Consider the following 57,671-nt stretch of genomic DNA (forward strand, 5'->3'; position numbering starts at 1 on the left):
GTGGCTGGCGTGGCCGGCGGGCCGGGCCGGGCCGGCGTAGCGGGCTGGGCGGGCTCGGCCGGGGTCTGGTGCTGGCCTCGGCTCAGCGGAGCCAACGGCCGGAGCAACCGACGCGCGAGCCGAGCACCCCCACTCACGAGCGCCGAACCACCCCCGCTGTTCCGACTGTTCCGTTCGTCCTCGCCGCTGTCACCGGCAGCCTCCCCGGTTCCGACGGACTCGGCGCCGTCCGCGGCCGAGGAGTCGTCTTCGGCAGGGTTCAGGACCAGCTGGCGGGGAGCCATCGTCAGCCGCGGAACCAGGGCAGACGGCTCCGGGAGCTGGATGCCGGACACCGGGCGGGCAGGCATCCATTGAGGCGCAAGGAGCTGCGCCTCGATGAGTTGGCGGAACTCGTCGGGGAGGTCTTCCAGGAACAGAACCGGTTCGTCTTCGGGATCTTCGGAGTCGTCGGTGTCGGGTACCTGGAGCTGGGTCGGAGCAACCGACAGCCGCAGGATCGGCTCCTTCTCGGACGCCGGGGTCTCGGCGACCCGGGGTGGCTCCACCGTGGACTCGGTGCGGCCGAAGCCGGTCAACGGCACCTCGGAGACCGACGCCAACGACAGCGCCCCAGCCGACCCACCCCAAGACACGCCCGCCCCCGAACCCGCCGAGCCCGACGCGCCTGCGCCCGACCCGCCTGCGCCCGACCCGGCTACGTCCGACCCGGCTACGTCCGACCCGGCTACGTCCGACCCGGCTACGTCCGACCCGGCTGCGTCCGACCCGGCTGAGTCCGACCCGCCTGAGTCCGACCCGCCTGCGCTTCGCCCGGCTGGAGACGGCCCAGCTGCATCGGACCCGGCTGCGTCCCGCTCGGCCGGGGACGGCTCAGCCGGAGACGGCACGGCTGGAGACGGCACGGCGGCGCCCGAGGCGGCCGCGTCCCGCTCAGCTGAGGACGGCCCGGCCACATTCGAAACGGCCGCATCCGACCTGGCCGCATCCCATCCCGACGCATCCGATACCGCCGCGTCCCGCTCGGCCGGGGACGGCCCGGTTGCGTCCGACCCCGCGGCATCCGACACGGCCGGGTGCGGCTCCGCCACGGACGGCCCGGTTGCGTCCGACCCCGCGGCATCCGACACGGCCGGGTGCGGCTCGGCCACGGACGGCCCGGTTGCGTCCGGCCCAGAAACGCCCCATCCCGCCGCATCCGGTACCGCTGCGTCGCGCTCGACCGGGGACGGCTTGGCCGCGTCCGCCCTGGCCGCGTCCGACTTCGCCGCATCCGACCTCGCCGCGTCCGACCTCGCCGCGTCCGACCTCGCTGCTTCCCATCCCGACGCATCCGGTACTGCTGCGTTGCGGTCGGCCTGGGGCGGGTTGGCCGGGTTCGAGCCCTCCGTGTCCGAGGCGGGTGCGTTTGGCTCGGACGGGGTCGAGCCGGTGGCGTTCGACGCCGCCGGGGGTGGCTCCGGCGCGGGCGGGGTGTGCGTGGGGGTCGATGGGGGGATGACCGTTGGGGCGCTTGGGGGGAGAGAGGGTGGCGTGGGTTCGGTCGGGACGGGGGTAGCGGCTTCCGCGGGTGGGATCACGGGCGGGGACAGGGTCCGCTGGCCCAGGGATGTCGGGAGTTCCAGGGTCGTGGCGCCCAGAGTTCGGTCGACCCGGCGGGCCGGGGAGAGGCCGGTCGAGGCTACCGGACGGAGGACGCCGCTTCGGTCGACTACCGCGATCAGGGCTACCGAGCCGCCTCGTTGGCGCCATACCTCGGGCACCGGCGCGCGGCCGCGTGTGCCCGCCCCGCTCCCCCATCCTCCGACGAAACCGGCTCCTGCACCGCCGACCCCAACACCGCCGCCAGCCACTGCGGCCCCGGCCCACGGGCCACCGACCCCCGCGCCAGCAGCTCCGACGCCACCTGCCCACGCGGCGCCAGCCACCGCACCGCCAGCCAGCGCGCCGCCGGTCCACGCCCCATCGGCCGACGGGCCGCCGACCGCGGGCCTCGGGCCTCGGGAGCCACTTCCGGGCGTCCCGCCCGTCGGGGCGGCCCCCGGCGGGCCTGCCGCGGCGGTGGCGGACGCTTCCAGGGCGGCGGCTTGGGCGGCCGCGGCTTCCGCGGCTCGGGCGGCGGCCTCGGCGGCCCGGACGGCCCTGGCCGCCTTTGCCGCGGCCTCTGCTGCCTCGGCGGCCGCCACCGCAGCGGCCGGTGGGGGGCCGATCACGCGGGATGCGTCGAGCGGGCGTACCGGCCCGAACCCCAGGCCCGACAGACGCGTCGCGAGTGACGTCGAGACCGTGGGCGGCACCAGCAGGCGCACCCGGGCCGTCACCTCCGGGGGCAGCCCTCGCAGCAGCGCGGCCACCGCTTCGACGACCTTCTCCGGCGGCTCGGTCGCGCCGCGGGTTCCGATCACGACCGCAACCGATCCGGGCGAGGGCGCCAGCTGCCGGGCGGGCGATTCCTCGACGTCAGCGACCCGCGGACGGATCCACAAGCCGGCCGGGACAGCCTCGACCGTCCACGCGTCGTCCAGCGCGTACGCGCCTCGCCCGATCTCCTTGAGGCTGGGCGACGGGGACGTCCACGACGTGGGCACCGGGCCGCCGGAGCCGGGCCGGTACGTCGCCTCGCGGACGAACGGCGGCCAGGCCAGCTGCCCGCGGGCGTCCGGGAGGCCGACCTGCTTCGAGCCGTCCGAGCCTCGCACGGCCAGGCCGTGACGGGCGGTCACCGGGCGACCGAGCCGTTCCGCGAGCCACTGGGGCCAGGACGCGGCCCCGTCCGGCGGCGCGGCAGCGGTCAGCGCGGTGACGATCACCAGCGACCGGCGGCCGTCGTCCGGTAACGCCTGTAGGAGGAGGCCGCACAGCGACAGGGCGTCGGCCGGGAACGCGCCCGACAGGAAGACCGTGAGCCGGTCGCGCTCGGCCTGGGCCCGGAACGGGAGGGACGTCGGGCGGGGCTTCTCGGTCGCCGGGTGGAGCCAGAGTCCGGCCGGTACCGCGGTGACGCGGGCGTCCGGCGACGATGTCGGGTGCGTCGGCGGCAGCCGCCGCTGCCACGCCGGCGCCGGAAACCGCGGCCCCTCCCACGTCTCCCCCGCCTGCCCAGTCTTCCCGGCCCGGCCCGCCTGCCCCAACGCGCCCGCCTGCCCGGCCCGCCCCGACGCCGGCTGCGCCGCCGACCCGCCCGCCGCCACGCCCGGCCCCGATAACAAAGACCCCGACGACGAAGACCCCGGGTGCACCGTGACCCACCCCTGCCCCCGCCCGGTCACGAACAAATGCCCGGGCCTCGGCGACACGAGTGGTCCGGTCGGCGTCACGACGTCCAGATCGAGCAGCTCGGCGAGCTTGCGCGCGGCCTTCGGCAGGAGACCGGGATCGGTCCCCGGCGGGACCGACATCACCAGGCGGACGCCGTCCGCCGGACGGGTCGGAGCGCCGTGCCCCAGCCACCGGAGCAGCTCCCAGGTGAGCGTCGGATCCGTCGCCACCAGGGCCGGAGCGGCACCGGTCGCGACGACCAGCACGGCCCGGCCGGGCTCGGGCGCCAGCGAACCGGCGAGCGTACGGAACTCCCGGGCCGGGTCCGCGGCGTCGCGCAGCACCATCGCGGTGCCCGCGGGCTCGATGCGCCAACCGGTCGTGGGAGCGAGCAGGCCGGTCACCGTCACGCTTCCGCCACCCCCACTGACGCTAGATCAGGTCCCACACGGAAATCCGACCGAAAAGGTTCACGAAACGCCCGAGGAATCCACCGCCGCCCGGTCCGCGCCGGCCGGCAGCTGACGCACGCCGGTGGGCGTGACGAGCGCCCAGCCCACCGCCAGCGGCACCAGGATCCGGATACCGTGCTGCACCGCCAGCTGCTGGTACTGCTGCGGGGTCACGCCCGGCCACGGCACCCGGAAGATCACCAGCGCCCCAGGAGAAACCCGCGGAAGCAGGCCGGTCAGCGTGGCGATCTGGCCACCCGGCCGCGGATCGGTGTTCTGCCCGATCACGATCGTCGGCGGGTCGTCCGGGGAGGCTGGCGCGAACGCGTTCAGGCCGGTCCCACCCTCCGGGCGGCCGATCCACAGCAGGTCGTCGCGCCGGTGGACGCCGAGCGGCAGGCCGAGCTGCGCGCCGGTGTCGATCGCGTCGGTGACCGCGGCGATGTCCAGCGCGGCCCCCACCGGGCTGACCCGGGGACCGGCCCGGTAGACCGTCCAGCCGGTGGGGCCCAGCGCGGCGACCGTCGCCCCGACGGCCGCGGCCTGCTGGGGCCAGGCGGGGCTCGCGACCGGGTTGAGCAGGACGATCAGCGTGTCCCGGCGGGCGGGACCGGCCGCGTTCAGCACCGCGTTGACCGCGGGCGTCGGATCCGGCAGGCCGGGCCCGGCGTAGACGAACACGGTCGGGCCGGTCCGGGACGCGGCCGCGTCGAGCCAGGCCGTGTGGTGGGCCGCGTTGTTCGGCGGCTCGTTGACCCAGACCGTGTTCCCGTCCGCGATGGCGCCCGGCGGCAGCCCTTCCGTCCACGGCGGGACGGCCGGGGCCACGAGCGCGGCCGGCGTCGGCTCCCCGGCGAATGCGGACGTGCTTCCGTCCGGGTGGTGCACGACGCCCCCGGCCACCACCATCGCCCCGTGCCGGATCGCCAGGTTGCGCAGCGTCGAGAAGGCCTGCACGCCCACCGGCCGGGTCATCAGCACGATCGGCGCCTCCTCGACGGTCAGGCTGTCCAAGGTGGCGTCGAGCGAGGCCAGCGGGTTGGCGATGTCACCGACCACCACCACCGCGTTCTCGAACCCGGCCACGATCGGCGCGACCCACTCGGCGTCGAACGCCCCCAGCACGATCGCGCCGTCGGCCGCTTCCGAGGCGAAGTCGGGCAACGCGTAGGGCTCGATCGGCGACGTCACCACCGGCCCCAGGCTCGGCCCCCTCCCGTTCGCCCGCACCAGGAACCACTCCGTGCCCGGCGGCGACACGAGCGCGCCGTCCGGAATCTCGTCCGGATGCTCGACCTCGGCCTCCCGCACGCCGATCACCGTAAGTCCGGGCAGCTGCCCCAGCACCCGGAGCGCGTCGCGCTCGCGCGGCGACACCACGATCACCAGCGGATCGACGGCGGTGGCCAGCAACGGCTGGAGGTCCGAGGCGACCAGGTCCAGGTCGTCGCTGTTGATGACGACGGTCAGCCCCTCCCGGGTCGCCGCGAACGCGTCGAAGAAGCCCTCCTCGGTGGTCGACGCCGGATGCGCGCCGATCCGCAGGTGGTTGGTGTACCCGACGGTGTGGAGGCCCAGCCGCGGCTGCCAGCGCGTCCGGCCGAACCACTCGACCAGCATCTGCTGGATCCGCTCGCTGCCCCCGCCCGGCAGCAGCGACCGCACGGCCTGGAACGCGGCCAGCTCGGCCGCCTGATCGGCGACGCCGAGGTGCTGCCCGATCGTCTGCGACGGCCCGTAGGCACGCGTCCGGTCGACGCCTCCGACCAGGCCGGCCGCCAGCCGCGCCTGCAGCTCGATGACGCCGATGTCGAGGCTGCCGCCCCACTGCCGGATCTCGACGTGCTGGCGGGGCGGCGGCGGTTCGGACCACATCGCGTCGCTGAGGTCACGCACCACCGACACGAGGTTCAGCGCGTTGTACCGGGCCTCGCCGGTGAGCGCGGAGAGCCGGTCCTCGTGGGCCTCGAGCAGGTCGCCGTCGGCGTCGTCGGGGACGTGGTAGCCCTCCGACGGCTCCAGCAGCGGACGGCCGTAGTGGACTCCCCGGTGGTAGCGCGAGCCGGGCACGACGCTCAGCCGGTACAGCGTGTCCTGGACCGACGCGAACCGGCCCTCCAGCGCCGCCAGCCCGCCGATCGGGGTGTCGCCCCCGACCAGGTGGTCGACGTCCACGTGGACGTGGCCGCCGGTGCGGGCGGTGGCGACTCCGCCGTGGCGGCGCACGATCGCGGTGGCCAGCGCGATGTTCCAGTAGGTCTCCGGGGTGCTGGGGAGGATCGGCGAGACGATCTCGCCGTCGACCGAGCTGTCGAGCTCCAGCCGCCAGCCGTCGCGGCGCGTGGTGTAGCCGGCCCGGCGGGCCGAGCCGTACGCGTTGACCTCGGCGTTCTCGGAGAGGCCGAACCGCTCCAGGTCGGCGGCGATGCGTTCGAGGCGCTCGGTGCGTTGCTCGTCGGTCAGCGGCGGGACGAAGTCGAACTCCAGCTCCAGTCCGATGTCCCGGCCGGTTCCGTCGAGGTCGGGGTCGGTGCGGGGGTCGGAGTACGGCAGCAGGGATTCCTGCCGGATCCAGGTGACGAGCTGCGCCTCGGTCGCGTCCGGGTTGGTCGGGTCGAACCCGTCCGGCAGTTCGACCTCGTCGAGGTCCATTTCGACGTCCGTATCGACGTCCATTTCGACGTCCATTTCGACGTCCATTTCGACGTCACTGGGCTCGCCGTCGGCGGAGTCCACCGAAGCCGGGGCCGCCGGAACAGGAGCCGGGTCCCAGGCGGTCAGGGGCAACGGCGCCGGCGGGCGGTCCAAGCGTCCGACCCGGCGGGACGAGCCCGGCTCCGGAGCCCGGCGCATCGCGGTCAGCGTCACCCGCCCCCGCGCCACCGCCGGGATCCAGACCGTGTCCACGGTGGCCGCCACCGAAGCCAGCCCGGCGTCCCCGGGCACCGCCTGCTGGCTGGCCCGCACCAGCACCGCCGTGCTCACCGGGACCTGCACGGTGAGCACCGCGTGCCCGGCCGGAATCACCCCCGGCGCCACCAGCGACGCCTCCAGCCGCCCCTGCGCCCCGGTCGTGTCCGGCACCCCGGCCGCGTCCACCGGAACTACGACGAACGCCTCCCGGATCGGCGCCGCGTTCAGCACCACCACCGGCCCGATCCCGGCGATCCCGTGCGGCACCGGCGTCGGGGCCGTCCCCGGCACCCGCCGGGGCGTCATCGGCACCGCGTTCGGATCGCCCGGAACCGGCGCCACCGACCGCACCCCGTGCAACCCGGCCCCGTCGATGTCGGTGAGTGCGTCGAACCCCTCCGGGCTCTCCGGCAGGAACAGCTGCCAGCTCTCCTCGTCGTCGGTGCGCAGCCGCTGCGGGCCCGACGTCAGGTGCACCTTCACCGGCGGCGCGAGCACGGGCAGGTCGGTCACCGACGCCAGCCGGGCGGCGAGCCCGCCGGTGATCGACCCGGTACCGCACGAGACCAGCGTGAGCCGCTCGACGCCGTCCAGCCCGTGCTCCAGCGCCCGCTTCAGGTTCTCCGCGTCCAGCCGCACGAACCGCTCGGAGCCGTCCGGCCGGGTCACCGACGCGATCACCGACAGCCCGTCGCCGTGCACCACGACCGGCAGCGACCGATGACCGTTGACCCGGGAGAACCGCAGGAAGTCGGCCGACGTGATCCGCCGGTGCGTCTCCGCGGTGACCAGCGCGACCCCACCGTGCGCCACCGGGCGCAGCGCCAGCGGATGCCCGTCCGCGAGCACGACCCCGTTCGGTCCCCTGGTGACGGTCGCGAACGGCGCCGCGTCCATCTCGGCCGTCGACAGCGTCACGGTCTCGGCGGCCTGGATCGCGGCCCGCAGCCGGTCGGCGGTCTGCCGGGCGTCCCGCAGCGCGGTCGCGGTGTCGGCCGCCGCCCGGGTGAGCACGTCCGACGAGCGGGTGAGGACACCGTCCAGGTGCGCGCGGAGGTTCGTGACCTGCGTGAGCGTCGCCGCCGCCCGGTCGGCCCGCAGCCGCCGGTCGGCCGCCGCGTGCAGGTCGTCCTGCACGCGGGCGTCCAGCTCGGTGAGCACCGGGCCGTACGGCGGGGCGCCGTGCCGGAGTGTGAGCGCGGCGGTGATCGCGTTCCGGCGGTTCTGGGCCTCGGTCTCCGCGGTCCGCGCGTCGGTGGCCGCCCGGGTGGCCTGGGCCGGGTCGAACCGGCCGGTCACCCCGTCGGCGGTTCCGATCTGGTCCCGGAGCGTCTGCGTGAGGCCGTTCGCGGCCTGCTCCAGGGCGGTGTGCTGCGGGTCGGCCAGGTATTGCTCGGTAGCCGCGAGCGCGTTCTCCAGCCGGGTCAGCGCCCGCCGGGCCGCGTCCAGCCCAGCCGGGGTGGTGAGGTTCCGCGTCGCGGTGTCGGCCGCCGTCTCGGCCGCGGTCAACGGCCCGCGCGCCTCGTCGTGGCTGATCCGGTAGGCGGTCACCGGCCCCGGCAACTGTCCGCCGGTCAGGCCGACGACGCCGGGCAGCGCGGTCGCCAGCCCGTCGTGCCAGCGCCGCCCGTCCCGGTGCGCGGACCGGTGCGCCGGCCGGTCGAGCACGCCGTCGATCGCCGCCCCGGTGCCGACCGCCGTGTCGGTCCACTGAGGGTCGCGCCGGGCCGTCCACTCGGCCGAGGTGACCGTCCGCCCGTTCTGCTCGACCTGGGCCAACCCCTGCAGGTCGGGCGTCAGGTTGGTCAGCAGGTGCTCGGCCGCCGCCTCCAGCTGGGCCGCGACCGCCGGGTCCGCGGTCGGCTCGATCCGGATCACCGGTCCACTCGGGAGCGGCGGGGACGACGCCGGCGCCGGCTGACGCGAATCCCGCAGCGTGAAGCCACTCGGCGTCGCGTCCAGCGTCACACCGGGCAGCGCGGCGATGACGTACGAGCCGTTCGACGCCGTGATCCCGTGCCCGCCGACGCCCCCGGGCGCCCCGGTCAGCCAGGTGTTCACGGCCCGGTCGTCGCCGTGCTCGGGGGTGCCGATGAGCTGCCCGGGCGGGGGCGGCCGGTGCGTGAACCGGGTCGGCACCGGCGTCCAGCCGGGCTCGCGGGCCGGGTCGAGCGCCGACGCCGGCACCACGGTCGAGGACGTGACCGGCGCCCCGGTCAGCACCGCGACCGCACCCGGGTTCACCGGCGCGGTGTCGAACTGGATCGACGTCGGCACCGGCCAGCCCGGCGGCGTCCGGAGCCCGGCCAGGCCGGTCAGGAACGCCTGGACGTCGAAAGCGGTGACCCCGGCCGCGGCCCGCAGTCGGGCGGTGCCGTCCGAGGGCAGCGCGGTGAGCGGCACCGGCGCGGCCGGCGGAGTGCGGGTCAGCACGAGCTCGCCGTTGGCCACGTCCAGGTGCAGCCCGGCCGGCACCGGGATCGCCGCCATCGACGCCGGGTCGCCCAGCCGCTCGCGCCAGCCGGTCAGCCCCAGCTGCTCGGTGTCGCCGCTCCACAGCCGGAACAGCGCGGCCTTCGGGAGCACGACCGAGCGGGCCTCGCTGGGCAGCGTCGACTCGACGGTCATCGTGCGGTTCGCGTGCCTGGTCGGCGTCACGGTCAGCTCGACGTCGGACGCGTACAGGAACGACCAGCCCTTGTGCTTGCCCTTGCGTCCGTCGCCGATGCCGCCGGTCTCCGACGTCCCCTGCTGCCCGGCCGACTGGCGTCCGACGCCGATCGACGGCTCGTGCCGTCCGGTGTCGAGCGGGTTGCGCTGGGCCTCGACCGGGAGCACCTCGCCGGTCCGGGCGGCGAACCGGCCCTCCAGGAACGTCTCCCGACCGCGCTCGGTGCCGACGCGGTGGGCCTTGCCGTCCTCGGACTGCTTCTCCAGCTCCAGACGCTCGCTGTGGTCGATGAGTATCGGCCGGTCGCGCAGCCGGGCCTCGATCGTGAAGTCGCCGAGCTCGGTGGTGAACAGCCCGTCCCGGAAGATCGTCCCGGGGTCGACCTCGCGGGTCAGCGCGGCCCCGAGCAGCGCGGCGAACGTCGAACCGTCGGTGAGCTGGTCGATCACCAGGTCGGCGTCCGAATCCTCGGTGAGGTCGGACGGCCGGCGGGGGCCGGCGAACGCCTCTTCGATCAGCGTCCCGAGCTCGGCCGCTCCGTGCGCGCCCTCGATCCGGAAGTCCATCCCGTCGGGAAACGTCCAGGCCGTGCCGTCGGCCGGCCGGGTCACCCGGGGCGGGGCGGGCGCCGCCACCACCGACCGGGGCGCGGGCCCGGCCGCGAACAGCGCCCGGATCTCCGGGGCCTTGTCGACCAGCGTGTTCGGCACCGACACGGTCAGGCCGCCGACCTTGGTGATGAGGTCGCTGGCGAACCGCTGCACCCGCCAGGACCGCGCGACCGTGTGCACGTTCAGGCCGGTGGCGGCCAGCGCCAGCCCGAGCCGGTTCGGGACCCGGCGGCGGGTGATCCTGATCCGGTAGTCGAGGTCGGTGACGAACGCCTCGGTCGGGTCGGACTTCTCCGCGTACTCCGACGTCCCCTTGATCTCGCTGTCCCGGACCGACTCCTCGTGGATGCCCAGGTTCGCGCCCGCCCGCGCCTCCGACACCACCGACTGCAGGCCGTTGTCGCCGGTCAGCCGGGCCCCACCGATGTAGCCGAAGCCGCCGGCCAGGTTCCACAGCCGCCGCTTGACCTTGGTCACCTCGGTGACGTCGGTGGCCGCGGTGAACGTCGACGTGGTCTGGCCGGCCGCGTTCCCGGTCGGGGCCTGGCGGGTGTTGAGCTGCGTCGCGACGAGTTCGACGGTCACCTTCTCGTCGTAGAGCCAGCCGCGCTTGGTGAAGCGGTCCTTCATCCCGCCGTCGAACAGGCCCTGCGCCCCCGACCGCATCCGCCGCTTGCCGGTCAGCTTCCGCACGCTGTCGACGATGTCGTCGTAGAGGTGCGCCGGGACGTCCCGGTCGGCGTTGTCCAGCGCGGTGCGGATCTCGGCGTCGTCCAGCCGGGTGGAGCTCCTGACCGTCGACAGGCCCAGCATCCGGTGCAGGTAGGGCGGGGCGATCCGGTGGCCGGCCGGGGCCGGCGGGTTCGCGACCGCCACCGGCGGCGCGGCCGGGTTCACCCGCTGGGCCGCGACCTGCCGGATGATCCGGTCGGCCTCGGCCCGGCTCACCTTGAGCAGCGCGCCGGCCGGGATCGTGACCGACGTCGAGACCCGCCGTCGGTTGTGTCCCCAGACCGTCGGCCAGATGTTCTGCGTCTTCACCTGACCGGTGAAGGTGAGGGTGACGGTCGCGAGCAACCGGCTGGTGTCCTGCTGGAGGACGTCCCGGCGCGCCTCGGTGTGGCTGAGCTCCCGTTCGGTGCGTTCCGACGTTCCGCCGGACCACCCCTGCTGCAACCGCGGTAGTCCTTGGTGGACGTCCCGGGGACGGCTCTTGTCCCGCTCGACGAGATCGGTCGCCAGCGATTCGACGACGGCCAGTTCGACGCCCCGGTCGCGCCGATCCGAGCTGTCGGTCTGGTGGGTGACGTCGTCGGAGCGGTAGAGCGTGTGGCCGGTGCCGTCGGTCTCGCTGATCACCACCGGGTCGGACAGCTCGACCTCGACGTCCAGGTTGCCGAGCAGGTCGGTGAGGTGGCCCTTGCGCAGGACGTCGGCCGGGGTGCCGTCGCCGTCCAGATACTCCTGGATCGCCGAACGGATCGCGTCCGGGGTCAGCCGGTCGAGGATCGCGGTCTGCGACGGCGTGCCCGGCTCGGTCAGCGCGGACGCCTCGTACGTGTACTGGCGCCCGCTCCGGCCCTGGATCGTGCCGCGCTGCCAGCCGCTCCACAGGCCACCGAGGCCGAGCAGCCGGCGCACCGGCTGGGCCTTGCGCACCCGCCGGGCTGCACCCGGTGCCGTCACCGGATCCTCGGTGAGCGACCCGGCCAGCGCGACGTCGGCGGCGACCATCGCCTCGGCCGGCACGTTGACGTCGTCCAGCACGAACGGGCCGTCCAGCGTGAACGCCCCGGGGTTGGCCGCGGGTGGGACGTCCTCCAGGCGCAGCTGGGGCGCGGTGGCCGCCGGGAGCACCGGGTTCTGGACGGCCCGGGTCACCGGCGGCACCGCGAGCCGCAGCGCGTCGGTGACGGTCAGCGTCGTCGGCGCCGGAGGCGCGGGCGCCGCGGCCGCCGCGGGGGCCGCCGCCGGTGCGGGCGCCGGGGCCGGGAACGTCGCCGCGGTCGGGGCGGGCAGGCGCCGGCCCATCCGGCTGAACGGAGCGGCCATCGAGCTCGGCCGCTTCGGCGTCTCGACCTCGATCGAGTACGTCAGATCCGACGTGTACTCGTGCAGCGCGCCGTCGTACTTCTCCAGGTGACCGCCGGTCAGCGTGGTCACCCCGCCCATCCCCCGGCCCCGCCGGTAGAACCAGGTCGGTCCGAACCGGACGATGAACCCGCGGATCCGGTGGTGCCAGCCGGTCCGGGCGCCGAGCTCGAACGCGAACCCGGCCCGCCAGCCGCTGCCGGTGCTCGTGCCCTGCGAGTCGCGGTCGAGGTTCTGGACGACCTGCTCCAGCTGGGTGCCGGCCACCGGCCCCCGGTACGTGAACGGCGCGTTCGGCACCTGGGCCTTCACCCGCACCAGCACCGTCGAGGAGTTCGTGACCAGCCCGCGGGTGAACGACGACGGGCGGCGCAGCGGGATCGTGACGCCCTCGCCACGCAGCGTGGAGAACGAGCCGCGCAGCGCCGACTCGGTGACCTTCGAGACCAGCGCGGCCCGGTTGCGCAGCTGCAGCCGGGTCGGCTCGTGCCCGTCGCGGGGTAGCAGCTCGGGGTCGACCTCGACCACCGCTCGGACGGCCGCCTCGTACAGTTCCTGGCTACCCCGGACCTCGCGCAGGTCGGACAGCCCGATCGGCTGCCAGTTCCCGACCCGGGGCGCGAACGGGGACGTGGCCGGCACGGTCGCCGGGTCGGCCGGCAGCGGCGCGACGGCGGCCGGGGCGTCGGGATAGCCGAGCGCCCTGGCGTCGGCCGGGGTGATCCAGACTCGGGCCTTGACGACGCCGAGGTTCCGCGCGGGCGCGATGCCGGCCCCGGTCTCCACCCGGGTGCGGACGTCGATCGGGATCTCGTAGAGCAGCAGGTCGCCGGTGACCTTGCTCTTGGTGTCCACCCGGGACGCGAAACCCCGGCCGTCGGAGTCGCCGGAGCGCTTCTCGGCGCCCAGGTTCGGGCCGACGCCGAACACGCCGAAGCTGGCCGGATTGTTCGGGGCCTCGGCGAACCCGACCATCGGGCCGCCGGTGACCGTGATCCGGCTGTTCTTGTCCCGCGAGCGCCCGAACGCGCTGGTGACGAAGCTGCGCAGCGACGACTCGTGGCGTCCCGCGGTGCGCCCGGTGGCCAGCAGCACCGGGGTGCCGATCGTCCCGTTCATCGTCGCGTAGCCGCGGGTGGTCGAGCGGAAGCCGTAGACCCCCTCGCGGTCTCGGGACGTGATCTTGTCCGACGAGTAGCCGGTCGTGGTCAGCGGCTCGAGGTTGCGGCCGATCTCGCCGACGAACTCCAGCGCGTGCTCGCGGTGCGGACTGCCGATCTTCTTGAACCCGGCCGGGAGCAGCTCGACGAACCGGTCGAACAGCAGCGCCGGCCGCCCCGGAGCCGGGGGCTGGGTCAGCACGACGTTCTCGACGACCATCGTCGACGGCAGCTTCCAGCCGTCGGCCGGTGCGGCCACCGCGTTCGTCGCCGCGACCCGGGCCGGTGTCCGGGGCGAGACCGCGTTCTCCAGCGCGTGCGGCACCGCGATCGTGACGTCGGCGTTCATCGTGCCGGTGCTGGTCGCGGGCATCGGCACCGCGTACCGGGACCGGGTGCCGACGAGGTTGGCCCGGCGGTGGTGGACGTCGAGCTGGAGCGGGAGCGTGAGGTCGACCGGGCGGGCCTGGTTGGCCGCGTCGCCGTCGGCGGCGAACGTCATCTCCTCGTTCCGGCGGAAGCCGGACGCGGCCGTGACCGCGCTGCGCAGCCGGCTGCTCCACTGCGCGAACACCGAGACCATCCCGCCGACGCGCAGCGGCGCGCCGGGCGGGGCCCCGGTCGGGATGACCTCGGTGAACCCGGCGGCGGCGGTCCAGCCGGTCGCGGCCGACTCGCTCTGCGCGACCGCGCGCTGCGAGCGCTCCGGGAACCGGCGGTCGAGGTTGCCACCGGACGGGAAGTCGCCGGCCGCGTTCCGGTCGCTGGACGCCGAGCCGGGTGTCGTGCCGCGGGTGGCGGCGGTCGGCGGCGGGGCCGAGAGCACCAGCTCGATCGACCGGTCGCGGTGCGAGCCGTGGACGTCGTCCGGGAAGCGCGGGTTGATCGTGCGACGGAAACCGAGCCCGTCGGCGATGTCCCGAACGCCGTCGCGCAGGACGTCGTCCGGGAAGGCTTCGTCGATCGCGGCCCGCAGCGGGCCGTCGTCGACGCCGAGGTTGAGCGCCTGCACCGAGTCGAACAACCCCTGGCGGATCGCGTCGCCGTTGGAGAACCCGATCGTCCGGATGCTGGTGCCGACGTAGCCGCCCTCGCTGAGGATCCAGGGCACGGCCGGGAACGCCTGGCCGGGGTCGAGCAGCCAAGTGGCCCAGCTGTGCCCGGCCGCCTCGGTCGGCACCGGCTGGCTCGCCCCGGTGACGTCGGTGACGCTCACCGGCAGCGTCGGGCCGATCGGTGTCGTGCTGCCGTCCGGGTCGAACAGGATCCAGCGGCCGGTCGGCGGGATGTCCGGGCGCAGCACGCCGTCGGCGTCCACCGCGATCGTGCTGACGAACCCGTTGAACTGCGGCGCGGAGCTGGTCGTCGACTGGAACACGACGCCGGCCGGGGCCAGCACCGGGGTGCCCAGCGCCCGGGCGACCTCGGCCGCGATGCCGTTCGTACCGGTCTCGCACACGACCAGCCGGATCGGACGGGTGTCGCCGGCCGGCCGGTGGGCGCGGATGCGCTCGACGATCTCGTCGGCGCTCAGGCCGCTGTGCGCGACGAACGTGTACGCGTCCGGGTCGGGGGGCAGCGTCCGGGCCACGCGTACCTCGGCGTCGCCGCCGACGACGTGCCCATCGGGGCGGGACGGGTCGGGTCCGAGCGGCGTCACGTCAGTGCTGTCCTCGAAGGTGTCGTCCAGGGACACGATCCGGTCGGAAACGTGCCCGCCGACGTGCTGGGCGACCACGTCGGCGATCGTGGCCGGGGCCAGCACGTCACCACCCGGGACCAGCATCACGCGGTCCCGGGTGTAGACCAGCCAGTGCGCGCCGTCGTCCAGCCGGGCGGCGACGATCACGTTGTTGTCGCGGGCCATCGCGCCGAACCCGGCCGCGTCGAGGTCCCGCCCGGAGGCCGGGGCGGGGGCGATCACCAGCGGCCAGATCGGTGCGTCGCCCCGCGTCCCCAGCGTCCGGCCCAGCGCAGTGGTCACCCGGCTGACGTCGGCCGGGCCGAGGTGGCGGGGCATCACGACCGCGAAGGGAACGCCGGTGTGGAGGGCGTCCCGGTAGGCGGTGCGGGCCTGCTCGGAGTCGGCCTGGCCGGCCGTCCAGAGGATCCGGTCGGTCAGCATCATCTGGGCGGCCAGGTTGAACCAGGCCTGCCCGAACCGCACCGGCTGGTTGGACGAGTCGATCCGGTACAGGCGGTTCGCCTGCCCGTCCGGCGTGATGACGATCCCGTAGGAGTGGTGGGTGACCTCGAGGAACGTCAGCGTGACGCCGTGCCGCCGGGCGGCGGCGATGTCGGCCGCCCGGGTGGCCGCGGACGAGGGCCGGCTGACGAAGACCGTCGCCCCGCCGTCCGGGAAGGCCTCGTCGACCCGCCCGAGCGAACCCTCCAGGTACCGGGGATCGGAGCGGTCGGGCCCGAGGACGACCGTCGGTCCGGTCCGGAACGGGGCCACCCCCAACGCGGCGCCGAGCACGTCCGACGGTGGGTTGCTGCCGAGCAGGACGGCCGACTCGTGCCGCCGGAAGCGGCTGGGCAGCGGCTGCTCCCGGCGGGCGACCGCGTCGATGATCTCCCGGCTGGTCCGCGAGCTCAGCGGGTGGATCGTCTCGTCGGGATCGATCAGAGTCCAGCGCGTTCCGTCGGGCGCGAGCACTCCGCCGGTGCCGGTCCGGGTGGCGTCCGGCGGCCCGTCCGCGCGGACCGCCGTCACCATGCGGACGCCCAGGTGGCGGGCGATCCGCGCGAGCGGGGCGGGGTCCGGGTGCGTGCCGCTGAACACCACCAGCGCGTCGGACCGGCGGGCGTCGGACGCGTCGATCAGGTCGTCGATCGCCGCGGTCTGCTGGGCCCAGTCGGCGTTCTCGGGGACGACGATCGTCAGCCCCTGGTCCGGGCGCGCGAACGGGTGCGCCGGGTCGCCGGTCGCGCCGGTCACCGGCGTCAGCTCGGCGGTCGGCACCGAGGCCAGGTCGGGGACGGTCCCGAACGTGCCGTCCGGGCGGTAGACCCGCCAGGGCTCGCCCGGGCGGCCAGTGCGCGAGACGGCCACCGGGACGCCGCTGTCCCGGGCCAGCGCGCGGGCCTCGTCCCAGCGGCTCGGCGCCAGCGGCTGGGTCGCGACCGCCACCAGGCCCGGCCCGACCTCCCGTCCGACCTGCGCGAGACCGGCCGCGACGACGCTCGACGGACCGACGAACGCGAGCGCCGGTGCGGTGAAGCCGGCCAGCACCGGCTCCACGTCGCTGGGCACCCGGACCGGACCGGTGCGCAGTACCCCGCCCACCTCGTGGACGCCCCGGGGCAGCGTGAACGGGTGCCGGAACTCCGGGAGCGTGCTCGGCGCCTCCGGGAGCGGGTCGAGGCCCAGCGACGGCCCGTCGCCGTTGCCCCGGACCAGGAACCACTCCAGGCCGGCCGACGACGGCGATCCGGGCGGGCGGCGGCGGGCGATCACCGCGCCGCCGAACTCGTCCAGGATGGCGGCGATCCGGCCCCAGCGGGCCACGTCCTGGGGCTCGATGCCGTCCTCGTCGCGGAACACGATCAGCGGGGGCGCGTCCGGGGTGGCGTCGGCGAACAGCGCGCGGATCTGCTCGTCGGACATCAGCGGGAACGACCGGCCGATCGTGCTGACCGTGACCCCCGGCCGTTGCCCGGCGAACTCCGCGAAGCGTCGCTGGTGGTGCTCGGTGGCCTCGCCGAGCGATCCGACCTCCAGGAACGTGCCCTGGCCGATCGCGATGTCGGGCAGCGCGGGCTGCCACCGGGTGGCGGCGAACCAGGCGGTCAGCAGGCCCCGGGTGCGGGCGTCCGGCAGCAGGTTGCTCACCTGCTCCAACGCGGCCCGGTCGTCGCGGGGGGCGTTCCGGCGGGCGTGGTCGCCGACCGGCTGGGCCGCTCCGCGGTCGGCGGCCGGGTCGGTGTTCGACACGAGGCCCCGGCTGAGCTGGGTCTGCAGCTCGATCACGCCGATGTCCAGGCTGCCGTCCCAGAACCGCACGTCGACCCGTTCCCCGGGCGTCGTCGTGCGGACGGCCCCGGTGACGCTGGCGCTGACCACCGACTCGGCCGGGTCGATCTCCGAGCTGACGTCGCCGGCCACCGACGCGTCGTCGTCGGTGTTGAGCGTGGCCAGCACCGGGGCGAAGCCCAGCGCGGGCTGGGAGAAGAACGACGTCGCCTCCGGGTTGCGCAGGCGCCGCTCCTGGGCGGCCCGGTCGCCGGGCGGCGGCGTGCTCAGCGGGGCGGTGCGGCCCGGTCCGCTGTGGAATCGCGTGCCCGGCGTGGTGCCGAGTCGGTAGAGCGTGTCCTGCATCCCGGCGGCCGTCGATTCCAGCGCGATCAGCCCGTCGATCGGGTCGGTCCCGGAGGAGAGCAGGCTCTCGACGCCGACCGAGACCTCGGTCTGGCTGCCCGGGGTCGCGATCCCGCCGTGCCGGCGCACGATCGCCAGCGCCAGGGCGACGTCCCGCCAGGCCGACGCGGTGTTGGTCAGCGTCGGCGAGGTGAACGTGCCCTCGTCGAACGTCCAGCCGTCGAGGCCGAACCGGCGCAGGTCGCGGTTGATCCGGTTTTGCCGCAGCCGGCCCTCGGGCGTCCGGACGCCCGGGCCGAAGTCGACGCCCAGGCCCAGCGTGAACGACGGGCCGGTGCCGTCGGCGTGGCCGTCCGGCGGCGAGTACGGCAGCACCGACGTCTGACGCACCCACTCGACCAGCACGTCCGCGCTGACGTCGGTGCCGGTGCCGTCCCAGTCGGCGAGCGAGGGCATTGGGCGGTCGTGCCCGCTCCATCCGTCGATCGGCGGCGCGGCCGACGGCGCCGGAGCCGGGCGCTCTCCGATGCGGTCGAGCAGCGGACGCACCGCGTCCGGGGCCGGCGACGAGAACCTCGGCATGTCGTAGTGGTCGGCCGCGCCGGGCTCGAACGCGCGCCATGGGCCGTCGTCGGGGTCCGGGTAGTCGCGCAGGAACGCGTGCCGGTACTGCCCGGCCAGCGCGCCCGCCGTCCGGCGCTGGTCGTGATCGAGCGTGACGTCGGTGAACAGGAAGACCGACGGCCGGTCGGAGGCCGGGAGCTGATCGAGCCGCTCGGCGATCTCGGCCGCCGTCTCCAGCGCGTCGTCCCCGGTGACGACGACGACGTGCGGGACGCCGTCGGCGAGCAGCGCGTCGGCCGCGGCCCGGATCGCCGGCGACGGCGTCCGGCCCGACCAGATCAGACCGCCCTCCCGCTGAACACCAGCGGGCAGCCCCAGCAGCCCCAGCGACCGGTGGCCCAGGCCGCCCTCGGGCAGCGCGACGCTGCCCTCGGCGGTGTGCAGGTGCCACCGGGGGCCGTCCGGGGACTCGGTCGCGACCGTGAGGCCGGGCGGGACCGACGTCGGCGCGTCCGCGGTCGGTGCGGTGTGGACGACCAGCGTGCCGGCCGGCATCGGCTGGTCGGCGAACGTGGCCAGGACCTGGTCCGGGGTGAGGCCCGGGCCGGCCAGGACCGTGGTGCCCGCGCGGCCGCCCGCGAACGCCTGCAGGGCGGGTAGTGCCCGCGGGTCGATGTCCCCGACGACCAGAGCCGAGCCGGTGGCCCGCGCCCCGGGCGGGCGGGGCGTCCGGCCCTGCGGGGTGGCGGCGTCGGCGGCCTCGATCTCGGCTCGGGTGGAGCCGGCCGGCAGGTCGGGGCCGAGTCCCTCGGGGTAGTGCAGGGTCAGCCCGGCGCTGCTCGGAGCCACGACGCGTACCCCGGTGGTGGCGGCCAGGTCGGCGGCGTTCAGCGTGGCGGCGGGGCCGTCGAGGACGATCAGCGCCCGGTCGCGCCCGGTGCCGAGCAGCGCGGTCAGGTCCGGTACCAGAGCGGCGGCCGACGGATCGGTGACGACGATCGACGTGCCCTCGCCCCGCGCGGCCGGCGGGACGGTCGGCGCGGGCTCGCCTACCCAGAAGGTCCCGTCGTCGGTCCGGGTCACGCCGTCGGGCAGCCCGAACGCGTCGTCCGGAGTAGTCGCGCTGATGCCCGGGGCGCTGCCGTCGGGCTGGATCGTCAGCCAGGTCTCGCCGTCCACCGCCAGCGTCACCGGCACGCCGGACTCGCGGGCCAGCTCGCGGGCCTCCCCCCACCGGTGGACGCCGATCGGCTCGGTGAGCACGATCTGCGGCTCCCCCCGCCCGGCGTCGCGCAGCTCGGTGACGGCGTCGGAGAGCGAGAGCGGCCCGTCCGGCCGGGCGACGACCAGCGTCGGCCCGGGATGCGCCGTCGCCAGAGCGTCCACCGAAGGGTTCTGGGCCGCACCGACGCTGTACAGCGCGGTACCGGAGTCCCAGAAGCCGTCCGGCAGGCGCACGCCGGGGAACCGGCGGGTCCGAACCTCGGCCACCGCCTCGGCGGTGAGGACCGGACCGAGGCCGGGACCCTCGCCGTTCTCCTGGGGCAGGTACCACTCGGTGCCGTCGGGCGCGGTGAGCCCGCCCTCGCCGGGCGGCCCCGAGTAGGGGCGCAGAGCGACCGTGGTCCACGGGTGGGTGCCCGACAGGTCGGACCAGCGCGCGCTGTCGACGCCGATGTTGTCGACGCTGTCGACGACCACCAGCAGGTCCGGCGCGCTCTCGTGCAGCGTGGTGAGCTCGTCCTGGTAGTCCTCCAGGCCGCGGCGGAGCACCACGGTCGTGCCGGTGCGGGAGGCGGCGAAGCCGTCGTAGCGGCCGTGGGCGTCGCCCGCGTTCCGGTAACCGCCGATCATCAGGAAGTTCTGGTAGCCGGCCACGTTGTCGGGCAGCGTCGGCTGCCAGTGGGTCTGGGCGATCCAGGAGTCGAGCAGGGCCCGGGTGCGGGCGCTGCCGCCGTCACGGAGGACGCCACCGATCGCGGCCCGGGCCGGCTGGTCGGTCGGGGCCGGATCCTGACGCGAGTGATGGCCGAGCGGCTGCAGGTCCCCGGCCGGGGTGCTCGACCCGACCAGGCCGGCGCTGATCCGGGCCTGCAGTTCGATGACGCCGATGTCCAGGCTGGCGCCCCAGACCCGCATCTCCACGTGCTGACCGGGCGACGGAACCGGGCTGTTGAACGCGTTGCGCAGCGGGCGGAGGTTGAGCGCGTCCTCGCGGTTCGTGCCGCGGCCGAACCGCGCCCGGTGCGCCTCGGTCGCCTCGTCGTCGACGATCGCGTAGCCGTCGGAGGGCGCGGTCAGCGGGTTGGTCCAGCTCGTACCGCGGTGATACCGGTGACCGGGCGTGCTGCCCAGCCGGTAGAGCACGTCCTGCATCGCCGCGAACCGGTTCTCCAGCGCGACGACCGCGACGGTCGGCGACGGGCTGTCACGCAGCAGGTCGTCGACGCCGACGTGGATGTGGCCGCCGGCGTTCGGCGAGGTCCGGGCCATCGCGCCGTGGCGGCGCAGGATCGCGGTGGCCAGGGCCACGTCCCGCCAGGCCTGCGGGGTGTTGCTGAGGATCGGCGACACCAGCTCGCCGTGGACGGTGGAGTCCTCCTCCAGGCTCCAGCCGTTGCGCGCGGTGGTGTACCCGGCGTTGCTGGCCGCGTGGTAGCTGCCGACCGTCGAGCGTCGGCTCAGGCCGAAGCGGTGCAGGTCTGCGGCGATGCTCGCCAGGCGGGCCTCCCGCTCCTGTTCGGACAGCGACGGCGGGAAGACGAACTCCATCTCCAGTCCGACGGTGGGGCCGGTGCCGTCGACGTCCGGGTCGGTGTCGGGGTTGCCGTACGGGAGGACGGACTCGCTGCGCACCCAGGCGATGAGCTGCTCGGGAGTGGCGTCCGGGCTCGCCGGGTCGAAGCCCTCCGGGAGCGTCCCGGGAACGTCGGTCCACTGCTCGGCCGGCGGGTCGCCGGGGATCGTCTGCTGGGTGACGCCGAGGCTCTCGGCCAGCGGGGCGACCGAGCCGTCGGTGTCGAGAACCAGCGCGCTGGTCCGGAGGCTGCCGAAGTGCGACATCAGCCGGACCAGGTTCCGCAGCGACCCCCGCGGGTTCAGCGACACCACCGGCCCGTGGTGGGTGATCGTGTCGGGGATCGGGCGCGGCGGGCCGACGTGGGTCGCGTCGCCGTGCCGGAACACGCCGGGCGGTAGGCCGAAGTCCGCCGGGGCCGGGAGGGCCAGTTCGAGCGCGACGTCGGTGACCTGACGGCCGTCCGGGGTGAAGATCTCGCCGCTCTCCGGCACCAGCACGGTCGTCCCGGAGTCGACCGCCAGCGGGCCGGCGACCTCCGGCGTGCCGCCGAGCAGCACGACCAGCGTGTCCCGGCGATGGACGCCGAGGTCGAGGTCGTCGAGGGCGTCCGGGTCGGCGTTCGTGGTGACGACGACCGGCCGGTCGCCCGGGGCCTGGATCCAGGTGTCGGGGACGTCGGCGTGGATGGTGGCGGCCTCGCCCGTCCACAGGGCCCCGCGGTCGTGGACGACGCCGGCCGGGAGGTTGCGCGTCCACTGCGGAGTGGCCGGGAACTGGACGTTGTCCCGGGTCAGCGGCTCGGTCACGGAGTGGAAGCGGCCGTCCGGGTGGAGGATCAGCGTGTGGTCGACGTGGGCGACCGCGAGGCGCTGGCCGGTGCTCTGGGCGAACTCGCGGAGCACGTCCCAGAGGTGGATCCCGGCGACGTTCGGGCTGACGACCAACGGCGTGCCCTGGAGCGTCAGCTCCTCCAGGGTCTCGATCGTGCTCTCGTTCCAGGTCTCGATGATCACCAGCGGGCCTGGGTGGCTGGCGGCCAGGTCGGCGAAGGCGCCGGGGGGCGGGTTGCCGATCGTGTAGGTGCCGTCGGGGTTGGACCGGACGCCACTCGGCAGGGGCCGGGCCGCGGGGGCCGGAGCCGGGGCCTCGCGGGGCCCGGGATCCTGCCGGGCCAGGCGGTCGAGGTGGGCCGACGCGCCCGGACGGGTCTGTTCCGGGGCGCTCGCGGGGGGTGGGGCGCTCGCGGGGGGTGGGGCGCTCGCGGGGGGTGGGGCGCTCACGTCGTGGGCCACGATGTCGGCGACCGTCCCCGGGGTGAGGATCTCTCCGCCCGGCACGGTCAGGTGGCCGTGGCGGGTGAACACCTCCCAGTGCGTCCCGTTCCGGTTCCGGACGGCCAGCGTCACGTGGTGCTCGCGCGCAACCGTTTCGAGGTTCGCCGCCTCGATGTCGGCGGTCGTGGCCTCACCGGGCACCACCACCAGCGGCTGGACCGCCGCCCCGGCGTGCGGGGCGAAGCCCCGGCGCATCTCCTCGAGCACGACCCCGACGTCGTCCGGGGCCGCGTCGTCGGGGAGCACGGCGACGTACGGCACGCCGGCGCCGGCCAGCGCCTGATAGCCGCTCCGGGCCTGCGGCGACGACGGATGCCCGCCGACCCAGACGACGCCCGAGCCCACCGGGACCTCGGCCGTCAACCCGAACCAGCCCTGGGTGAACGAGATCCGGTTGCCCTCCGGGTCGCGCCCGTCGATCCGCTCGATCTCGCCGGCCGGGGTGATGTGGGTCCAGGTCTCTCCGTGCCGGAACGTCAGGCCGACGCCGGAGTTCCGGGCCAGGTCCTGCTCGCGGGCGCCCGGGACCTCGCTCGACGCAGCACCGACGAACACGGTCGGCGCCGAGTCCGGGAACGCCGCCGCCACCCGGCCGAGCGCGGCTCCGAGGTCGGTGACGTCCTCGCCGAGCACGACGGTCGGCCCGGTCCGGTAGCGGCTGATCGCGGACGCGGCCTGCACGACGTTCTCCGGCGCGGGCGCGTCGCCGTGGACCACCACGGGGCCGGACGCCCGGAACCCGGACGGCAACGGGCCGCGGCCGTAGCGCGGTGCGGTGACCGCGTCGATCGTCGCGCGATTCGTCCGGGTCGACAGCGTGATCGTGGAGCCGTCCGGCTGCAGCAGCATCCATCGGGCCGTGTTCGGCGCGGTGACGTCGCCGGGGGCCGGGGGCGTGGGGTTCGGCGTGGCGTCGTCGGCGACCACCGCGATCAGCGCCCGGACGTCGTTCCGGGTGGCCCACTGGGTGAACGTCGGCAGGTTCTGGGCCCCGTAGCCGCCCATGAAGACCAGTAGGGCGTCGGACCACCGGTTCCCGGCCACGGCCCGGACGTCGGTGATCGTGTTCAGCCGGTCGTCGACGCCCGGGCCGCGACGGTTGGCCGGCTGGGAGACGATCGTCAGCTCCGGTGCGCCCGGGACCGCTAGGCCCAGGCGGGTCCGGGCCGGGTCGCCGAGCCAGACGGCGTCGTGCTCGATCGAGACGCCGGGCAGGAGATCGACGAGATCGCCGAGCGTCAGCGGGGTGGCCGTGGAGAAGTCGAGCGTCTCGACGTCGGCCAGGGTCGGCGCGGTGGCGGCGGTGCCGTCGGGCCGGATCACGGTCCACGGGCCGTCCGGGTTCGCGGTGGACGAGATCGCGACCGGCACGTTCGCGGCCCGGCTGAACGTGAGGGCCTCGGTCCAGCGGAACCGGGGCAGGCGCTCGGTGACCACGGCCCGGAGGCCCGGCGTGGCGAGCGCCGACACCGCGCTGATGGCGTCGGGCGAGATGCGCCCGACCGTGACGACGGTATCGCCGGGGACGTCGAACGACGGCGTCCGGCCGACCCGGAGCGTGCCGCCCTGCTCGTAGACGCCGGGCGGCAGCGTGAAGTCGTGCCGGAACTGCGGCAGCGTGGTGTCGGGGTTCAGCGCGGTCCCGAGCCTCGGGCCCAGGCCGTTGCCGCGGACGACGTACCACTCCCGGCCGTACGGGGTGGCCGGGCCGGTCGCCGTGTAGTCGCGCAGCGCGAACGGGGCGTCCCGCTGGGCGATCAGCACCCCGCCGACGGCGTTCAGCGCGACCGCGGCGGCGCCGATCGCGGCCTGGCCGTCCGCGCCGACCTCCTCGTCGACGATGACGACCGGCGGGCGGGCCGGGTCGGCGTCCGGGAAGAGCGCGCGGAGGTCGTCGGGCGGAAGCGCGGCGATGGCCCCGGCGGTGGAGCGGACGGTCGGGCCCGGGCGGCTCGACGCGAACTCGGTGAACGCCTGCATCGCGTCGGCGTCGACCTCGCTCCCGCCGAGGTCGAGGAAGGCCCCGTAGCCGACGGCGCCGTCCGGCAGCGTGGGTTGGGCGGAGGTGGCCGCGAACCAGGAGTCGAACAGCGCGGCCGAGCGGGGGTCGCCGTCCGGGAGCAGGTCGCGGGCCGTGGCCGGCGTCGGGCCGGTGGCCAGGCCCCGGGTCATCGTCGCCTGGAGTTCGATCACGCCGATATCCAGGCTGCCGCCCCAGACGTTGAGCGTGACCGGGCCGTCCGACGGCTCGATCCGCGCCGACGCCGGGCCCCGGTGGTACCGGGCGCCCGGGGCGGTGCCCAGGCGGAACAGTTCGTCCCGGAGCGCGTCGACGTTGGTCGCGAGGTCACCGGGCTCGGTGAGCGTCATCGCGGTGTCGGTCCGGCCACCGGGGACGCCGCCGTGGCGACGGACGACCCCCAGGGCGAGAGCGACGTCGCGCCAGGCCGTGGCGGTGTTCGGGAGGCTCGGCGAGGTCAGCACGCCGGTCTCGGGGTCGATCGACCAGCCGTCGAGCCCGAATCGCCGCAGGTCAGCGGCGATCCGCTCCAGCCGGATCGCCCGTTCGCCGTCGAGGAGCGCCGGGTCGACGTCAACGCCCAGGCTCAGCGCGATCGGCGGCCCGGCGCCGTCGGTGGCCGGCGCGGTGTACGGCAGCGACGAGGTCTGGCGCACCCACTCGACCAGCAGGTCCGGGGTGACGTCGGCGCCGAGGCCGTCCCAGCCGGTGAGCACCGGGGGTGTCCCGGGGCCGTGGGCGCTCCAGCCGCCCAGCGAGTTCTCGGCCCCCGGGTGCTGACCGACGTGGTCGAGCACCCGGCCGATCGTCTCCGGGGTCAGCGTCTCGAAGTCCTCCAGATCGGACACCGAGTCGCCGCTCGGGCCGTACCCGGTCCAGGCGCCGGGCGAGCCGTCGTCGCTCGGGAGGTGCAGGAACACCGCGGTGCCGTGCCGCCGGCCGATCGCCCCCATCTCGCGCAGGGAGGCGGCGTCGGGCTCGACCCCGGACAGCAGCGCGACCGGCGGCCGCCCGCCGCGCGGGAGCCGCTCGGTGACGTCGGCGAGGCCGGTCAGCGAGTCCGCCACGACGACGAACGGGACGCCGTCGGCGAGCAGCGCGTCGGCCGCGGCCCGGACCTCCGGCGACGGGGCCCGCCCCGACCAGATCAAGCCGCCCTCCCGCTGAACACCAGCGGGCAGCCCCAGCAGCCCGACCGTCCGGTAGCCCAGGGGCCCGTCGACGGTGGTGGGGCCGGCCGGGGTGTGCAGCTGCCACCGGGCGCCGTCGGGCGATTCCGTCGCCACCGTGACGCCGTCCGGGACCGAGGTCGGCGAATCGCTCGTCGGCGCCGTGTGCACGATCAGCGTGTCGGCGGGCAGCGGATGTCCGGCGAACGTGCTCAGGACCTGGTCGGGCGTCAGTCCGGGCCCGGCCAGCACGGTCACGCCGGTGCGGCCCCCGGCGAACCGCTGCAACTCGGTGAGCGCCTGCGGGTCGACGTCGCCGACGACCAGCACGGGCCCGGTGGCCCGGACGCCCGGCGGGCGCGGGGTGCGACCCCAGCGGGCGGCGGCCGAGGCGGCCTCGATCTGGGCCCGGGTGGCGCCGGCCGGGAGCGTCGGCCCGACGCCCTCCGGGAAGTACAACGTGGAACCGGAGAACACCCGGACGCCGGTGCGCGCGGCCAGCCCACCCGGATCCGGGATCCCGTCCGGCGCGACGACGAGCGCCTGGTCGGTGCCCGTCCCGAACAACGCGGTCAGCTCGCTGACGTCCGCATCGGTGACGGTGGCGGGAACCACGACGGTGGGCCCCGCGGTCCCGGAGCCCAGCGGGTCGACGCCAGGCGGGCCGGCCCAGAACGTTCCGTCCTGCCGGGTGAAGCCGTCCGGGAGGCCGAAGGCCTCGTCGGGCGTGGTGGCCGGCAGCCCGGGCGCGGGCCGGAGCGTCCCGGCGGTCGGGGCCGCCCCGGTCACGTGCGCGCTGCCGTCCGGCTGGATCACCAGCCAGGCGCCGCCGGTCACCGGCAGCGTGACGGTCGCGCCGGAGTTCCGGGCCAGCGCCCGGGCCTCCCCCCAGCGGTGGACGCCGATCGGCTCGGTCAGCACGACGAGCCGGTCGCCGTCCTCGGAGATCGCGTCGAACACCGCGCCGACCGACTCCGGACCGGCCGCGACGACCGTCACCCCGTCGCCGAGCACCGGCGTGCCGACCGTCCCGGGTCCGTAGACCGCGCCGCCCTCGTCGCGGAACCCGTCCGGCAGCGTGACGCCCGGGAACCGGCGCGCGGGCAGGTTCGCCGCGATCTCCGGCGTGAGCACCGGACCGAGACCCGGCCCTTCGCCGTTCTCCTGGGCCAGGTACCACTCGGTGCCGTCCGGCGCCATGAGCCCCCCGCCTTGCCCGGGCGGTCCGTCGTAGGGGCGCAGCGCGATCGTCGGCCAGGGATTCTGGCCCGAGTGGCCGGCCTGCCGGTCGGTGTCGGTGTCCGGCCGATCGGCCGAGATCACCAGCAGGTCCGGCGCGCTCCGGTGCAACTGCTCGAGCGACGACCGCACCGCGGCCGGGGTGGTTCCGCGCACGACCACGGTCGTGCCGTCCCGCTGGGACGCGAACTGGTCGAACCGGTCGTGCTCGGAGCTCGACGGCCGGGCCGGGCCGACCGCGAGGAAGTTCCGGTAGCCGGTCGCGTCGTTCGGCAGGGCCGGCTGCCAGGACGTCTGGCTGACCCAGGACTCCAGCAGCGCCCGGGCGCGCTCGCCGAGGCCGTCCGGGAACAGCGCGGTGATCGCGTCGATCGCGGCCTGCCCGTCGGCGTCCGGGCCGTGCTCCCCCAGCGCCTGGAACGGGTGCGTCGTGGTGTCGGTCTCGGCCGCGCGGAGGATGGCCGCGCTGATGCGCGCCTGCAGCTCGATCACGCCGACGTCGAGGCTGACGCCCCAGTGCCGCATCTCGACGTGTTGGCCGGCGTTGACGCCGAGCAGCCGCCCGAGCGTGAGCGCGGTCCGCATCGAGCCGAGGTTCAGCGCGTTGTGGCTGGAGTCGCCGTCGTAGCTGGTCAGCCGGGTCAGGTGGGCGTCGCCGTCGTCAACGATCGCGTAGCCGTCGGAGGGCTCGGTCAGCGCGTGGGTCCAGCGGGTGCCCCGGTGGTAGCGGTGGCCGGGCGTCGTCCCGAGCCGGAACAGCACGTCCTGCAGCGAGGCGAACCGGTTCTCCAGCGCGACGACCGTGGAGATCAGCGGCGTGCCGTCCCGGACGAGCGAGTCCGCGCCGACGTGGATGTGGCCGCCGGCCCGGGCCGACGCGGTCGCGCTGGCGCCGTGCCGGCGCAGGATCGCGGTGGCCAGCGCGACGTCCCGCCAGGCCTGCGGGGTGTTGCTGAGGATCGGCGAGACCAGCTCGCCGTCCACCGTGGAGTCTCGCTCCAGGCTCCAGCCGTTGCGGTCGGCGGTGTAGCCGCGGGCGCTCGCGGTGTGGTACTCACCGATCTCGGCCGACGTCGTCAGGCCGAAGCGGTGCAGGTCGGCGGCGATCCGGTCGAGCGTCTCCCGCCGCTGGGCCGGCGTCAGCGAGCTGGGCAGGTCGAACTCGAGCTCCAGGCCGAGCGTCGGGCCGCGGCCGTCGACGTCCGGATCGGCGTCGGGCAGGCCGTAGGGCAGCACGGACTCACTGCGGGCCCAGGCGATCAGCTGCTCGGCGGTGGCGTCGGGGTCGGTGGGGTCGAAGCCGTCGGCGTGGATTCCGTCGGTGGTCACCTGTTCCGAGCGACCGTTGGCGTCGGCGGCGGCGAGCTCGCCGGCGTCGAGATCGTTGAGCGTGTCGAAGCCCTCGCCGTCGAGGGCGTTGGGCGGGAACGCGACCCAGGGGACGCCGCCGGCCGTGTGGATGCCGTCCGGGCCGACGCGGATGTCGGTCTGCGGGGCCAGCACGACGAGGTCGGTGACGTCGGCCAGCTGCTGGGCGAAGCGGGAGGTGATCGCGCCGGTGCCGCAGGAGAGCAGCGTGATGCTGCGCTTGCCGGTGAGCGCGCCCCGGCGGGTCAGGAAGCCGGCCAGCTCGGCCGGCGGGAGCAGGACGAAGCGGGTGCTGCCGTCGGGCTCCGTCAGCGGCACCCGGACGTTCTCGCCGCGGCCGTGGACGGCGACGGTGAGGATCGTGGGGTCGCTGGACGGGACCGGGTTCGGGCCGAGGTCGGTGACCTCCTGGGCGGTGACCAGCGCGATCCCGCCGTGGGGCAACGGGGTCGTCAGCGGCCGGTCGGTCGGCGACAGCGTGACGACCGGCAGGTCGGCCGGGTCGCTGTCGCTGAGCGTGACGCCCCGGGAGCCTTCCCCGCCGGAAGTCGTCGCGGCGGCCGACGCGGCAGCGGCGGCGGCGATGTCTCGGCTGAGCTGGTTCCGGGCGGCCCGGGCGTCGGTCTGCAGCTGGGCGGCGGCCGCGTCCGGGGCCACGACCGCGTTGCGGATACGGGTGTCCAGGTCGGCGAGCCGGGCCTGCTCGTTCCGCAGGTCGGTCGCGGTCGTCTGCAGCGCGTCGACCGCGTCGGACCGGGTCTGCGCGTCGGTGACGTCGGTCCCGGCGTCCTGCAGCACGGTCGTGAGCCGGGTGCTCGGGGCGCGCAGCGCGTGCCGCTGGGTCACCGCGGCCTGGATCCGGGTGCGCCGGGCGGTCGCGTCGGCCAGCTCCTGGTGCACCGCGGTCACCGCCCGGCCGAGCTCGCCCTGGTCGATGTCCCGGTCGATCCGGACCGACTCGTCGAGCTGGTTGGTGATCGCCCCGTGGGCCTGGTCGAGGCCCCGGTGGGCCGCCGGGTACTGGGCCAGGGCCGCGTCCAGCCGGTCGAGCGCGCCCTGCGCGGTGGCGGCGTCGGCATTCTGGGCCTGAGTCAGTGCGGCCTGCAGCTCGGCGTGCGCGGCCAGGAAGTCGGTGACCGCCTGGGGCACCACGATCGGGTTCTGCGTCAGGTCGACGACCCCGGCCAGGTCGCGGCCGACGTTCGCCAGCCAGGTGTTCGCCTCGCGGAACGCGGGGTCGGCGTCGAGGTCGTCGAGCGTCCGGTTCGTCGTCGGGTCGGTGAAGGCGGCCGGCAGCGCGGGCGCCCCGCCGCGGGTGGCCGTCCACTCGGCCGACGTCGTGATGTCCCCGTCCTGGGCGACGTGCGCGAGGTCGGCCAGGTCGGGCGTCAGGTGGGCCAGCAGGTGCTCGGCCGCGTCGTCGAGGCGCTGCTGCAGCGCCGGGTCGGCCGAGGCCTCGATCAGGACGATCGGCCCGCCCGGGTTGGCCACCATCGGCGGACGCTGGACGACATCGGGCGTCCGGAGAGTGAAGCCGGTGGTGGTGGCGTCGAGCACGATGCCGCCGAAGCCCGCGATCTGGTAGGAGCCGGGCCGGCCGTCGACCGGGGTGATCCCGTGGCCCGCGGTGAGCCAGCCGGTCGTCGCGCGGAACCCGGTCGAGGACGGGAACGGCTGGCCCGGCTGGTACGTCACCTCGGCCGGGACCGGGTTCCAGCCCGGGTCGCGAGCCGCGTCGGCCCCCGGCGGGACGGTCAGCGGCATCGCGACCGGCGCCGGGAACGCCGACGGGGTGGCCGTCCCGCCCTCGAACGTGATCACGGTCGGCGGCGCGGCCAGCTGGCCCAGGAAGAACGTGACGTCGGCGTCGCTGACGCCGGGAGCCACCGTGAGCCGGGCGGTGCCGTCCGAGGGAAGCCCCAGCAGCGGCAGCGGCACGGCCGGCGGGGCCCCGGGCGCGAGCCGGATCGCCCCGTCGGGCGTCACCGACGCCTGGACGTTCGGGGGCATCGCGGTGGCCGGGATCTCCTCCGGGTTGCCCAGCCGCTCGGGCCAGCCGTTCAGGCCGAGCTGCTCCATGTCGGCCGCCCAGACCCGGAACAGCGCCCCGTTCCGGATCACCACCGACATCGCCTGGCCGGGCAGGGCGGTCTCGACCATCGCGGTGCGCTGCGAGTGCTTCGGCCGGATCGTCAGCTCGACGTCGGACGCGTACAGATAGGACGCACCCTTGTGCTTGCCCTTGCGCCCGTCGCCGAGGCCGCCGGTCTGCGAGGTGCTCTCCTGGCCGGCGGTCTGGCGTCCGGCGCTCCCGGACGGCTCGTGCCGGCCGGTGTCGAGCGGGTTGCGCTGGGCCTCCGCGGGCAGCACTTCGCCGGTCCGGGCCACGACCCGGCCCTCGACGAACGTCTCCCGCCCGCGGTCGGTGCCGACGCGGTGGGCCTTGCCGTCCTCGGACTGCTTCTCCAGCTCCAGCGTGTCGGTGGTGTCGACGAGCGTCGGCCGGTCGCGCAGCCGGGCCTCGATCGTGAAGTCGCCGAGCTCGGTGCTGAACAGCCCGTCCCGGAAGATCGTCCCCGGGTCGACGCCGTCGCCGGTGAGCGCGGCCCCGAGCAGCGCGGAGTAGACGCCACCGTCGGTGAGCTCGTCCAGGACGAGCGCGGTGTCGGGGTCGTCGGTCAGCGCGGACACCACCGGCTGCGGGGCGGGCAGCGGGCCCACGAACCCCGGCGGGCGCTTGCCGACCCGCGCCGGCGGCGGCCCGGAGAACGCCCGGTCGATCAGGTCGCGGAGGACCTTGGCCCCGTGGCCGCCCTCGATCCGGAAGTCCATGCCGTCGGGGAACGTCCACGACGTGCCGGGCGCGGGCCGGGTGGCCTTCGGGCGGCTCGCGGGCGGGGCCGGCTGGAACCGCCCGGCGTCCCCGACGTCGGCGAGCGCGTTGTCGAGCGCGACCGGCTTGTTGGCCAGCGAGGTCGGCACGGCGACGGTCAGCGCGTCCGCCTTGTCGATCGGCCCGCTCTCCGAGCGCTGCACCCGCCACGACCGGTCCGCCGACCGGAGGCCGACGCCGAGCGTCAGGCCCAGCCGGCTCGGCACCCGGCGGCTGGTGACCTTGACCTGGTACTGCAGGTCGGAGACGAACCCCTCGGTCGGTCCGGACTTCTCCGCGTACTCCGACGTCCCCTTGATCTCGGTGTCCCGTACCGACGTCTCCCGGACGCCGACGTTCCCGCCCGCGCGGACGTCGGGCCCGATCGCCTGCAGGCCGTTGTCGCCGGTCAGGCGGGCGCCCCCGAGGTACCCGAGGCCGGCCGAGCCGCTGAAGAACCGCCGCTTGATCGCGGTGATCTCGTTGATGATCGACGACGCGGTGAACGTCGACGTGGTGGTGCCGGCCGGGGTGCCGCCGGTACCGCGGGTGTTGCTCGGGACCGCGACCAGCTCGACCGTGACCTTCTCGTCCCAGAGCCAGCCCGACCGGGTGAAGTGGTCTTTCATCCCGCCGTCGAACAGGGCCTGGGCGCCGGAGCGCATCCGGCGCTTGCCGGTCAGCTTCTGGACGCTCGTGACGACGTCGGAGCGCAGCCGCTCGGGGACCGGGGCGGTGCCCTGGCCGAGCGCGGTGAGCGTCTCGGTCTCGCCCAGCCGCTTCGAGTCGCGGACGTTGGACAGGCCGAGGATCCGGTGCAGGTAGGGCGGTGGGCGGCGGCCGTTGCCGACCGCGGGGGTGAACGGGGCCGGGGTGTTCAGCGGGACGAGCGGGATGCCGTCGTCCTCCGTGAACAGGTTCGCCGCGTCCGTGTAGAGGGCCTCTTCGCGCTGGTCGGCGACCTGCTGCATGATCCGGTCGGCCTCGGCCCGGCTGACCTTGAGCAGCGCACCGGCCGGGATCGTGACCTTGGTCGTGACGGTCTCGGTGGTCTTGCCGCCGAACAGGTTCGGGGTGCTGACCTCACCGGTGAACGTCAGCGTGATCGTCGCCAGCAGGCGGCTCGTCGGTTGCTTCTCCAGCACGTCCCGGCGGGCCTCGGTGAGGCTCACCTCGCGTTCGGACCGGTCGGACCGCCCCTGCGCGTACCCCTGCTGGGCCCGGGGAAGCGCCTGGTGGACGTCACGGGGGCGGCTCTTGTCGCGTCCGGTGATGTCGGTGGCCAGCGACTCGATCACCGCCACGTCGACGCCCTTGTCGCGCCGCTGCGAGGTGTCGGACTGGTGGCTGACGTCGTCCGACCGGTACAGGTTGTGCGCCGGGTTCGTGCCACCGGCGTCGGTCTCGCTGACGATGTGCGGGTCGGAGAGCTCGGCGGTCATCGTCAGCGAGCCGAGCAGGTCGGTGAGGTGGCCCTTGCGCAGGACGTCGGTCGGGGTGCCGTCGCCGTCGAGGTACTCCTGGATCGCCGAGCGGATCGCGTCCGGGGTGAGGCGGTCGAGGATCGCGGTCTGGGACGGGGTGCCCGGCTCGGTCAGCGGCGAGGCGTCGAACGTGTAGCGCTGGCCGCTCTGGCCGTCGATCGTGCCGCGTTTCCAGCCGCTCCAGAAGTTGCCCAGGCCGCGGAGCGAGCGGATCCGCTGGGGGCGCAGGAGGTGCGTGCCGGGCGTCCGCTCGACCGTGACCGACTGGGCCAGCGCGACCTCGGCCGCTGTCGTGACCTCGGCCGGCGTGTGGACGTCGTCCAGAAGGAACGGACCGTCGAGCGTGAAGGCGTCCGGATTGGTGTCGGTGGGGGCGGGGGTCTGGTCCTGGAGTTCGACGGTCGGGGCCGCGGTCGGCAGGCCGGGCGGGGTGAAGGCCCGGCTGACCGGCGGGACCGCGATCCGGAGCGCGTCCGGGATCGTGAGGGTGGTGGGCGGTGGGGCCGGCGCGGCCGCGGGCGCGGGGAACGTCGCCTGCGTCGGGGTGACCCGGTTGCCGATGCCGCGGAACGGCGCGGCCATTCCGCTGGGGCGGTTCGGTGTGGTGACGTCGATGGAGAACGTCAGGTCGGAGGTGTACTCGTGCAGCGTGCCGTCGTACTTCTCCAGGTGACCGCCGGTCAGCGTGGTGACGCCACCCATCCCCCGGCCCCGCCGGTAGAACCACGTGGGTCCGAACCGGACGATGAACCCGCGGATCCGATGGTGCCAGCCGGTCCGGGCACCGAGCTCGAACGCGAACCCGGCCCGCCAGCCGGTGCCGACGCTCGCCCCGCGGGCGTCCCGGTCGAGGTTCTGGACGACCTGCTCGAGCTGGGTCCCGGCGACCGGCCCGCGGTAGGTGGGCGCGGTGTTCGGCAGCTGGGCCTTGACCGTGACCAGGACCGTCGAGGAGTTCGAGACGAACCCGCGGGTGAACGACGACGGACGTTTGAGAGGGATCGTGATGCCCTCGCCGCGCAGGGTGTGGAATGAGCCGCGCAGCGCCGACTCGGTGACCTTCGAGACCAGCGCGGCCTGGTTGCGCAGCTGCAGCCGGGTGGGCTTCTGGCCGTCGCGGGGCAGCAGGTCGGCGTCGACCGCGGTGACCGCCTGGACGGCCGCGTCGTAGAGCTGCTGGCTGCCCCGTACCTCGCGCAGGTCGGACAGCCCGATCGGCTGCCAGTTGCCGACCCGGGGCGCGAACGGGTTGGTGTTCGGGGTCGCCGCCGGGTCGGCCGGCAACGGGGCCGCGGCCGGGACGTCGGGATAGCCCAGCGCCCGCGCGTCGGCCGGGGTGATCCAGACCCGGGCCTTCACCGCGCCCAGGTTCTGCACGGTTCCGGCGTCGGCGTCGCGGTGGACCTGGCCGTCGACGGTCAGCGGGATCTCGTAGAGCAGCAGGTCGCCGGTGACCTTGCTCTTCGTGTCGACCCGGGAGACGAACCCGCGGCTGTCGGACTGCCCGCTGGACGTGTCGGCGCTGAGGTTCGGGCCGAAGCCGAACACGCCGAACGCGGCCGGGTTGTTCGCCGCCTCGGCGAACCCGATGATCGGGCCGCCGGTCACGGTGATCCTGCTGCTCTTGTCGCCCGACCGCCCGAACGCGCTGCTCACGAAGCTGCGCAGCGACGATTCGTGGCGCCCGGACGTCCGCCCGGTCGCCAGCAGCGTCGGCGTCCCCACGGTGGCGGTCAACGTGGCGTAGCCACGGGTGGTGGAGCGGAGGCCGAACGCGCTGCCGTCACCCTTGGAGACGATCTTGTCCGACGAGTAACCGGTCGTGGTGAGCGGTTCGAGATTGCGGCCGATCTCGCCGAGGAACTCCAGCGCGTGGTCGCGGTGCGGGCTGCCGATCTTCCGGAAGCCGGGCGGGAGCATGTCGAGGAACCGGTCGAACAGCCCGTCCGGACGCCCGGGCGACGGGGTCTGGGCGAGCACGACGTTCTCGACGACCATCGTCGACGGCAGTTTGTAGCCACCGGCCGGAGCCACGTGGCCCGGCGCCGGGACCGGCCGCACCGCGCTGTCGAGGTCGTTGGGCAGCGCGAACGTCACGTCGGCGTCGATGGTGGCCGGGTTCGTGCGGCCGGTCGTGCTGACGCCGTCGGCGGCCCGGGTGTTGACCGTGACCGTGAGGGCCAGCGTCGCGTCGACCGCCTGGGAGCGGCCCGGGCCGTCGCCGACCGGAGCGAACGTCATCTCCTCGTTGCGGCGGTAGCCGGACGCGGCCGCGACCGCCCGGCGGAGCCGGTTGCTCCACTGGGCGAACACCGACACGATGCCGCCGACCTTGACCCCGGCCGACGCCGGGTTCGGCGCCGGGGCGACCTCGCTGAAGCCGAGCGCGGCGGTCCAGCCGCTGGTCGCGGACTCGCTCTGGGCGACCGCGCGCTGCGACCGCTCGGGGAACCGGCGGTCGAGGTTGCCGCCCTCGACGAAGTCGTTCGCGGCCGTCCGGTCGCTGGACGCGGACGCGGTCGTGCGGCCGCCGGTGGCCGCGGCCGGCGGCGGAGCCGAGAGGACCAGCTCGAACGACCGGTCGCGGTGCGATCCGTTCTCGTTCGGATTGATCGTGACCCGGAAGCCGAGGCCGTTGACCATGTCCCGGACGCCGTCGCGGAGGACGTGGTCGGGGAGTTGGGTCCTGATGAGGTCCTCGAGACGGGCCCGGTCGGGGCCGAGGTTCAGCGTGTCCAGGTACTCGACGATGCCCATTCGGATCGCGTCGCCGTTGTGGAGACCGACCGTGCGGATGCTGGAGCCGAGGAACCCGGGGTCGGAGAGGATCCAGGGCAGTTGGGCGTAGGGGACGCCGGCGCCTAGCCAGGTGGCCCATTCCTGGGTGGTCGCGTCGTCGGGCGCGGGCTGGGACGGGCCGGTGAGGTCGGTGATGCTGACCGGGAGCGTCGGGCCGAGCGGGGTGCTGTCGCCGTCCGGGGTGAACAGGATCCAGTGGCCGTTCGGGGGTACGTCGGGAGCGAGGGTGCCGTCCGGACGGAACTGGATCGAGCTGACGAAGCCGTTGTGCTGGGGGGCCTGGCTGGTCGTCGACTGGAAGACGATGCCGTCCGGGGCGAGCACGTCGGTCTGCAGGAGCCGGGCGACCTCGGCGGCGACGCCGGTGGTGGCGGTCTCGCAGACGACGAGCCGGATGGGGCGGGTGTCGGTGGGGGATTTGAGGCGGCGGATGCGGTCGGCGATCTGGGTGGCGGTTTCGCCGCTGTGGGAGACGTAGGTGTAGGAGTCGGGGTCGGGTGGGAGGGAGCCCGCGAGGTCGGCCTCGGCCGGCCCACCGACGACGTGCCCGTCGGGGCCGAGGGGGGTGACGGCGGGGGCGGCGTGTTTGAGTTGTTGGGGGACTACCGGGAGGCCCAGGCGGGTGCTGAAGCGGTCGGCGACGTTCTGGAGCCAGCCGGCGGCCGCGGTGGCGTCGAGCCCGGGCCGGACCTGCTCACTCATGTACCGGCCGGACTTGTCGTTCACCGTCCACGAGTTGATCGCCGGGTCGAACCGGAACTCCCCGGCGATCCGGCCCCTCCCCGGCGCCGACACCCCGGACTGGTCGAACGCGACCGCCAGGCCGGTATGCCCCAGGCCGATCAGCGACTGGGTGAGCGTCGCCTCGGTCAGGTCGGGGTCCTTCTCGCGCATCGCGTCGAGCAGGTCGTAGAACTGCTCCTCGCCGACGATCCGCCGACCGTCCTCGCTGCCGAGCATCACCTCCCCCGAGTCGGTGACCAGGAAGAGCCACACCGCGCCGGTGTCCTGCACGAGACGCTCGGGGTTGATCTCGTCCAGCCCGACGTACAGCGGGTTCGGCCGGACCGTGAGGTCGTCGGCGTACTGCTCCTCGCTCTTGACGCGCTTCGGCGGGACCGCGTCGCCGTAGGTCGGCCGCAGGGCGGCGTCGGTCTCCGGGGCGACCGGGGCGATCGGCCCGGGCTCTTTGGCGGTGGGCTCCGGGTTCTTGCTCTTCTTGTCTTTCTTGGCCGGGGCCGGCGCTGGGGCCGCGGAGTGTTTCAGCTGCTGGGGAACTACATCGACGCCGAGGTGGGCGCCGAAGCGCTGAGCGACGTTGCCGAGCCAGCCGGCGGCGACGTCCCGGTCGAGCCCCGGGCGGACCGAGTCGCTCATGTACCGGCCGGACTTGTCGTTCACGGTCCACGACTCGGTGTCCGGATCCCACCGGAACTCCCCCGCCGCCCGCCCCAGGCCGGGCTCCGACGTTCCGGTGCTCCGGTCGAACGCGACCGCCAGGCCGGTGTGCCCGAGCCCTACCAGGGATTGGGTCAGCTCCACCTCGGTGAGCTTCGGATCCTTCTCCTGCATCGCCGCGAGCAGCTCGTAGAACTGTTCGTCGCCCATCAGGCGGCGGCCGTCCTCGCTGCCGAGGATGACGTCGCCGTCTTCGGTGACCAGGTAGAGCCAGGTCGCGGTCTTGCTCTGGAGCATCCGCTCGGGGGTCATCTGCGTGAGCGGGACGAAGAACGGGTTGACCCGGACCGTTCCGTCGGCGTGCTTCTCCTCGGGTTTGATCCGCTTGGGTGGGACCGCGTCCCCGAACTCCTGGGTCAGCTGCTCCCGGATCTCGCTCTTCCGCTCGTCCGACACGCTCTCGGCGTCCGCCGTCGTCGTGTCCGGCACCGTCGCGTCGGCCGACGTAGGAGCCGCGGGCGCGGGCGCAGTTTGCGCGGGAGCTGTGGGCGCGGGGGCTGTCTGAGCCGGGGGCGGGGCCGTTGCGAGGGTGGCGGTGAAGCTGGAGAGGGGAGCCGGAGCGGGCAGGCGGGTGACGGCGCCCCGGCGCGAGACGGCCGACGGGGCCTGGCGGATCTCGCTGGTCGTGACGTCGCCCCGGCGCCCGAGCGGAATCCAAAGTTGCTGGTTGCCGACCGCCGGACCGGGCACGGAATCCCCCGGCACCGCCGCCCGGGTAGCCGCGGGCAGGACCGCCGTCCGGGCCGGAACCTGCACGGTGAGCAGCACCTGCCCCGGCGGGATCACCGACGGCCGCGCGGTCGACGCCACCACCCGGCCGTTGCGCCCCCCGGTGCGCGGCACGCCGTTGGCGTCCACTGTGGTCAGGACGAACGCGGTGACCGGCGCGCTGTTCAGGACGACCGAGTTCCCCAGGTTGGGGATCCCGTGACCGTCGAGCTGGACGACCGCGGTCGGGCGCGGGCCGCCCCGGGCGGTCGGCGCCCACGACGCCCAGGCGTGCGTCAGCGGGACGTACGGGTTCGCCGTGACCGGCTGGGTCGGCGTGCTGACCGGCAGCCCGACGGTGTCCGCGACCGTCGCGTCGCCGATCGTCGCGGCGAGGTTCACCGGCAGCGTCGGGCCGATGCTCGTCGGGGGGAGCGACAGGTCCGGGGAGAACAGCACCCAGTCGCCCTTGGCCGGCAGCACCGGCCGCATCTCACCGGACTCGTCGACCGTGGTCCCGGCCACGAACCCGTTGAACTGCGGAGCGGTGCTGGTGCGGGACTGGAACACGGTCCCGTTCGGCGCGAGCACCGGCACCCGCAGCCGACGCGAGACCTCGGCCGCGACCGACCGAACACCGCCCCTACCGACGCCGCAGATCACGAGGCGGATCGGCCGCGTGTCGGCGGGGTCGCGCACACGCCGGATCGCGGCGACGAGTTCGTCGGCGGTGCGCGGGTTCGCGCCGTCGCCGTGGCTCACGAACGTGTAGGCCGACGGGTCGCCCGGCAGGCCGGCGGAGATCGCGGACTCGGCCGGCCCACCCAGTACGTGCCCGTCCGGACGCGTGGGGTCGCTGCCCAGCGGTGTCGCGGCCGGGGCGTCCGGCGTGCCGGGGCTCGTGAGCGGATCGTCGGAGCGCCCGTCTCGCGCGAGGCTCGGAGTAGGGGTAGCGCTCACCGCGGAAGCCGCCGTCGTCGACGGCGTTCGAGTCGGAGTCGTCAGGGAAGAGTCGCCCGGGAGGCGCGTCGAGGAGGTCGTGGAGGTCGTGGCGGGAGCCGCCGTCTGAGAGGTGTTTGGGGTCTGAGCGGGAGTTGGCGTCGTCTGAGCGGGAGTTGGCGTCGTTTGAGCGGGAGTTGGCGTCGTTTGAGCGGAGGCCGGTGTTCGGGCGGGAATTGGCGTCTGGGCAGGGGTTGGGCGGGTTGGCGTCGAGGTGGAGGGGGTGGCCGTGGAGGAGGTGACCGGGCCGAGCTCACGCGGGGGCCCGGACCGGGGGAACACCGTCCACACCGGATCACTACCGCGGGCACCGCGCCGAGGCTGCACCAGAGCGACGACCTCGGTGTCGCTGATCCGGCTGAGCGACGCCGCATAAGCCCGGGGCGTGGGGATGGGCTTACCGGTCGGGTCGGTCTGCGCAGCGAGGACGACCCGCTCCGGTGTGTTGCCGCCGACCTGGGAGGTGGCCGCGGCCTGGAATGCCTCGAAGGTAGTGCCGGTGGTAGGCACCGCCACGACGAAGTCGGATGCCGACGCGTCGGGAGGAGCCCGGAACGTCCCGTCGGACGTAACGAAGGTGCCCGGCGCCGCCGCCTGAGCCGGTGCTGGCTCGGTGATCGTCGGAGAGGTGGAAGCCGATTTCCCGTCAGAGGACTGCGGGGCCGTGGACTCGGCCGGTGTGGAGTCGGTGGCCGACGTCGTCGATGGCAGGTCGGAGGTCGCTGGGTTGGTGCCCGTCGGAGTGGAGGTCGTGGAGACGGTCGTGGGCGTTCGGGTCGTGGAGGTGGTCGTGGTCGGGCTCGTGTTGGAGGTGGTCACCTGTTGCGGGCTGGTGGCAGTTCCCGACGTGGGCGATCCCGGAGTGGGGGTGACGCTCGTCGTCGACCCCGCCTTAACGCCACTCGCGGTGGATCCCGTGCTCGTAGCTCCGGTGCCCGTGGAGGGCGTTCCCGTGGAGGACGTTCCGGTCGAGGAGGCGCTGGTCGGCGAGGTGTTCGGGGGTGCGCCGGTCGAATGGGTGCCGGTTGCCGAGGTGGTCGACGGTGTGCCGGTCGGGAGGACTGTCGACGACGTGGTGTTCGACGAGCCCGTTGCCTCACCCTGAGAAGGGCCATCGTTCGCCGGCGTACCGCCCGGGACGGCCGTGGACGAGGTGGTACTAGCCGCCCCGGTCGAGGCCGTCCCGGTCGAGGCCGTCCCGGTGGAGGTGGACCCTGTCGACGTCCCCGTTGTCGGGGCGGTGACCGTGCTGCTGGTGGGCACGGGGACTGGTACGCCGGTCTGGGAGCCGGTCGTGATCGCTGTCGACTGCGTCCCCGTGCCGGTCTGGGTTCCGGTGCCGGTCTGGGTTCCGGTGCCGGTCTGGGTTCCGGTCGTGGTCTGGGTTCCGGTGGTGGTCTGGGTGGTCGGGGGACCTTCCTCGAAGTTGTCGGCGAAACCCTCCGTCGTGTCCGACGACGTGGTCGGCAAGCCGTTGAACGCCTCGTCGAAGGCGGACTGCACGTCCGACGCGGCCTTCTCCGCCGTCTCGTCGGCGGTGTTCGACGGCACCGGCCCGCCCTCGTACGTCGGCGGCTTCTCGTCCGTGTACGACGGGGGCGGCGTCGACGCGTCCGAATCGGTCCCCGTCGAGGAGGAACCCGTCGTCGAGGAGGAACCCGTCGTCGACTCGTCGACGGTCGACCCATCCCCACCCAGCAACGGCTTCCGATCAGGATCCGACGGGCCCAGACCGTGGCCCTTCGTCGGGCCGAGCGCGTGCCCTAGCCCCTCACCGATCTGACTCGCGATCCCCGCCGTCGCACCGGCCGTCGCCGAGAACGGGTTGACCTCCCAGCCCTGCCCCATCGCCCCCTGCAGCAGGGTCTCGGTGAGCATCTCGTGCAGCGACTCCTGCACGATCTCGGTCGCCGACTTCCCGGCGTGCTTCGCCCACCCCTCGACCACCGCTTCGCCGAACACCGAGTCGAGCGTCTTGACGATCTTCGGCGACACGAACTCCAGCGGTTCGTTCCCCACCTCGTCCAGGTGCTTCGACGCCTTGAGTACCGCCTCCTGGATGACGCTGTCCGGCACGGCCCGACGAGAAATCTTCTGCAGCGCGGTCGACAGGCCCTTCTCGAACAGCTTCGACATCGGGCCGAGCGGCAACGACACGGCCGCACCCATGAGCCCGACGTACACCGACTGCAGCGTCGCCTCGCTGTCCCACTGCGTCCGGTGCCCCTTGGCGAACTGGATCGCCTGCGCCGCGACGTCCATCGCGACCTGCAGCAGCACGCCGAACGTCACCGAGGCCAGGATCTTCATGATCAAGCGGCCGAGGATCGTCTTCAGCAGGAACCGGAAGATCGCGTACCGGGCCGCGAGCCACACCATCGAGCCGCCGCCGGTCCAGAACGCCATCGCGATCGCCCAGGCGATCTCGATCAGCAGCTCGACCAGCGACAGGATCGAGATCAGCTTGACGTACTCGACCTGCAACCCGGTCTTGTTGGCGAACTGCGCGAGCGTCCGGAACTGCTCGACCGCGGCCTGGAAGTAGTACGGCTCCTCGACGGTGTACGACGCCATCGTCTCGGCGAACCGCAGCGCGCCCTTACCGTTGAACTGGTGCTGGGCCGACCGGACGGCCGCGACCATCTCGGGCAGCAACTCGTGCTCGACCCCGTCGGCGGCCCGGGTCCAGGCCCGCGAGATCTCGAACAGCGCGTCCTCGTCCGCGTCCGGCCACTCCTCGCCGGTCAGGACCTGGAATAACTTCGCCACCTCGGGAGAGACCTGCATCCCCACGCCAGGCACTCCCCTTCCCGGTCAAAAGGAACAACACTCAGACCCGCTCGGCCAGAACCACCATTCCGGTCAGCCGCAGCGCACGCAGGTACGACTCCTCGGTCTCCGAGTCGAGCCAGATGACGTCGCCCCCGGGGCGGGGCAGCGCGCCGAGCGGCGCGTAGAAGCCGGTGATCAGCACCAGCGGCACCGGCGCCGTCCAGTCCTCGTCGAGCACCGGTGGCGTCTCCCGGCTCCCCAGCAACACCTCGCGCTGCGCCGGAGTGCAGCGCGAAGTGTCGGCGGCCAGCCGCGCCTGCGCCAGGATCTGCGCACCCACCAACCCGTCGCGCCGGGCGTCCGACCGCGCCGGCTCGTCCAGGTCCGCGTAGCCCGGGATCAGCTCGGCCACCAGGTCCGTGCGCTCGTCGGCGTAGACGCGCCAGCGTCCACCACCGTCGATCAGCTCGAACCGGTAGCGCTCGCCGTCCGGACGCCGGGGCGGGGCCCCGGCGCCGGATCGGACACGAATGGCCGGGTACGAAGTCATCGGTTCCACCTAGTGCTTGCCGCCGCGAGTGATCTCGGTCGCGTCATGGTCGGCGCCGCCGGTCACGTCGCCGACGTCGCTGGTGAGCAGGCCGTGCCCCTCCAGCAACGAGGCGACCTGCCCCAGGAACTCGACGCCGGCCTTGGCCCCCGGCACGTAGTTTTTCAGCAGCGACTCGGTGATGTCGCCGCCGGTCCCGAGCGCCCGCCCCTGGTAGGCGTTGAGCGTCGTGACGAGGTCGTGCTGGATGCGCTCGTTGATGCCGGCCAGCTTGGTGATGTCGACGCCGGCCTTCTTGAGCTCCTCCGGGTCCGCCCCGAAGCTCCCTGAGTCAGCCACGCTGGTCTCCGTCCTTCTCGCCCGCGACGAAGCCGTCGTCGCCCGGGAACATCGGCTGCTTCGCCTTCTCGACCGCCTCGTCGAACATCGCGTCGAAGTCGAACCCGCCCTCGGTGCTGAGGTCGGGCATGATGCCGGGCAGCAGACCGGCGAACGCCGCGGTCGCGGCCGCGGCCGCGTCGGTCTGCGCCTGGGCGACGACCTCGACGATCTTGTTGGCGAGCTCGGCCGGGGCCAGGTCCCGGTACCGGTCGCCGCGCAGCTTCAGGCCGATCAGCCGGCCCTGCGAGTTCACCGTCGCCTCGATCATCTTGTCCTTCGAGGACGCGGTGGCCTCGGCGGTGGCCAGCGCGTGCCCGGCCGCCTTGATCTTGGCCTGCTGTGCGCGCAGCTCGGCCAGCGCGTTCTCGGCGTCGTACCGAAGTGGGTCGCTCATGCTTCGCCTCCAGCCGTCCGGGTGTCCCGGCGCCGGACCGGGCCCACCAGCGGCGTGTCGACCTCGCCGGAGGTGTCGGCCGGCCCGACGTCGGCGTAGTCGTCCTCGTCGTCGGCGCGGCCGATGACCGCGGGACCGACCTTGGGGTCGGTCCCCCAGACCTTCTCGTCCTCGGCCAGCCAGGTCTGACGCTCGCGGTCGCGGCCGTTGCCATTCAGGCCGCCCATGCCCCCCATCCCACCCATTCCGCCCATCATCGGCGGGAAGAACGGGGTGCCGGCCGAGCCGGCGGCCGGGCTCAGCGCGGCCGCTCCGGAGCCGCCGCCGGTGGTCAGACCGGTAGAGACGGGCGAGCCGCCGGACGAGCCCGGCAGCCCGCCTCCCGGCACACCGGAGCCGCTGCCGACGCCCCCGACGCTTCCGACCCCCGGACCGCCGCCGCCGGGCGCGCCGCCCCCGCCCGTCGACCCACCGCCCAGCGGGACGTCGGTGCCGTCGGGCAGCGTCACCGTGCCGTCGCCGCCCACCGCCGTGCCGTCCGGCAGGGTCGTGCCGTCGGCGCCGACCACCGTGCCGTCGGGCAGCGTCGTGGTGCCGTCCGCGCCGACCGTCGTGCCGTCGGGCAGCGTCACCGAGCCGTCGCCACCGACGACCGTGCCGTCGGGCAGCGTCGTGCCGTCGCCGGCGTCGCCGACCGAGCCGTCGCCGTAGGTGATGGTGCCGTCGTCGATCTTCGTGCCGTCCGGCAGCGTGACCTGGCCGTCCGGCGTGATGGTGGTGCCGTTCGCCAGACGGGCGCCACCGTCGTCGGGCAGGAACGTCCCGTCGGCCAGCGTCGTCCCGGAGTCGTCCACCGCTGAACCGTCGGCGAACGTCGAGAGCGTGTCGCCGGACGAGCCGCCGATCGTGCCGTCGCCGTCGATCGTGGTGCCGTCGGCCAGCGTGGTGTTCCCGTCGGCGTCGATCGTCGTGCCGTCGGGCAGCGTCACCTTGCCGTCCGGGCCGATCGTCGTGCCGTCGGGCAGCGTCGTGTCCTGGCCCGGCGGGACGGTCGTGCCGTCGGGGTAGGTGATCGAGCCGTCGTCGCCGACCACCGTGCCGTCGGGCAGCGTGGTGCTGCCGTCGTCGATGACCGTGCCGTCGGGCAGCGTGATCTTGCCGTCGTCGGTGATCGTCGTGCCGTCGGCCAGCGTCGTGGTCCCGTCGTCGCCGACCGTCGCGCCGGGTGGCAGGTCGGTCGTGCCGTCGCCGCCGCCGATCGACCCGTCGCCGGGCGCGTCGATCGTGCCGTCGGTGCCGGTCGAGCCGTCGCCGGGCTGGTCGGTGGTGCCGTCCGGGTACGTGATGTTGCCGTTGCTGTCGATCGTGGTGCCGTCGGGCAGGGTCGTCGTCCCGTCCGGGTTGATCGTCGTGCCGTCCGGCAGCGTCGTCGTGCTGCCGGTCGGGACCTTCGTCCCGTCGGGCAGCGTCACGCTGCCGTCGTCGATCGTCGTGCCGTCCGGGAGCTGGATCTCGCCGTCGCCGCCGACGGTGGTGCCGTCCGCGAGCGTCGTGCTGCCGTCCGGGTTCTGCTTGCTGTTCGACGCCGAGTTGCCCGTGCCGCCGATGAACCCGCTGGTCGTCGGCGGGATGACCGGGCCGTTCCCGTTGCCGGTCCCGGCCGAACCGTCTCCGGGCCCGCCGTCGATGTTGACGTCGCCGCTGCCCGGAACGTCGGTCGCGCTGAACGTGTTGGCGTCGCCGCCGCCCCCCGAGCCGTCCCCGGCCGAACCGTCGCCCGGTCCGCCGTCGATGTTGACGTCGCCGCTGCCGGGGTTGTTGTTGTTCCCGCCGCCCCCGCCGCCGCCCTGGCCGTCTCCGCCGCCGGCGGAACCGTCATCCGGCCCACCGTCGATGTTGACGTCACCGCTGCCGGGGTTGTTGTTGTTCCCGCCGCCCCCGCCGCCGCCCTGACCGTCTCCGCCGCCGCCTCCGGTCTGGCCGTCTCCGCCACCCGGGGGCGGGTGCTCCTCCAGGTACTTCTTCCACCAGTCGTCGTCACCGCCGCCGGGGCCGCCGTCGCCGTCGTCCGGGCCCTTGACCGGATCGCTGGTGTAGGGCACCGGGGCCGGCTTGTTCGGCTCGAGCAGCGTCATGACCTGCCCGTTGAACGTCGAGAACGAGTTGTTGAGGTCGGTGATCGCCGACCGGACGGCCTCGGAGTCGAAGTGCTTCTCCCAGATCTTCGTCCACTCGTCGGTGACCCACTGGTTCATCTGCTGCCAGGGCCCGGACGTCATCAGGTTGCCGCTGAACGTCCGCGAACCGGTGAGCCCGCCGTTGACCGTGCCGGTGTAGGTCGCGAGCTTGGCTTCGATCTCCTCGTCGCTCCAGTGGTTGTCGCCGCTCGGCGACTTCCCCATCGGCGCGATCATGCCGGCGTTCTTGAGGTAGTCGTACGCGGTGTCGCGGGCCGCGATCGCCAGGTTGATCGGGTCGCTGTTCGGCTCGGCCCGGAACCCGTTCAGTGCCGCGGCCATCTTCACCTGGTAGTTGATGATCGCGTTGCGCAGGTTGAACAGGAGCGTCGAGGGGGTCGGCGCGGTCGTGAGCTGGTCGAGCAGGTCCTTCAGGTAGGTGGCGTCCTGGCCGACGAGCCCGCCGATCACGTACGCGGCCTTGCCCTTGAAGTCCTTGTTCGTCGAGGTCAGCTCTTTGTGCTTGGCCTCGAAGGACGCGTTGACCAGCGTCAACCACCCGGTGAGGTAGTCGAACGAGTTCTTCGTCCTGGTCAGCGACTTCGTGTCGACGCCGCCGGAGATCCACTCGGCGCCCTGGACCGAGAAGAGCGACGTGCCGAGCTTGTCGATCTCGTTGCTCACCGAGGTGCGGACGTCCTTCGGGTCCCGCTTCAGCGTGTAGAACCAGGTGCCGGCGTACTTGTAGTAGCCGAACGTCTCACCGGGGTCGGTGTCGGTCTTGCCGCCCGCGAAGTTGATCCACTCCGCACCCTTGACCAGGCCCCGCACGTCCACTTCGGCCTGGCCGGTCAGCGCCGCGAAGACCTGCTCGGTCTTCGCGGTCGACAGATCGCCGTAGCTGCCGCCCGATTCGGGCACGGTTCCTCCTCGATGCTTGCTGCGGACGCCCGACCCCAACCGGGCGGCGCTACGGTCCTACTTCTTCGGCGGACGACCGACCGTGTTGGTCTCGCCCAGGTATCCCTGGATGAACTCCTGGGCGGAGTAGTTCGCCAGGTCGTCGGTCTCGTCGAAGACGTCCCGGGCGCCGGTGAGCTTCACCGCGAAGTCCCCGTACTGCGCCTCGAGCTTCTTGTACTGGGCGTTGAAGCCGGTGGCCAGCGCCTTCACCTTGGTCGTCGCCGACTGGGCGAGGTCCCAGCCCGTCGAACCCGGCTTGAAGACGAGCGACTCGTCGAGCCGCGGCCCGTTCGTCGAATCGTGCATCAGGTCGCGAACGATCGCGTCGGAGTAGTCGTCGTAGTACTTGATGAGCTTGTCGTAGTCCCCGGCCTTGAACGCGAGCTGCTTGTCGTCAGCCACGTCGGGTCTCCTCTCGCACGCGCCGGTGACCGGGCAGGGGCCCGGTCACCCGCGTTTCGTGGAAGTCAGTTGAAGATGCGCGCCGCGGTCAGGTCGCCGTCGTCGTAGATGTCGGTGACCTGGTTGACGGTGGCCGCACCGACGTTCAGGTCGGTCGCCATCTCGGTGTAGTTGCCGTTCCAGGTCGCCTGCTGGTCCTGCCAGAGCGGCTTGGCCTTACCTTCGACCTCGGTGTCGACGGTGGCGAGAACCGCGTTCAGGTCGTCGAGCGCGTTCGACAGCGTCGTGAAGCGCGACTTGAGCGACTCGTACGCCTCACGCGCCGGGCCGTAGAGGACGTTGAACTCTGCCATGGGTCTGCCCCCTTCTCAGATGCTGTAGCCGCTGACCGGCACGCGGCCGGTGCTGGTGGCGTCGGCGTCGGTGCTCTCACCGGTGGACCGCACGCCGGTCACCTTCTCCTTCAGCTCTTCCAGCGCCCGGATGATGTTCTGGAAGTTGCTCGTCCAGTCCAGGAACCCGGTCTGCAGGTTCTGACCGGACGTCGACTGCAGGCCCTGGCGGACGATGTCCGCGTCGGCCTGCACGCCGTTGCTGGCCGCGGTGATCTTGCTGTACGCCGTCTGCTGGGCGTCGATGACCTTGGCCAGGTGGGCCGGGTCGAGCTTGAAGCTCGTTTCCGCCATCGTTCACTCCTTGGCTTTCGTAGGTGCGATGCCGTGACTTCTTGCGTGTCCGGACCGGCGACGCCGGTCGTCAGTCACCTCCGTCGGCGAGGGGACGCAGGACCGGCCCGGTCGGCAGCAGTGCCAACAGGGCAGGCGGCACACCGGTCGCCGCGGCCGGGTCGTAGCCCAGCGCGGTGACCGTGTCGGCGTCGGCCACCGGGTATTTGACGCCCGCCTCGGTGACCAGGAAGAACGCCGCTCCGAGCGAGGCACCGGTGGGGCTCGACCGCACCAGCGCGCCGCTGTTCGGCATCGCGCCGATCCGGTCGGCCACCCGGCCGTCCCGGGTGACGCCGGGCGCCTCCGGGACACCGCGGGCCTCGAACTGCGAGGTCTCGACGAGGAGCGCGGCCGAGCCGGTCGTCCCCGAGCCCAGCGCGATGCCGACGCACGGCAGCATCTCGCCGACCATCGCCGGCGGCTTGGGCGGGAACACCGTCGACTCGGCCGAGGCCGGGACCTTCTTCGCCCCGGTGAGCGCGGCCGTCGTGAGGATGCGCGCGGTCGGCGGCTCGTCCGGATAGGCGCCCCTGGTCGCCGGGTCGCCGAGCACGAGCGCGGCCTCGGTCGCCGTCAGCGGACGCAACCCGTCGCGGAACAGCTGGTAGAAGCGGTCGGCGCTGCCCGGGGTGTGGACGACGAACAGCTGCCCGACGATCGTCTGCTGGCCGTCCAGGTCCGGTCCCGGCTCACCCCGCCCCGGCATCGCGGCGGTGATCAGCGCCGGTCCCGCGGTCAACGTGTTGAGCAGCGACGAGCTGACGTCCACCGCGCTGGCGCTGTCGAACCCGAGCGCACCGGCCACCCACGGTGCGCCGAGCTCGTACCGGTGGTCCCGCCACAGCAGGTAGTCGGCGTTCCCGACCCGCACCAGCTCGCCCCGGTCGGCCGGCATCGGACGCACGTCCGAGCCGAGGTCGTTCCCGGCGCCGAGCCGCAGGGCCAGCACGTCGCCGGCCTCGCACACCATCCACACGTTCGCGTTCAGCCCGGACGGCGAGGGAAGCGCGTCCGGCGCGCCGACGATGCCGACCGGCAGACCGTGGACGTAGCCGGCCAGCGTCTTCTTCTTCACCGACTCGACCTGGTAGTCGGCGCCGAGCAGCAGGCGCGCCGAGGCCTCGTTGAGCACCGGCCGGAGCTCGCCGTCGACCAGCACGTACCGGGTGCCGGTCTCTTTCTCCAGCACCACCGCGCCGCCGGACCGCCACTTCTGGGCCTTGCCGGAGTTGGCCACGAACCCGAACGCCGCGAACCCCAGCGCGACCAGGACCGCGATCGCGATCCCGATCAGCAGCCCCACCGACGTGCGTCGCAGCGGCGGCTCGGCCGCGTCGGGCTCGGCCAGCACGAGGGCCGACACCAGCCGGTTCGACAGGAACCGGTGGGCCTGCACCTGGTCGCTGCGGGAGTGCATGGTCAACGGTCAGCCACCGAGCCCGCGGAGGTACGTGTAGACGCCGAGCAGGCCGAACGCGATCGGCACGACCGCGACGGCCAGGATCGTGTGCAGGATCTCGGCCGACCGGCCCCACTGCGGGGCGAACCGCCGTCCGGGCACCGTGATCGCCGCGGTGACGATCAGCGCCACGAGCACCACCGACGCCCCGGGCGCGATCAGCCGGCCGGTCTCGCCGCCGTCCACCGCGCCCGCCACCGCGAGCGCCAGCAGGCCGAACGAGCCGGCCAGCGCACCGGACAGCCGCTGCCGGGCGCTCCGCAGCACCCGGGCGTGCAGCAGCAACAGCAGCGACGCCACCGCGACCAGGGCCCACGGATACCAGCCGACGCCGTCCACCAGCATCGTCCCGAGCGCGGCCGCGCAGACCACGGCCAGCCCGGCGTAGAGCGCGGTCATGATCCGGTCGGCCCTGGCCGTCTTCTCGATCACCTCGCGGGCCGGCTCCGGGTCGAGACCCTCCTGGAACTCCTCGGTGGTCCGGGGCAGTTCGGGCATCTTCATGCCGGAGCTGCGGAACGCGATCCGTGGCACGAACGACCCCAGGATCAGCGCCAGCACCAGCGTCACGGTGGCGCCGCCGGCGGCGCCCGACGGCACCCCGATGGCCACCCCGGCGCCGATCGCGATCAGGGCCCCGGCGACCGCGGTCGAGACCAGCTCCGGGCCGGACACGCCACCGGCCGCGGCCGTCGTCAGCGCGCAGAGCGCCGCCAGCGTGGCCGCGGCCAGCGTCTGCGGTGCGCCGATCAGCGTGCCGTCGGCGATCGCCGGGAGCAGCAGCCCGGCCAGGGCCGCGTACGTCACCGCGGCGACGCCGAGCAGGCGGGCGGCCTGCTTGTCGCCCACCGCCCTGGCCGCCGCGGCCACGCCGCCCACCAGCACCAGCGCGGTGACGCCGGCCGCGACCGTGCGCCAGAGCTCGGCGCCCGGCAGCAGCAGCGCGAACGCCCCGACGGCCAGCGCGGGCAGGACGACCGCGAGCAGCATCCGCCGGGTGTGCTCCGGCCGCCACTGCTCGCTGCGGTCCCGGATGCCGACCGCGACGCCGTCCACCAGGTCGTCGAAGTCGACGGGCGCGAGCGCGTCGTCCCGGGGGCGGAGGCAGATGATGTCGCCGTCGCGCAGCCCGAGCGCGGCCGTGCCCAGGTCCTCGTCGAGCGGGTCCTCGCCGAGCCGTTGCAGCACCCAGCCGCCGTGGGCCAGGCCGCTGACGGCCAGGCTCGCGTCGAGGTGCCCCAGGACGGTCGGCAGCAGGTCGACGAGTGCGATGTGGACGGGTACCGCGAGCTCGATCTGGGTCGTCGGGCCGACGATCGTCAGCCTGCACATCTCGCCAGTGAGCGGACCGGCAGCGCCTGACATGGGTTCCACACGGACGAACGGCCGAAAAGGTTCACACGAATCCGTACGAGTTCCTGTGATCCTTTTGGGGCCGTCATCCGTGTGGGTGCGTCGGGTCGTGACGTCCCACCCGGAAGGACCGCCTGTGAGCACGACGCTCTACCGTCGGCAGCCCCGCCAGCAGCCACCGGAGATGCCCGCGGGTGAGCTGACGCTGCAAGAGCCCCCGGTGCTCCCGGAGAAGCAGCCGCGGAACATGGGCCGGATGGTCATGTTCCTGCCGATGACCCTCGGCTCGGTCGTGATGATGCTCGCCTACAGCGGACGCGGCGGCAACCCGATCATGTACGCCGCGATGGGCCTGATGGGCGTCGGCATGGTGCTCATGATGATGATGCAGGGCCAGGGCAGCGGGGACCAGAAGGCCAAGCTCCGCGGCGACCGCCGCGACTACCTGCGCTACCTGGGCCAGACGCGGGTGAAGGTGCGCGAGCACGCGCTGGCCCAGCGGGCCGCGCTGGCCTGGAACCACCCGGACCCGGCGTCGCTCTGGTCGGTGACGATGAGCGGCCGGCTGTGGGAGCGCCGGCCCGCGCACCAGGACTTCGCCGAGGTGCGGTTCGGCGTCGGGCCGCAGAAGCTCGCGGTGACGATCACGCCGATGCAGACGAAGCCGGTCGAGGACCTGGAGCCGCTCTCGGCCCGCGCGCTGCGCCGCTTCATCCGGGCCTACACGACGATCAACGACCAGCCGGTCGCGCTGTCGCTGCGCGGGTTCGCCCAGGTGCTCCTGCGCGGCGACGAGACCACGGCCCGGGGCCTGACCAGGGCGCTGCTCGCCCAGATGGCGACGTTCCACTCCCCCGACGAGCTCCGCATCGCGGTCTGCACGACGTCGATGGACGCCTGGGACTGGATCAAGTGGCTGCCGCACTCGCAGGACCCGGCCGTCCAGGACGCGGCCGGCTCGATCCGACTGGTCGCCGACGACCCGGACGTGCTGATCAGCCGGCTCGGCGAGGAGTTCGGCGCCCGGGCCCGGTACGAGTCCGGCGCGATGCCCACCCGGGACGAGCCGTACGTCGTGATCGTGCTCGACGGGGTCGTGGTGCCGCGCGAGTCCCGGCTGGCCGGCGCCGGCTTCCAGAACGCGGTGGTGCTCGACGTCTCCGGCGCGCTGCCGATCGGGCCGGGCCGGACGACGCTGCGGCTGGACGTCACGCCGACCCGGGTGCAGGCGGTGCGGTTCGACCGGGTCGGCACCGAGATCCGCCAGGAACTGGGCGACCCCGACACGCTCGCGATTCCCAAGGCGTCCGCGCTGGCCCGGCTGATGGCGCCCTACCGGCTGGGCGTGACGACCGAGATCGTCGAGCCGATGGTCACGAACTTCGACCTCGGCACGCTGCTCAACGTCCCCGACGTCGGCACGTTCGAGGCTCGTCGCACGTGGCTGACCGGGCTCAGCCCGGACCGCCTACGGGTGCCGATCGGCATCGCCGAGGACGGCCGCCGGATCGAGCTGGACATCAAGGAGTCGGCGCAGGGCGGCATGGGCCCGCACGGGCTGCTCATCGGCGCGACCGGTTCCGGCAAGTCCGAGCTGCTCCGGACGCTGGTGCTGGCGCTGGCGATGACCCACTCGTCGGAGATCCTCAACCTGGTGCTCGTCGACTTCAAGGGCGGCGCCACGTTCCTCGGCCTCGACCAGCTGCCGCACACGTCGGCCGTCATCACGAACCTGGCCGACGAGGCCTCGCTGGTCACCCGTATGCAGGACGCCCTGCAGGGCGAGATGACCCGCCGCCAGGAGCTGCTGCGCCGGGCCGGCAACTACAGCTCGCTGCTCGACTACGAGCGGGCGCGTCTGTCCGGCGTCCCGCTGGACCCGCTGCCCTCGTTGTTCGTCGTCGTCGACGAGTTCAGCGAGCTGCTCGCCACCCACCCCGACTTCGCCGAGCTGTTCATCATGATCGGCCGGCTCGGCCGCTCGCTCGGCGTCCACCTGCTCCTGGCGTCCCAGCGTCTCGACGAGGGCCGGATGCACCGCCTGGAGAGCCACCTCTCCTACCGGATCGGCCTGCGGACGTTCTCCGCGATGGAATCGCGCTCGGTCATCGGTGTCCCCGACGCCTACGAGTTGCCCACCGCCCCGGGCAACGGGTATCTGCGGGCCGACGTCACGTCGCTGATCCGGTTCAAGGCGGCGTACGTGTCCGGCGCGTACCGGCCGCGCACGATCGAGCAGCAGCAGGAGGAGATCAGCCGGCAGGTCGTGGCCTACCAGGCCGCACCGGCCGAGATCACCCAGGTGCCCAAGGAGACCGAGCCGACCGCGATCGTCCCGGCCGACGACCACACCGACAGCATCCTGAAGGTCGCGGTCTCCCGGCTGATCGGCCAGGGGCCGCCCGCGCACCGGGTCTGGCTGCCCCCGCTGGAGGCACCGGCCACTCTGGACCAGATCCTGCCCGCACTGATGCCCGACGACCACTTCGGCCTCACCCCGGCCGACTGGCCCGGACGGGGCCGGCTGGTCGTGCCGGTGGGGATCGTCGACAAGCCGTTCGACCAGCTGCGCGATCTGTTGATGGTGGACCTGTCCGGCCCCGGTGGCCACGTCGGCATCGGCGGCGGGACCCAGTCGGGCAAGAGCACGCTGCTGCGGACGCTGATCTGCGCGCTCGCGCTCACCCACACCCCGCGCGAGGTGCAGTTCTACTGCCTCGACTTCGGCGGCGGCTCGCTGACGACGCTGGCCGAGCTGCCGCACGTCGGCGGTGTCTCGGGCCGGATGGACCCGGAGCGGGTCAGCCGGACGATCGCCGAGGTCAAGACGATCCAGCAGGAGCGCGAGGAGAAGTTCGCGCTGCACGGCATCGAGGGCATGCCCGACTACCGGCGCCGCCGCGCCCAGGGCGAGTTCGCCGACGACCCGTTCGGCGACGTGTTCCTGGTCGTCGACGGGTGGGGGCTGCTGCGCCAGGACTTCGAGGAGATCGACCCGCAGATCCGCCAGATCGCCGCCCGGGGCCTGGCCTACGGCGTGCACGTGATCATCGCCGCGAACCGCTGGTCGGAGATCTACAGCGGCCTGCGCGACCAGCTCGGCACGAAGCTCGAGCTGAAGCTGGGCGACGCGATCGACTCGATGATCGACATGCGGGCGGCCAAGACCGTTCCGCAGATCCCCGGCCGCGGCCTCACCAAGGACCGGCTGCACTACCTGGCCGCGGTCCCCCGGATCGACGGCTACAGCACGGTCGACGGCCTCGCCGACGCCACCCGGATGCTGGCCTTCGACGTCGCCGACAGCTGGGACGGCCCGCCCGCCCCGCCGGTCCGGATGCTGCCGGCCGTCGTCGAGGTGCGCGAGATGCCCGCGGCCACGCCGGGCAGGAACGGGTCGCTGCGGATCCCGCTCGGGCTCGGCGAGACCGATCTCCAGCCGGTCTGGCACGACTTCGGCGAGCTCCCGCACCTGACGATCCTGGGCGACACCGAGTCCGGCAAGACGAACGCGCTGCGCCTGATCGCCCGGGCGCTGATCGAGAACTACACCCCGGCCGAGGCCCGGGTCCTGGTGCTGGACTCCCGGCGCGGGCTGTTCGACAGCATCCCGGCCGAGTACCGGGTCGGGTACGCGGTCTCGGCCGCGGCCGCCGCCGAGGAGGGCGCCCGGGCCGCGGCCACCGTGCGGCCGCGGGTGCCGGGCTCGGAGATCACCCCGGAGCGCCTGCGCCGGCGGGACTGGTGGACCGGCGCCGACCTGTGGGTGCTGGCCGACGACTACGACCTGCTCTCGTCCGGCTCCAGCGGTCCGCTGCAGTCGCTGGTCGACCTGCTCCCCCAGGCCGCCGACATCGGGTTGCACGTCGTGCTGGCCCGGGCCGCGGCCGGGTCGTCCCGGTTGTCGATCGACCCGGTCGTCCGGCGGCTGCAGGAGGCGAACACGCCCGACCTCGCGCTGTCCTGCCCGCCCACCGAGTTGCCGCTGCTCAACGGCTCGCGCCCGCGTCAGCTGCCGCCTGGACGAGCGCTGCTGGTCAACCGGCGCGGTGGGACGCTCCTGCAGACCGCGATGGTGCCGGTGTCCGAGCCGCTGGTGGCCGTGTGAAGCGGGTCGTCGCCGCCCTGTTGGCCGGTTTCGTGCTGGTCGGCGCGTCGCCGGCGGCGGCCGAGTCGGGGGCGGGCGAGCTCCCGACGGTCACCGGCAGCGACTGCGTCCCGGACTCGCCGCGGACGGTGACCGACCTGCCCTGGGCCCAGCAGTGGCTGATGCCGTCGGCGGCCTGGACCCTCACCCGCGGGAAGGGCGTCACGGTCGCGGTGGTGGACGGCGGAGTCGGCTCGCCGGCCTCGCTCCGCCAGGGGGCGGTGAAGAACCCGGGGAAGGACTGCACCGGGCACGGGACGCTGCTGGCCAGCCTCGTCGCCGGCCGCAAGGCCGGGCTGGTCGCGTTCTCCGGCGTCGCTCCGGCGGCGACGATCCTCAGCGTCAAGGTCACGACGTCGTCGCCCGGTTCGGGGCCGCCGATGGCCACGCCGAGCACGCTGGCCGGCGCGATCCGGTCGGCGGTGTCCGGCGGCGCGAAGGTGGTGCTGCTGGGCGCGGTGTCGACCACGCCGTCGAAGACGCTGGCCGACGCGGTGAAGGCCGCCGTCCGCGCGAATGTGCTGATCGTGGCCGGGGTCGGGACGGTCTCGGGGTCGGGCTCGAAGCTCGCCGAGTCCTATCCGTCCGCCTACCCGGGCGTGGTCGGCGTCGCCGCGATGCAGATGACCGGCGAGGTCGCCAGCTTCTCGGCCTACAGCGACGACGTCGACGTGATGGCGCCGGGCGTCGGGGTGGTGGGCGCGGCGCCGAGCGGCTCCGGGCACTACGTCACCGACGGCACCGCGGTCGCGGCCGCGTTCGTGGCCGGCACCGCCGCGCTCGTCCGCTCGTACCGGCCCGATCTCGACGTCGCCGCCGTGACCGAGCGGCTCGAGCTCACCGCCGCTCCGTCGCCGGCCAAGGGTCGGCACGCCGCGATGGGCTTCGGCGTCGTCGACCCCGCGGCCGCCGTCGCCTACGAGCTGCCCCCGACCGCGGGGAAGACCGACGCCCCGGCTATGGTCGTCCGGGCGTCGGCGGACCGGCCGACGCTGCCCGACCGGGACGCCGACCTCATCGCGCTGGTGGTCGCGGTGGCCGGCCTCGGGGTCGCGGCGGTGGCCGGGTTCGTGGCCCTGATCGTCCGGCGCGGCCGGGCCCGGCGCTGGCGGGCGCCCTGATGGCGTATCGGTGGGTGCGGGCCACCAAGGGGTCGGTGCCGCCGAACGCGGCTCCGCACGGCCGCGAGTCCGACGGCAAGCCGCTGTGGGTGTGCCGCGCCGCGATCAACGGCGGCCTCTACCCGGGCAAGGTCCGGCCGGCCTTCGGCGCGGCCAACGTCGGGTGGAACTCCTCCGAGATCAAGGTCGCCGAGTACGAGGTCCTGGCGGATGCCGGACGCTGGACGACCGCGAGCGGCGGTGACATCCCGGACGACGCCGAGCCGTTCGGCCGGGAGGGCGACGGCGAGCGGCTGTACGTCGTGCGGGCGGTGCTCAACGGCGGGCAGCACCTCGGCTACCTCCGGCCCGGGCTGCGGGCCGCGCTGGTGCCGTGGGGTGGCCGCAACCTGGAGGTCCGGTCCTACCAGGTGCTCACCGTGGCGACCCGTAGGCCCGTCGCCGACGTCCTCCCGGCCGCCGTCTCCGGCGTCGACCTGCCCACGTTCACCCCGGCCCCGGGCGCCACCGTCAGCGAGAGGACACACCGACCGGCATGGTGACCCCGCTCTTGTGGCGGTACATGTCGGCGTCCGCGGCGGCCAGCATCGAGTCGACGTCCGGCGCCTCGAAGTCACCGGCCGTGGACACCCCGACGCTGGCCCCCACGGTCAGCAGTTCACCCTTCCACGGCACCGGGTCGGCCCCGAGGTTCTTCAGGCGCAGGCCGAGCGCCTCGGCCTCGGCCTGCGTCTCCAGGCATTCGACCAGCACCACGAACTCGTCGCCGCCGAGCCGGGCCGCGACGTCGCCGACCCGGAGCTCGGACTGGAGCCGGCTGGCCATCTCCATCAGCACCGCGTCGCCGGCCGCGTGCCCGTACCGGTCGTTGATCTGCTTGAACCCGTTGAGGTCGAGGTAGAACAGCACCGGCCCGTAGGCGCGCGACGGACCGGTCAGGGCCAGGTCCAGCACCGTCCGCAGCGACTGCCGGTTGGCCAGCCCGGTGAGCTGGTCGTGGTGCGCCTGGTGGGCCAGCGCCGCCCGGCTCGCCTCCTGCTCCCGCACGACGAACAGGAAGCGCACCAGCACCAGCGACGTCAGCATCACGATCGACACGCAGAGCGAGATCCGGCTGATCGTCGTCGTGAACGAGTTGAACCCGTCGAACAACGGCATCGCGGCCAGCGCGATGCCGAGGAAGAGCACCCGGGCCGGGTGCAGCCGCTGCGCCGACGGCGCGCGGGCCTCGGCCAGGCCGGCCGCGCCGGGGTGGAGCACCGCCCCGACGAACAGGCTGTTGGCCACCAGCAGGACGCCGTCCAGGCGGTCGGCCTGCACGGCCCGGGACAGCCCCTCGAACACCACCGGGAGCATCGAGATGAGCACGTCGCCGACCAGCGTCACGGTCAGCGCGCCGACCAGGTACACGGTCGGCCCGCTCTTCGGGCCGGGCGCCATGACCAGGATCAGGACGACCGCGAACAGCACCACGTCACCCAACGGGTAGATCGCGCCGAACAGCGACGCCAGCGTCAGCCGCTGGTCGACGGCCGCCGGCAGTATCAGGAACTGCCAGCACAGCCAGGCCATCACCGTCGACATGGCCAGCGCGTCGAGGATGGCCTCGCGCAACCGGCCGGACGTACGCAGCCGCACCAGGTGGATCAGCCCGACGGCCAGCAGCGGATAGCCCCCGATCCACAGCGCGTCGGACGGGCTGACGTCGCCGCGCGGCCCGAGCAGCAGCGTCAGCAGGTCGTAGAGCAGGTCGCCGACGAGCCAGATCGTGAGCGCGCCGACGATCAGCCCGTAGCCGGTCCGGGCCGGCCCCGGAATCGTCCGCAGCCGCGCCCAGCCCAGGCCGACGACGAGGCTGAACCCGACCAGGTAGGAGATGTGCCCGAACGCGCTGCCCGGCCGGAAGGCAGCGGGCAGTCCGCACGCAACGGCGACCGCCGGCGCGAGCCAGGCGGGCACACGTCTCATGCCTGGCTCATCGGCCCTGCGCCGGAAGAACTTACTGCGACCGGGCCAAACGCTCCCGAACCTCGTCGAAGTGGCGCCGGACGGCATCCTCGACGGCCGCGCCGTCGCCGGTGAGCAGCGCGTCGATGATCCGCTCGTGGCGCTGGGCCAGCGCGGCCGCGGTCTCCGAGCGCTCCCCGATCGACGGCTCGGCGTTCGCGTAGGCCCGCCAGAACACGCCGATCAGGTCCTTGGCCAGCGCATTACCGGCCGCTTCGCAGAGGATCTGGTGGAACCGGCGGTCGGCGTCGGCCGAGTCGGGCGCGCCCGCGGCCATCGTCGCCACGCAGGCGCGCAGCTCAGCGACCGTGTCGGGCGACGGGGTCACCCGCCGGGCCAGCCCCGCCTCCAGTAACTCCCGGACGTCGAGCAGGTCGGCCAGCGTGTCGACCGATCGGGCCCGGAACGTCAGCCAGGGGAGCAGGGCCTCCGCGCTGGCCGGCGCGACGAACGTCCCGTAGCCGTGGCGCACCTCGACGATGCCCTGGGCCTGCAGCGCCTTGATCGCCTCGCGCAGCGGACCGCGGCTGGTCTGCAGGTCGGCCGTGAGCTGGGCCTCGGTGGGCAGCGGGGCGCCCGGCGCAAGGTTTTGCTCGGTGATCAGGCCGACGATCGCGTCGGCCAGCTCGGCACTGCGGGAAGGACGCACCTGTTGCCCCCAAAGACGATGTGGTACCACTGTAGTACGTAGGACGTCCTACAATCTCCGGGAGACGGCGATGTCACCTACCAAGCTCAGCGAGTTAGACCCCGGGCAACGACGAGCATTCATCGCCGCCTGGTTCGGCTACCTGCTCGACGGCTTCGACTTCATACTGATCACGCTCGTCCTCACCGAGATCAGCCAGACGTTCGACCTGAGCCTCCCGGTGGCGGCCACGCTGGTCAGCGCCGCATTCGTGTCCCGCTGGTTCGGCGGGCTGGCC

The 57,671-nt window shown here is 73.9% G+C and carries 16 protein-coding genes and 1 pseudogene (1 of these 17 running past the window's edge); 4 read left to right on the top strand and 13 right to left on the bottom strand.

What is annotated here, in order from left to right:
* From FL583_RS40515 to eccD, 11 genes and pseudogenes are all read right to left on the bottom strand, one after another.
* Window positions 1–3,668: pseudogene (locus tag FL583_RS40515) on the bottom strand (hypothetical protein); the annotation flags it as partial.
* Between the two features lie 60 nt (window positions 3,669–3,728).
* Entirely contained in the window at window positions 3,729–41,060 is a 37,332-nt protein-coding gene (locus FL583_RS40520) for a WXG100-like domain-containing protein (RefSeq protein ID WP_170324006.1), read from the bottom strand.
* A 61-nt stretch (window positions 41,061–41,121) separates the two neighbouring features.
* On the bottom strand, window positions 41,122–41,613 hold the full coding sequence (locus tag FL583_RS33790) for a gluconate 2-dehydrogenase subunit 3 family protein (RefSeq protein ID WP_142708959.1): 492 nt from the start codon (window positions 41,611–41,613) through the stop codon (window positions 41,122–41,124).
* A 9-nt stretch (window positions 41,614–41,622) separates the two neighbouring features.
* A complete protein-coding gene (locus tag FL583_RS33795; RefSeq protein WP_142708960.1) occupies window positions 41,623–41,952 on the bottom strand; it encodes a hypothetical protein in 330 nt (109 codons plus the stop codon).
* On the bottom strand, window positions 41,945–42,388 hold the full coding sequence (locus FL583_RS33800; protein WP_142708961.1) for a YbaB/EbfC family nucleoid-associated protein: 444 nt from the start codon (window positions 42,386–42,388) through the stop codon (window positions 41,945–41,947). Before FL583_RS33800 ends, FL583_RS33795 begins: the two co-directional genes overlap by 8 nt.
* A complete protein-coding gene (locus FL583_RS40525; protein ID WP_170324007.1) occupies window positions 42,385–45,486 on the bottom strand; it encodes a beta strand repeat-containing protein in 3,102 nt (1,033 codons plus the stop codon). The genes FL583_RS33800 and FL583_RS40525 overlap by 4 nt, the downstream gene beginning before the upstream one ends.
* 57 nt (window positions 45,487–45,543) lie before the next feature.
* A complete protein-coding gene (locus FL583_RS33810; RefSeq protein ID WP_142708962.1) occupies window positions 45,544–45,930 on the bottom strand; it encodes a hypothetical protein in 387 nt (128 codons plus the stop codon).
* Between the two features lie 65 nt (window positions 45,931–45,995).
* Window positions 45,996–46,283 (bottom strand): WXG100 family type VII secretion target, encoded by a 288-nt coding sequence (locus tag FL583_RS33815; protein WP_142708963.1) that lies wholly within the window; start codon window positions 46,281–46,283, stop codon window positions 45,996–45,998.
* 15 nt (window positions 46,284–46,298) lie between these two features.
* Complete coding sequence (locus tag FL583_RS33820) at window positions 46,299–46,616, bottom strand: WXG100 family type VII secretion target (RefSeq protein WP_142708964.1); 318 nt, start codon at window positions 46,614–46,616, stop codon at window positions 46,299–46,301.
* A gap of 70 nt (window positions 46,617–46,686) precedes the next feature.
* Window positions 46,687–48,075: a type VII secretion protein EccB gene (gene eccB / locus FL583_RS33825; protein WP_240746904.1), complete on the bottom strand. Its 1,389-nt coding sequence runs from the start codon at window positions 48,073–48,075 to the stop codon at window positions 46,687–46,689.
* 9 nt (window positions 48,076–48,084) lie between these two features.
* Window positions 48,085–49,449, bottom strand: coding sequence for a type VII secretion integral membrane protein EccD (gene eccD / locus FL583_RS33830; RefSeq protein WP_170324008.1), 1,365 nt, complete (start codon window positions 49,447–49,449; stop codon window positions 48,085–48,087).
* Between the two features lie 157 nt (window positions 49,450–49,606).
* On the opposite strand from eccD, the gene eccCa reads away from it, so the two are divergent.
* Genes eccCa through FL583_RS33845 form a run of 3 tightly spaced genes read left to right on the top strand, consistent with a single transcriptional unit; the run spans window position 49,607 to window position 55,280 of the window.
* Window positions 49,607–53,578, top strand: coding sequence for a type VII secretion protein EccCa (eccCa, locus tag FL583_RS33835; RefSeq protein WP_142708967.1), 3,972 nt, complete (start codon window positions 49,607–49,609; stop codon window positions 53,576–53,578).
* Window positions 53,575–54,738, top strand: a complete 1,164-nt coding sequence (locus tag FL583_RS33840) for a S8 family serine peptidase (protein ID WP_142708968.1) — start codon at window positions 53,575–53,577, stop codon at window positions 54,736–54,738. The genes eccCa and FL583_RS33840 overlap by 4 nt, the downstream gene beginning before the upstream one ends.
* Window positions 54,738–55,280, top strand: a complete 543-nt coding sequence (locus FL583_RS33845) for a DUF3421 domain-containing protein (protein WP_142708969.1) — start codon at window positions 54,738–54,740, stop codon at window positions 55,278–55,280. Before FL583_RS33840 ends, FL583_RS33845 begins: the two co-directional genes overlap by 1 nt.
* Here the strand turns inward: FL583_RS33845 and FL583_RS33850 are convergent.
* Window positions 55,249–56,706: a GGDEF domain-containing protein gene (locus FL583_RS33850; RefSeq protein WP_142708970.1), complete on the bottom strand. Its 1,458-nt coding sequence runs from the start codon at window positions 56,704–56,706 to the stop codon at window positions 55,249–55,251. The genes FL583_RS33845 and FL583_RS33850 overlap by 32 nt on opposite strands.
* A 31-nt stretch (window positions 56,707–56,737) precedes the next feature.
* Window positions 56,738–57,394 carry a FadR/GntR family transcriptional regulator gene (locus FL583_RS33855; RefSeq protein ID WP_142708971.1) on the bottom strand — a complete coding sequence of 219 codons (657 nt, stop codon included), beginning with the start codon at window positions 57,392–57,394 and terminating at the stop codon, window positions 56,738–56,740.
* 70 nt (window positions 57,395–57,464) lie between these two features.
* On the opposite strand from FL583_RS33855, the gene FL583_RS33860 reads away from it, so the two are divergent.
* Window positions 57,465–57,671 carry the start of a sialate:H+ symport family MFS transporter gene (locus FL583_RS33860; protein ID WP_142708972.1) on the top strand. Its footprint extends 1,188 nt past the window's final position, so 207 of the gene's 1,395 nt are visible here — the first part of the coding sequence; the start codon lies at window positions 57,465–57,467; its stop codon lies beyond the right edge, outside the window.

The organism is Cryptosporangium phraense, assembly GCF_006912135.1.
Lineage (GTDB): Bacteria > Actinomycetota > Actinomycetes > Mycobacteriales > Cryptosporangiaceae > Cryptosporangium > Cryptosporangium phraense.

What these genes read in the sequence shown, in the direction of transcription:
- FL583_RS33790 (WP_142708959.1), bottom strand. Translation starts at nt 41,613, where the DNA reads ATGACTTCGTACCCGGCCATTCGTGTCCGATCCGGCGCCGGGGCCCCG.
- FL583_RS33800 (WP_142708961.1), bottom strand. Translation starts at nt 42,388, where the DNA reads ATGAGCGACCCACTTCGGTACGACGCCGAGAACGCGCTGGCCGAGCTG.
- FL583_RS33815 (WP_142708963.1), bottom strand. Translation starts at nt 46,283, where the DNA reads ATGGCAGAGTTCAACGTCCTCTACGGCCCGGCGCGTGAGGCGTACGAG.
- FL583_RS33820 (WP_142708964.1), bottom strand. Translation starts at nt 46,616, where the DNA reads ATGGCGGAAACGAGCTTCAAGCTCGACCCGGCCCACCTGGCCAAGGTC.
- eccB (WP_240746904.1), bottom strand. Translation starts at nt 48,075, where the DNA reads ATGCACTCCCGCAGCGACCAGGTGCAGGCCCACCGGTTCCTGTCGAAC.
- eccD (WP_170324008.1), bottom strand. Translation starts at nt 49,449, where the DNA reads ATGTGCAGGCTGACGATCGTCGGCCCGACGACCCAGATCGAGCTCGCG.
- FL583_RS33845 (WP_142708969.1), top strand. Translation starts at nt 54,738, where the DNA reads ATGGCGTATCGGTGGGTGCGGGCCACCAAGGGGTCGGTGCCGCCGAAC.
- FL583_RS33850 (WP_142708970.1), bottom strand. Translation starts at nt 56,706, where the DNA reads ATGAGACGTGTGCCCGCCTGGCTCGCGCCGGCGGTCGCCGTTGCGTGC.